Origin of the sequence: Rhodococcus gannanensis, assembly GCF_042681175.1 — a bacterium.
Classification (GTDB): Bacteria; Actinomycetota; Actinomycetes; order Mycobacteriales; family Mycobacteriaceae; genus Rhodococcus_G; species Rhodococcus_G gannanensis.
This window is the reverse complement of the sequence record NZ_JBHUFB010000012.1, coordinates 171,969-229,639: the sequence shown is the minus strand read 5'-3', so window position 1 is coordinate 229,639 and position 57,671 is coordinate 171,969. Positions and strand designations below refer to the sequence as shown.

At 71.5% G+C, this 57,671-nt stretch carries 39 protein-coding genes and 2 pseudogenes (2 of these 41 cut by a window edge); 25 read left to right on the top strand and 16 right to left on the bottom strand.

Annotated features, from left to right (window positions below; genetic code table 11):
- The 4 genes in view from ACFSJG_RS15835 to ACFSJG_RS15820 are tightly spaced (at most 10 nt apart) and all read left to right on the top strand, a layout consistent with a single transcriptional unit that may run on beyond the window.
- On the top strand, positions 1 to 471 hold the 3' portion of the coding sequence (locus tag ACFSJG_RS15835) for an FxsA family protein (RefSeq protein WP_378486187.1). It extends 84 nt beyond the left edge of the window; the window shows 471 of its 555 coding nt (coding positions 85-555); the start codon falls outside the window, past its left edge; it ends in the stop codon at positions 469 to 471.
- A 6-nt stretch (positions 472 to 477) separates the two neighbouring features.
- A complete protein-coding gene (locus ACFSJG_RS15830; RefSeq protein ID WP_378486186.1) occupies positions 478 to 2,055 on the top strand; it encodes an amidohydrolase in 1,578 nt (525 codons plus the stop codon).
- A 10-nt stretch (positions 2,056 to 2,065) separates the two neighbouring features.
- Positions 2,066 to 3,703: an apolipoprotein N-acyltransferase gene (gene lnt / locus ACFSJG_RS15825; protein ID WP_378486185.1), complete on the top strand. Its 1,638-nt coding sequence runs from the start codon at positions 2,066 to 2,068 to the stop codon at positions 3,701 to 3,703.
- Positions 3,700 to 4,476 (top strand): polyprenol monophosphomannose synthase, encoded by a 777-nt coding sequence (locus tag ACFSJG_RS15820; protein WP_378486184.1) that lies wholly within the window; start codon positions 3,700 to 3,702, stop codon positions 4,474 to 4,476. The genes lnt and ACFSJG_RS15820 overlap by 4 nt, the downstream gene beginning before the upstream one ends.
- A gap of 98 nt (positions 4,477 to 4,574) precedes the next feature.
- On the opposite strand, the gene ACFSJG_RS15815 is transcribed toward ACFSJG_RS15820, so the two are convergent.
- Positions 4,575 to 4,913 carry an RNA polymerase-binding protein RbpA gene (locus ACFSJG_RS15815; RefSeq protein ID WP_378486183.1) on the bottom strand — a complete coding sequence of 113 codons (339 nt, stop codon included), beginning with the start codon at positions 4,911 to 4,913 and terminating at the stop codon, positions 4,575 to 4,577.
- 161 nt (positions 4,914 to 5,074) lie between these two features.
- Between ACFSJG_RS15815 and ACFSJG_RS15810 the strand changes: the two genes are divergently transcribed.
- The 3 genes and pseudogenes from ACFSJG_RS15810 to ACFSJG_RS15800 all read left to right on the top strand — a co-directional run bounded on the left by ACFSJG_RS15810 (position 5,075) and on the right by ACFSJG_RS15800 (position 32,588).
- Entirely contained in the window at positions 5,075 to 5,407 is a 333-nt protein-coding gene (locus ACFSJG_RS15810) for a hypothetical protein (protein ID WP_378486182.1), read from the top strand.
- Between the two features lie 219 nt (positions 5,408 to 5,626).
- Positions 5,627 to 7,486 (top strand): annotated as a pseudogene (locus ACFSJG_RS15805) (condensation domain-containing protein); the annotation flags it as partial.
- Positions 7,487 to 7,745: 259 nt separating this feature from the next.
- The gene (locus ACFSJG_RS15800; protein WP_378486181.1) at positions 7,746 to 32,588 is read left to right on the top strand and encodes a non-ribosomal peptide synthase/polyketide synthase; all 24,843 of its coding nucleotides are present in this window, start codon (positions 7,746 to 7,748) and stop codon (positions 32,586 to 32,588) included.
- Between the two features lie 10 nt (positions 32,589 to 32,598).
- Here ACFSJG_RS15800 and rox read toward each other — a convergent pair whose 3' ends face one another.
- Complete coding sequence (rox, locus tag ACFSJG_RS15795) at positions 32,599 to 34,023, bottom strand: rifampin monooxygenase (protein ID WP_378486180.1); 1,425 nt, start codon at positions 34,021 to 34,023, stop codon at positions 32,599 to 32,601.
- Positions 34,024 to 34,197: 174 nt separating this feature from the next.
- Here rox and ACFSJG_RS15790 point away from each other — a divergent pair, with 174 nt between their 5' ends.
- On the top strand, positions 34,198 to 34,449 hold the full coding sequence (locus tag ACFSJG_RS15790; RefSeq protein WP_378486179.1) for a type II toxin-antitoxin system Phd/YefM family antitoxin: 252 nt from the start codon (positions 34,198 to 34,200) through the stop codon (positions 34,447 to 34,449).
- On the top strand, positions 34,446 to 34,706 hold the full coding sequence (locus ACFSJG_RS15785) for a Txe/YoeB family addiction module toxin (protein WP_378486178.1): 261 nt from the start codon (positions 34,446 to 34,448) through the stop codon (positions 34,704 to 34,706). The genes ACFSJG_RS15790 and ACFSJG_RS15785 overlap by 4 nt, the downstream gene beginning before the upstream one ends.
- Before the next feature lie 5 nt (positions 34,707 to 34,711).
- On the opposite strand, the gene ACFSJG_RS15780 is transcribed toward ACFSJG_RS15785, so the two are convergent.
- From ACFSJG_RS15780 to ACFSJG_RS15760, 5 genes are all read right to left on the bottom strand, one after another.
- Complete coding sequence (locus tag ACFSJG_RS15780; protein WP_378486177.1) at positions 34,712 to 35,647, bottom strand: diiron oxygenase; 936 nt, start codon at positions 35,645 to 35,647, stop codon at positions 34,712 to 34,714.
- On the bottom strand, positions 35,644 to 36,435 hold the full coding sequence (locus tag ACFSJG_RS15775) for a prephenate dehydrogenase dimerization domain-containing protein (protein ID WP_378486446.1): 792 nt from the start codon (positions 36,433 to 36,435) through the stop codon (positions 35,644 to 35,646). Before ACFSJG_RS15775 ends, ACFSJG_RS15780 begins: the two co-directional genes overlap by 4 nt.
- Before the next feature lie 56 nt (positions 36,436 to 36,491).
- Positions 36,492 to 38,564, bottom strand: coding sequence for an aminodeoxychorismate synthase component I (gene pabB / locus ACFSJG_RS15770; protein ID WP_378486176.1), 2,073 nt, complete (start codon positions 38,562 to 38,564; stop codon positions 36,492 to 36,494).
- Between the two features lie 10 nt (positions 38,565 to 38,574).
- A complete protein-coding gene (locus tag ACFSJG_RS15765) occupies positions 38,575 to 38,904 on the bottom strand; it encodes a chorismate mutase family protein (RefSeq protein WP_378486175.1) in 330 nt (109 codons plus the stop codon).
- A gap of 195 nt (positions 38,905 to 39,099) precedes the next feature.
- Positions 39,100 to 39,855, bottom strand: a complete 756-nt coding sequence (locus ACFSJG_RS15760) for an MBL fold metallo-hydrolase (protein WP_378486174.1) — start codon at positions 39,853 to 39,855, stop codon at positions 39,100 to 39,102.
- 76 nt (positions 39,856 to 39,931) lie between these two features.
- Here ACFSJG_RS15760 and ACFSJG_RS15755 point away from each other — a divergent pair, with 76 nt between their 5' ends.
- The 3 genes from ACFSJG_RS15755 to ACFSJG_RS15745 all read left to right on the top strand — a co-directional run bounded on the left by ACFSJG_RS15755 (position 39,932) and on the right by ACFSJG_RS15745 (position 43,089).
- Positions 39,932 to 41,944, top strand: coding sequence for a phage holin family protein (locus ACFSJG_RS15755; protein ID WP_378486173.1), 2,013 nt, complete (start codon positions 39,932 to 39,934; stop codon positions 41,942 to 41,944).
- Positions 41,945 to 42,076: 132 nt separating this feature from the next.
- On the top strand, positions 42,077 to 42,607 hold the full coding sequence (locus ACFSJG_RS15750; RefSeq protein WP_378486172.1) for a hypothetical protein: 531 nt from the start codon (positions 42,077 to 42,079) through the stop codon (positions 42,605 to 42,607).
- Entirely contained in the window at positions 42,607 to 43,089 is a 483-nt protein-coding gene (locus tag ACFSJG_RS15745) for a DUF421 domain-containing protein (RefSeq protein ID WP_378486171.1), read from the top strand. Before ACFSJG_RS15750 ends, ACFSJG_RS15745 begins: the two co-directional genes overlap by 1 nt.
- A 9-nt stretch (positions 43,090 to 43,098) precedes the next feature.
- Here ACFSJG_RS15745 and ACFSJG_RS15740 read toward each other — a convergent pair whose 3' ends face one another.
- Entirely contained in the window at positions 43,099 to 43,404 is a 306-nt protein-coding gene (locus ACFSJG_RS15740) for a hypothetical protein (RefSeq protein ID WP_378486170.1), read from the bottom strand.
- Positions 43,405 to 43,409: 5 nt separating this feature from the next.
- On the opposite strand from ACFSJG_RS15740, the gene ACFSJG_RS15735 reads away from it, so the two are divergent.
- Complete coding sequence (locus ACFSJG_RS15735) at positions 43,410 to 43,583, top strand: hypothetical protein (RefSeq protein WP_378486169.1); 174 nt, start codon at positions 43,410 to 43,412, stop codon at positions 43,581 to 43,583.
- Here the strand turns inward: ACFSJG_RS15735 and ACFSJG_RS15730 are convergent.
- A complete protein-coding gene (locus tag ACFSJG_RS15730; RefSeq protein WP_378486168.1) occupies positions 43,551 to 44,744 on the bottom strand; it encodes a carboxylate-amine ligase in 1,194 nt (397 codons plus the stop codon). The two genes, ACFSJG_RS15735 and ACFSJG_RS15730, sit on opposite strands and share 33 nt — an antisense overlap.
- Before the next feature lie 61 nt (positions 44,745 to 44,805).
- Positions 44,806 to 45,111 (bottom strand): anti-sigma factor antagonist, encoded by a 306-nt coding sequence (locus tag ACFSJG_RS15725; protein ID WP_378486167.1) that lies wholly within the window; start codon positions 45,109 to 45,111, stop codon positions 44,806 to 44,808.
- Between the two features lie 359 nt (positions 45,112 to 45,470).
- Here ACFSJG_RS15725 and ACFSJG_RS15720 point away from each other — a divergent pair, with 359 nt between their 5' ends.
- The 3 genes from ACFSJG_RS15720 to ACFSJG_RS15710 all read left to right on the top strand — a co-directional run bounded on the left by ACFSJG_RS15720 (position 45,471) and on the right by ACFSJG_RS15710 (position 47,499).
- On the top strand, positions 45,471 to 46,157 hold the full coding sequence (locus tag ACFSJG_RS15720; protein ID WP_378486166.1) for a PAS and ANTAR domain-containing protein: 687 nt from the start codon (positions 45,471 to 45,473) through the stop codon (positions 46,155 to 46,157).
- Positions 46,158 to 46,291: 134 nt separating this feature from the next.
- Complete coding sequence (locus ACFSJG_RS15715) at positions 46,292 to 46,717, top strand: ATP-binding protein (RefSeq protein WP_378486165.1); 426 nt, start codon at positions 46,292 to 46,294, stop codon at positions 46,715 to 46,717.
- Positions 46,718 to 46,728: 11 nt separating this feature from the next.
- Complete coding sequence (locus ACFSJG_RS15710) at positions 46,729 to 47,499, top strand: SigB/SigF/SigG family RNA polymerase sigma factor (RefSeq protein ID WP_378486164.1); 771 nt, start codon at positions 46,729 to 46,731, stop codon at positions 47,497 to 47,499.
- A 337-nt stretch (positions 47,500 to 47,836) separates the two neighbouring features.
- Here ACFSJG_RS15710 and ACFSJG_RS15705 read toward each other — a convergent pair whose 3' ends face one another.
- Both ACFSJG_RS15705 and ACFSJG_RS15700 read right to left on the bottom strand, forming a co-directional pair.
- On the bottom strand, positions 47,837 to 48,373 hold the full coding sequence (locus ACFSJG_RS15705; RefSeq protein WP_378486163.1) for a DUF6328 family protein: 537 nt from the start codon (positions 48,371 to 48,373) through the stop codon (positions 47,837 to 47,839).
- Between the two features lie 11 nt (positions 48,374 to 48,384).
- Positions 48,385 to 48,654: pseudogene (locus ACFSJG_RS15700) on the bottom strand (DUF7218 family protein).
- Between the two features lie 130 nt (positions 48,655 to 48,784).
- On the opposite strand from ACFSJG_RS15700, the gene ACFSJG_RS15695 reads away from it, so the two are divergent.
- The gene (locus ACFSJG_RS15695) at positions 48,785 to 49,297 is read left to right on the top strand and encodes a CinA family protein (protein ID WP_378486162.1); all 513 of its coding nucleotides are present in this window, start codon (positions 48,785 to 48,787) and stop codon (positions 49,295 to 49,297) included.
- Positions 49,298 to 49,332: 35 nt separating this feature from the next.
- Here ACFSJG_RS15695 and mbp1 read toward each other — a convergent pair whose 3' ends face one another.
- Positions 49,333 to 49,575 (bottom strand): microaggregate-binding protein 1, encoded by a 243-nt coding sequence (gene mbp1, locus ACFSJG_RS15690; protein ID WP_378486161.1) that lies wholly within the window; start codon positions 49,573 to 49,575, stop codon positions 49,333 to 49,335.
- A gap of 206 nt (positions 49,576 to 49,781) precedes the next feature.
- Between mbp1 and ACFSJG_RS15685 the strand changes: the two genes are divergently transcribed.
- On the top strand, positions 49,782 to 49,937 hold the full coding sequence (locus ACFSJG_RS15685) for a DUF6131 family protein (protein WP_378486160.1): 156 nt from the start codon (positions 49,782 to 49,784) through the stop codon (positions 49,935 to 49,937).
- Between the two features lie 44 nt (positions 49,938 to 49,981).
- Here ACFSJG_RS15685 and ACFSJG_RS15680 read toward each other — a convergent pair whose 3' ends face one another.
- Positions 49,982 to 50,182, bottom strand: a complete 201-nt coding sequence (locus tag ACFSJG_RS15680) for a hypothetical protein (RefSeq protein ID WP_378486159.1) — start codon at positions 50,180 to 50,182, stop codon at positions 49,982 to 49,984.
- A gap of 357 nt (positions 50,183 to 50,539) precedes the next feature.
- Here ACFSJG_RS15680 and ACFSJG_RS15675 point away from each other — a divergent pair, with 357 nt between their 5' ends.
- Together ACFSJG_RS15675 and ACFSJG_RS15670 are read left to right on the top strand one after the other, a co-directional pair.
- A complete protein-coding gene (locus ACFSJG_RS15675; RefSeq protein WP_378486158.1) occupies positions 50,540 to 50,695 on the top strand; it encodes a DUF6131 family protein in 156 nt (51 codons plus the stop codon).
- 241 nt (positions 50,696 to 50,936) lie between these two features.
- Entirely contained in the window at positions 50,937 to 51,365 is a 429-nt protein-coding gene (locus ACFSJG_RS15670) for a helix-turn-helix domain-containing protein (RefSeq protein ID WP_378486157.1), read from the top strand.
- 18 nt (positions 51,366 to 51,383) lie between these two features.
- Here ACFSJG_RS15670 and ACFSJG_RS15665 read toward each other — a convergent pair whose 3' ends face one another.
- Together ACFSJG_RS15665 and ACFSJG_RS15660 are read right to left on the bottom strand one after the other, a co-directional pair.
- Positions 51,384 to 51,983 (bottom strand): ClpP family protease, encoded by a 600-nt coding sequence (locus tag ACFSJG_RS15665; RefSeq protein ID WP_378486156.1) that lies wholly within the window; start codon positions 51,981 to 51,983, stop codon positions 51,384 to 51,386.
- Entirely contained in the window at positions 51,980 to 52,603 is a 624-nt protein-coding gene (locus tag ACFSJG_RS15660) for a ClpP family protease (RefSeq protein WP_378486155.1), read from the bottom strand. The genes ACFSJG_RS15665 and ACFSJG_RS15660 overlap by 4 nt, the downstream gene beginning before the upstream one ends.
- Before the next feature lie 267 nt (positions 52,604 to 52,870).
- Between ACFSJG_RS15660 and ACFSJG_RS15655 the strand changes: the two genes are divergently transcribed.
- From ACFSJG_RS15655 to ACFSJG_RS15635, 5 genes are all read left to right on the top strand, one after another.
- Positions 52,871 to 54,391, top strand: a complete 1,521-nt coding sequence (locus ACFSJG_RS15655) for a catalase (RefSeq protein ID WP_378486154.1) — start codon at positions 52,871 to 52,873, stop codon at positions 54,389 to 54,391.
- 119 nt (positions 54,392 to 54,510) lie between these two features.
- Positions 54,511 to 55,101 carry a vitamin K epoxide reductase family protein gene (locus ACFSJG_RS15650; RefSeq protein WP_378486153.1) on the top strand — a complete coding sequence of 197 codons (591 nt, stop codon included), beginning with the start codon at positions 54,511 to 54,513 and terminating at the stop codon, positions 55,099 to 55,101.
- Between the two features lie 54 nt (positions 55,102 to 55,155).
- Positions 55,156 to 56,397 carry a hypothetical protein gene (locus ACFSJG_RS15645; protein ID WP_378486152.1) on the top strand — a complete coding sequence of 414 codons (1,242 nt, stop codon included), beginning with the start codon at positions 55,156 to 55,158 and terminating at the stop codon, positions 56,395 to 56,397.
- Positions 56,398 to 56,433: 36 nt separating this feature from the next.
- Complete coding sequence (locus ACFSJG_RS15640; protein WP_378486151.1) at positions 56,434 to 57,441, top strand: ATP-binding cassette domain-containing protein; 1,008 nt, start codon at positions 56,434 to 56,436, stop codon at positions 57,439 to 57,441.
- Positions 57,442 to 57,446: 5 nt separating this feature from the next.
- On the top strand, positions 57,447 to 57,671 hold the start of the coding sequence (locus ACFSJG_RS15635) for an ABC transporter permease (RefSeq protein WP_378486445.1). 570 nt of this gene lie beyond the right edge of the window; only the first 225 of its 795 coding nucleotides appear in the window; it begins with the start codon at positions 57,447 to 57,449; its stop codon lies off the right edge, out of view.

Here is a 57,671-nt window from a genome sequence, read left to right as displayed (position 1 = left end):
ACCGTCCTGCTGTTCCTCGCCACCTGGGCGGTCGGCCTGTGGCTGATGCGGTCCCAGTTCCGGCGGGTGTTCGAGCAGCTGCAGCGCGCGGGTGAGGGTCGCGGGTCGATCGGTGGGGCCGTCGCGGACGGCGCCCTCGTCACCACCGGCACCGTCCTGCTGCTCGTGCCGGGCCTCGTCACGGGCGTGCTCGGACTGCTGATGCTCGCGCCGCCCACCCGGATGCTGCTCCGCCCGCTGGCGGTCCTCGTCGCCGGCCGACGGATGGCGGTGGTGTCCGCGACCGGAGCCGCCGGAGCCGGGGCGTACGCCCGCAGCCGCGCCACCGTCGTCGACGGTGTGGTCGTCGAGGACGTTCTCGTCGACGACGCCCCGCAGCGGCCGATGTGGGGTGGACCACAGGCGATCGAGGGCGAGATCGTCCTTCCCGATCCCGGTGCGCACCGCACCGACGGCGGGCGGGCAGACTGAAGCCCCGTGAGCACCCAACTGTTGGTCGGCGGCAGGATCTACAGCCCGGCGGCACCGGACGCGACTTCGATGGCGATCACCGACGGCACCGTCGTCTGGGTGGGTGAGGACCGGCCCGGCCGCGCCCTGCACCCGGACGCCGAGATCATCGATCTCGACGGCGCGTTCGTCGGACCCGGCTTCGTCGACACCCACGTCCACACCACCGCCCTCGGACTCACCCTGACCGGTCTCGACGTTGCCGGCGCCCGGTCGCTGCGTGAATGCCTCGACCTGGTCCGCGCGTATGCCGCCACCCACGACGACGCGGTCGTGTGGGGGCAGGGCTGGGACGAGACCGGCTGGCCCGACGCCGACCGCGGACCCACCACCACCGAACTCGAAGAGGCGGCACCCGGCCGGGCGGTGTACCTCGCGCGGATCGACGCGCACTCCGCCGCCTGCTCCACCCCGCTGCGCGCGCGGGCCGGCCTGCCGGGCGACGAGCCCGTCACCGCCGACGACCATCACCGGATCCGGGCCGCCGCCCGCGACCTGCTCACCGCCGAGCAGCGGGCCCGGGCCCGGGCCGCCGCGCTCGACCGCGCCGCCGCCCATGGTGTCGTCGCCGTCCACGAATGCTCCGGCCCCGACATCGCGGGCCGCACCGACCTCGCCGAACTGCTCGCCACCGAGCACGGCGTGCAGGTCCGCGCGTTCTGGGGTCAGGCGGTCACCGACCCCGACGAAGCCACCGCTCTGCTCGCCGACACCGGCGCCCACGCACTCGGCGGCGACCTGTTCGTCGACGGATCGATCGGCTCACGCACCGCGTGGCTGTCGGAGCCGTACGCGGACCGCCCGCACACCGGCACCCGTCACCTCGACGCCGACGCGGTCGCCGCGCACCTGAGGGCCTGCACCGTCGTCGGCGTCCAGGCCGGGTTCCACGTCATCGGCGACGCCGCCGTCACCGCGGCCGTCGCAGGGTTCGAGCGGGTCGTCGCGGAACTCGGCGGTCCCGCGGTTGCCGCCTGCGGGCACCGGCTCGAGCACGTCGAGATGATCGACGCCGACCAGTCCGCGAAGCTCGCCGCCTGGGGAGTCGTCGCGAGCGTGCAGCCCGGATTCGACGCCCTCTGGGGCGGACCCGACGGCATGTACGCCCGCGCCCTCGGCGCCGAGCGGGCGCTGGCGATGAATCCGTTCGCGGCGATGGCCTCGGCGGGTGTCTCCCTCGCGATCGGCTCCGACGCACCCGTCACCCCGCTGAGTCCGTGGGACAGCCTCCGCGCCGCCGCGCACCACCGCACCGACGGCAGCGGCATCTCGCCCCGCGCCGCGTACGCGGCCGCCACCCGCGGCGCCTGGCGTGCGGGCGGGGTCCGCGACGGCCTGGCCGGCACCCTCGTCCCCGGCGCGCCCGCCTCCTACGCGGTGTGGGACGCCGGTGACCTCGTCGTCACCGCCGCTCAGGACACCGTGCAGCGCTGGTCGACGGATCCGCGGTCGCGGGTGCCCGCGATGCCGCGGCTCGACGACGACGCCCCCAATCCGGTGTGCCTGCGCACGGTGCACCGGGGCGTCACAATCCATGAGCGCTGAACGCGCGGGCATGAGCGCTGACGCCGACACCCGGGGCGCACGGGTGCTGCGCGTCCTGGGCAGGTCGGGGACAGCCCTCGTGGCCGGGTTGCTGCTGTTCGCGAGCTTCCCGCCCCGACCGCTGTGGTTCCTCGCGCCCGTCGGCATCGCGCTGCTGGTCCTGGTTCTCACCGACCGCGGCCGCGGACCGCGACGGCTGCGCGCCGGGTTCGGGTACGGCTACCTCGCCGGTCTCGGATTCCTGCTGCCGCTGCTGCCGTGGGTGGGCGAGTACGTCGGTCCGGTGCCGTGGCTCGCGCTGTCCGGCGTCGAGGCGCTGTTCGTCGGCCTTTTCGGACTGGTTGCGGTCGCGGTGGCGCGGCTGAGTTTCGCGTCGCTGTGGATCGCCTGCGTGTGGTCGCTGACGGAGTGGCTGCGCTCGATCGTCCCGTTCGGCGGGTTCCCCTGGGGTCGGCTCGCCTTCGGTCAGAGCGAGGGGGTGCTGCTGCCGCTCGCGAGTGTCGGCGGCGCGCCACTGGTCAGTTTCGCCGTCGCGCTCGCCGGCACCGGTCTGGCGGCGCTGGTGGTCGCCGTGCTCGGCACGCGTCGCCCGTCCCGTCGCTGGATCGCGCCCGCCGCGACGGTGGCGGTCCTGCCGGTGCTCGGTGTGGCGCTCGCCCCGACGATCCCGGGCGCGGACGATGCCGAGAACGGCACCGTCACGGTCGCCGCCATCCAGGGCGGGGTGCCGCGACTCGGTCTCGACTTCAACGCGCAGCGGCGCGCCGTCCTCGACAATCACGTCCGGCAGACCCTCGAGCTCGCCACCGACGTCGACGCCGGTGTCACCCCGCAACCCGATCTGGTGATCTGGCCGGAGAACGCGTCCGACATCGACCCGTTCCGCAACCCCGACGCCGCCGCGTCGATCACCGCGGCCGCCCGCGCCGTCGACGCCCCGATCCTCGTCGGAACGGTCCTGGTGCGCGCGGACGGCCGCACCACCAACACCGTCGTCGTGTGGGACCCGGACAGCGGCCCCGGCGACGAGCACGACAAGAAGATCATCCAGCCGTTCGGCGAGTACCTGCCGTACCGCGACTTCTTCCGTCACTTCTCCGAGTACGCCGACCGCGCCGGGAACTTCTCTCCCGGATCCGGGGACGGAGTCGTGCGCGCGGCGGGCATCCCCGTCGGCGTCGCGACCTGCTACGAGGTCGCCTTCGACCGGGCCCTCACGGAGGCCGTCCGCGCCGGCGCGGAACTGATCGCGGTACCGACGAACAACGCCACCTTCGGCGACACCGAGATGACGTACCAGCAGCTCGCGATGTCGCGGCTGCGGGCCGTCGAGCACGGCCGGGCCGTCGTGGTGGCCGCCACGTCGGGAGTCAGCGCGATCGTCGCTCCCGACGGAACCGTGTCCGATTCGTCCGTACTTTTCGAGCCCACCACGCTGGTGGCGCAGGTTCCGCTTCGAACCTCCACTACGCTGGCTACTCGGCTCGGTTCGATTCCGGAGTTTGCTCTGGCCGCCGCAGCCGCCCTGGCCCTGATCGCCGCAGCCCTGCAGACCGCAGTACGGCGACGTCGGCCGGCCGTGCCCTCAACTGAGGGCGCGGATGTTCACGGAACGGACCAGCCTCGGCTGGGGGAGAGGATCGAATGAGCGCGGGTAAGCCGAGCGGGGACAAGCCGAGCTCCAGCACGCTGGTCATCATTCCGACGTACAACGAGAGCGAGAACATCGCGCTGATCATCGGGCGCCTGCACGCGGCCGTGCCCGGCGCGCACGTGCTCGTCGCCGACGACGGCAGCCCCGACGGGACCGGCGACATCGCCGACAAGCTCGCCGCCGACGACGCCGCCGGACGCATCCACGTCATGCACCGCACCGAGAAGAACGGGCTCGGTGCCGCCTACATCGCCGGATTCCAGTGGGCGCTCGAACGCGACTACCAGGTCGTCGTGGAGATGGACGCTGACGGCAGCCACGCGCCGGAGCAGCTGCACCGCCTGCTCGACCGGATCGACGCGGGTGCCGACGTCGTCGCCGGGTCGCGGTACGTGCCCGGTGGCAGCGTCGTCAACTGGCCGCGGCGCCGGGAGATCCTCTCCCGGGGCGGCAACATCTACTCGCAGCTGGCGCTCGGGGTGAAGATCAAGGACATCACCGGCGGCTACCGCGCCTACCGGCGCGTCGTCCTCGAAACCCTCGATCTCGGCGCCATCGAGTCCGCCGGCTACTGCTTCCAGATCGACATGGGCTGGCGGGCGCTGCAGGCCGGGTTCACCATGGTCGAGGTGCCCATCACCTTCACCGAACGCGAGTTCGGCGAGTCCAAGATGTCCGGCAACATCATCACCGAGGCGTTCACGAAGGTCCTCGGCTGGGGCATGGCAAACCGCTGGCGCAAGCTCAAGGGCCTGGTCGGCAAGTAACTGACACCACGAGGAAGGGCCCCGGAGATTCGATCTCCGGGGCCCTTCCTCGTGGTACGTGTTCTGTGCGCCGCCGGTCTGATAGTGCGGCGGCTCCGCTACGCTCCGCGCCGCTTGGTCTTGAGCAGATCCAGACGCTCCTTCAGCAGCTCCTCGAGCTCCTCGACGGAGCGACGCTCGAGCAGCATGTCCCAGTGGGTGCGCGGCGGCTTGACCTTCTTCACCTCGGGTGCCGCGCCCTCGAGCAGGGTCCCCTCGAGGCCGTTCTTGCACAGCCACGTGCCGGGGATCTCGGCGTCGTCCGCGAACGGGACGTCGAACTCCTCGCCGTTGTCGCAGCGGTAGCGGGCGATCCGCCGGGGCGCGAGGTCGTGGTCACGGTCCGTCTCGTAGCTCACCGCTCCGAGGCGGCTCCCTCGAAGTACGCGATCTGCCATGGTGGTGGTGTCCTCTCCTCAGCCGTTCTCACTGATCTCAACGTCACGGATCCGGGGATCGTTCCCGCACGCAGCGCAAAGTCACACAGATTCTACCGGGTGGCCGGACCCGCCCGTGACCCGTCGGTCGACGGGGCGGGCATCCACGTATCGTGGGTCCGGTGACAGGCCCCGCGCGCAGACAGCAATCGTGCGTGTGGTGTGGCCGCGAGGTCGCGGACGTCGGCGTGGGCCGGCGCAGACGCTACTGCAAACAGAGCTGCCGGCAACGCGCGTACGAGCAGCGCTCGGCCGTCAAGGGCACGACGATCGCCGCGGATTCCACGATCCTCACCGCCGCGGAGGCCGAGGCGGCGATGGACCGCATGTTCGAGGTGCGGTGCGCCGCCGAGGACGTCGCGACCGCCGTCACCGAGGGCGCCGAACCCGCCGAGATCGCGGAACTGTGCGCGTCGCTGGTCCGATTGGCGCGAGACGCCGAACGGTTGCGCTGACCACCGATTAAGCACCAAACGGCGCTCTGACGAGCGAATTTCGTGCCCCGTACGAGTTTTCTGGCCGGTGGCCGACGACGTAACGCAAGACCGCCGGGTCTCGACAAAGCCACAGACCGACAAATAAAGAGACGGCGGGCAACAGCGACTACTAGTCTGGGAACACAGCTCACGACACGCCGCGATCGCACCGTAACTGTCCCTTGCGTGAGGATTACGATGAAGGATTCTTCCTCTGTAGATCCCGGCCGAGGCGCCTCACAGACGCGGGATCCACAGCCAGGCCGACCAGACCCCACACCGAGCAGCCCCGCCGAGGGCAGACCGGACGCCGACTCCTCAGCCGCGCACGCGGCGACCGGAGCGTTTCCACTGTCCGCCGTCCAGCGGACGATGTGGTTCTCCCAGCAGCTCAACCCGACCGTCCCGACGTTCATCGCCCAGTACGTCGAACTGCACGGCGACATCGACATTCCCCTGCTGCGGGAGGCCGCGCTGACCGCGGCACACGAGTTCCAGTCGCCCTTCCTCACCCTGGTCGAGCTCGACGGCGAGCCGCGGCAGATCGTCGACCCGTCCATCGACACCAGCATCGGATTCTTCGACTTCCGGGGCGAACGCGACCCGATGGCCGCCGCGCACGCCTGGATCGACACCGACTACGTCACGCCGATCCGCATCACCCGGGACCGGCTCGTCGAGATGACCATCCTCCAGGTCGGTGATCGAGACTACCTGTGGTACACCCGAATTCATCATGTCGCGCTCGACGGCTACAGCGGCATGACGATGGTGAACCGGATCGCGGCGCTGTACACGGCGGCAGCGAAGGGTGTCGAGCCGGAACCGAGTCGGGCACTGGATCTTCGGCGCGTGTACGACCTGGACGTCAAGTACCGCGAGTCGAGCAGGTTCGTCGCGGATCGGGAATACTGGGCCGAGCACATCCGCGGCATCGAGTCCGGGTCCACCCTCGCCGAACGCGAGGGTCCCGTCGCTGCCCGCAGCAGGCTCGAGAGCGCCGCCCTCTCCCAGACCACACTGGATCGCCTCGCCGGCTCCGACGACCTGTTCGGGGGCACGTCCGCCGCCGTGCTCATCGCCGGTTTCGCCTGCTATCTCTCGCGCATGACCGGTCGCCGCGACGTGCTGGTGAACCTGCCGGTGTCCGCCCGCACCACCGCGCCGCTGCAACGCTCCGGCGGCATGCTCGTCAACGTTGCGCCGCTGAAGATCACCGTCGACGCCGACGACACCGTCGGATCGCTGGTGCAGCGCGTGCAACTGGAACTGATGGGAGCGCTGCGGCACCAGCGGTGCAGCATCGAGGACATCCGCCGCGACGCGGGACTGATCGGCGCCCGGCAGGGGCTGGCCGGGCCGATGGTCAACGTGATGCTGTTCCGGCAGGAGATCACCCTGGGCTCGGTGGTCGGCGAGTACCACATCGTCACCTCCGGGCCCGTACAGGACCTCCTGGTCAACATCTACCAAAGCGGTTCCCCGCCAAAGACGCTCGTGGACTTCCGCGGCAACCCGAACCGTTACGGCGCGGAGGGCCTGCGCGAGCACCACCGGCGGTGCGTCGCGCTCGTCGAGGAATTCGTCGCCGCCGCACCGGACACCCGAGTCGCCTCGGTGCACGCCGAATCCGCGGCGATCGGCGCCCGGCGACTGCAGACCGCCACCGACCTGGACCACTGGCAGGCCGAGCTGGCCGGAATGCCCGCCGCACCCACGCTGCCCGGCGCCCGGCCCGAGGCGCGGCAACCCGGCTACACCACAACCGAATTCGTCCTCGACACGGTCGTGACGAGTGGTGTCCTGCGCCTGGCCACCCGGCTCGGCGTGGACGTCGTGACGATCCTGCACACGGCGCTCGCGGTGCTCGTCGGCCGCCTCACCGGCGCGGACGATCTCGCGGTCGCCACCGAGGTCTCCCGGCCGCCGTACAGCGCCGACAAGCCCCCGGACGGTGACGCCGCACCGACCCCGCCCGAGCCGCTTCCCATCCGCTCACGCCTCGATCCCGCCAGCCCCTTCGCCGAGCAGGTCCGCCGCACCGCCGACAGCGTGCGCCGCGCCGCCGAGCACGCCGCGACACCACTGTCGCGCCTCGCCGCGACACTCGACCTTCCCGCTCCGGCCGTCGCCGTCACCGCCCCCGACACCGATCCGTGCGACGCCGATCTCGTGCTCCAGTACCGTCCCGGCCCGACGCCCGCCCTGATCGCGCACGAGGCCAACGACGTGTTCGCGCCGGAAGCGGTCGCGGCCGTCGTCGCCCGCCTCGAACGTGTTCTCGCCGCCGTCGTCGCCGACCCGGAACTCGCCACCGGTGACATCCCGGTGCTGTCCACCACCGAATCGGACGCCCTCTGCCCGGTGTGGGGGGGCACATCCCACCGAGCCACACACCCTCGCGGAGCTGATCGCGGACGCCGTCGCGTCGGGGCCGGACCGCACCGCCGTCGTCGACGGCGAGCGGCGCCTCACCTACCGTGAGCTCGCCGCCCGGGCCGACGTCCTGGCCGCGATCCTGGCCCGGCACGGCGCCGGACCCGGCACCGTAGTGGCCCTGTCGATCGCGCGGTCCATCGAATCGGTGACCGCGCTGTGGGCGGTCGTCCGGTGCGGAGCCGCGTTCGTCCCGGTGGACCCGAACTACCCACCGGACCGCATCGAGCACATGCTGGTCGACTCCGGCGCGACCCTGGGCCTGACGGTCCGCGCGCACCGGGACCAGGTGCCGGACCTCGTCGAGTGGTTCGACGTCGACGAGATCGACTGGGACGGTGCACCCACGTCCCCGCCGTCCGTGCGTACACACCTCGACGACGCCGCCTACCTCATCTACACCTCCGGGTCGACGGGTCTGCCGAAGGGCGTGATCGTCGGCCACCGCGGCCTGGCGAACCTGATGCACGAGGCGCGGGACCGGTTCGGCGTGACCGCGGACAGCCGCACCCTGCACTTCTCGTCCCCGAGCTTCGACGCGTCGATCCTGGAGTTCCTGCTCGCCCTCGGCTCCGCCGCGACGATGGTGATCGCGCCGCCGACCGTGTACGGCGGCGAGGAACTGCGGGCGGTGCTGCGGAACGTCACCCACGGTTTCGTCACCCCCGCCGCACTGGCGTCGGTGGACGCGACGGGGCTCGACGACCTCCGGTGCGTGATCACCGGCGGCGACGTCTGCCCGCCGGAACTGGTGCGGCAGTGGGTGACCGGGGGCCGAGAGCTGTTCAACGCGTACGGTCCGACGGAGACGACGGTCGTCGCCGGGATCAGTGCCCCCCTCACGCCGGACCGCCCGGTCACCATCGGCGGGCCGTCCTGTGGCAGCGGATCGCTCGTCCTCGACGAGCGGCTGCACCCGGTGCCCGTCGGGGTGGTGGGGGAGCTGTACGTGACGGGTCCGAGCGTGGCCCGCGGCTACCGGAACCGGCCGGGCACCACGGCGGAACGGTTCGTGGCCGATCCGTTCACCGGCGGCCGGATGTACCGGACCGGCGACCTGGTGCGCTGGAACGGTGAAGGGGAGCTGGAGTACCTGGGGCGCAGCGACTTCCAGATCAAGATCCGCGGATTCCGCGTCGAACTCGGCGAGATCGACACGGTGCTGCGAAGCGACCCGACGGTGGCGTTCGCCGCCACGACCGGACACGTGCGCCCCTCCGGGGACATGGCCCTGGTCGGGTACGTGCTGCCCGCCGAGGGCGCGGTCGTCGACGAGGCCGCGCTACTGGCGCGGGCAGCGGCGGCGCTGCCCGCACACATGGTTCCGACCGCCCTCGTCGTCCTCGACGAGCTGCCGTTGACGCCCGCGGGAAAGGTGGACCGGCGCGCGCTGCCACAGCCGCGTTTCGACACCACCGCCGCCGCGTACCGTGCGCCGACGAGCGACACCGAACGCCGAGTCGCGGCCGTCTTCGCGGAGGTCCTCGGTGCGGCCCGGGTCGGTGCCGACGACAGCTTCTTCGACCTCGGCGGCGACTCGCTGATCGCCACCCGTGTCGTCGCCCGGGTCAACGCGGCGCTCGGGACGTCGCTGGGGGTGCTGGACCTGTTCGAGGCACCGACGGTGACGGCCGTGGCCTTCCGCGCGGACGCGGCCGGCCTCGCGACGGCCCGCCCCTCCCTCGAGGCCCGGTTGCACGACACCCCCGTTCCGGTGTCGCTGGCGCAGCAGCGGATGTGGGTGGTCAACCAGCTCGACACGACCTCCGCGGTGTACAACATCCCGATCGCGGTGCGGCTCACCGGCGAACTGGACGTCCCGGCCCTGACCGCCGCGCTCGGTGACGTCGTGGACCGGCACCAGACGCTGCGCACCGTCTTCCCGAACACGCCGACGGGACCGGTCCAGCAGGTGCGGTCGGCCACCGAGGCCACGCCGGACCTGACACCGGTGGACGTCCCCGTCGACCGGCTGCGGCCGCGGGTGCGGGCCCTGGCGACGGCGGGGTTCGACGTCACCTCGACGACACCACTGCGCGCGACACTGCTGCGGATCGCGCCGACCACCCACGTGCTGGTGCTGGTGGTCCATCACATCGCCGCGGACGGACTGTCGATGGGCCCCCTGGCCCGGGACGTGCTGACCGCGTACACGTCCCGGGTCGAGGGCCGCGCCCCGGCGTGGTCGCCGTTGCCGGTCCAGTACGCGGACTACGCGCTGTGGCAGCGGGACCTACTCGGGTCGGCGGACGACCCGGACAGCCTGATGGCGCGGCAGCTGGGGTTCTGGACCGACACCCTCGCCGGTGCACCCGAGGTGCTGTCGCTGCCGATCGACCGGCCGCGCCCCGCGCGGGCGTCGATGCGCGGCGGGACCGTCGACGTCAGCCTCGACGCCGACCTGCACGCACGGCTGCTGGCCCTCGCCCACGACCGCGGCACCAGCCTGTTCATGGTGCTGCACGCGGCATTGGCGGTGCTGCTCGCCCGGTCGAGCGGCGAATCCGACATCTCCATCGGGTCCCCGGTGTCGGGGCGCGGGGAGGCGGGCCTCGACGACCTCGTCGGCATGTTCGTCGGCACCCTGGTGTTGCGCGCGCAGGTCGACGCCGCCGAACCGTTCACCGCGCTGCTGGATCGGGTCCGCGCCGACGACCTCGCCGCGCTGAGCCGCACCGACCTGCCGTTCGAGGTGCTCGTCGACGCGATGAACCCGACCCGCACGACGGCGCATTCACCGCTGTTCCAGGTGATGCTGGTGCTGCAGGCCGCGGTCGACGCACACCTGGAGATGCCGAGGGTCACCGCGGACGTGGAGGACGTCGACACCGGCACGGCGAAGTTCGACCTGCAGGTGATCGTCACCGAGCACACCGCCGCGGACGGCACCCCCGGTCCGCTGGAGACCCAGTTCGCGTACGCGAAGGACCTGTTCGAGCACACCACGATGTCGGCGATGGCGGATCGACTGGTCCGGGTGCTCGAGTCGGTGACCGCCGACCCGGATGCCGTGGTCGGGGATCTCCCGGTGGTGGGCGCCGACGAGCGTCGCCGGGTCGTGCAGGACTGGAACGACACCGCGAATCCCGTCGCGGCGGACACCCTGCCCGCGCTGGTGCGGGCGCAGCGGGCACGCACCCCCGACGACGTTGCGCTGGTGTTCGCGGACCGGCGCTGGACCTTCGACGAGTTCGGTTCGCGGGTGGACGATCTGGCTCGGGTGCTCGCCGCGCGCGGGGTCGGTCCGGGTGCCCGCGTGGCGGTGGCGTTGCGGCGCTCCGACGACCTGCTCGTCGCGATCCACGCCGCGGTCCGGGCGGGCGCGGCGTACGTACCGCTGGACCCGGACCACCCGGAGGCCCGGATCCGGTACGTCCTCGACAACGCGGCACCGGCGATCGTGCTGACCACGTCCGCGATGCGGGACCGCCTACCGGAGGACGCGCCGCTGCTGCTGCTCGACGAACTCGACGACACCGCCGAGCGCAGCGTCGCACTGCCGGAGCCGCACCCGGATTCGGCCGCGTACGTGCTGTACACGTCCGGGTCGACCGGGCGGCCGAAGGGCGTCGAGGTCACCCACCGTGCGATCGTGAACAGGCTGCAGTGGATGCAGGACACCTACCCGCTCGACACGTCCGACGCGGTGCTGCAGAAGACACCGGTGACGTTCGACGTGTCCGTGTGGGAGTTGTTCTGGCCCCTGACGACCGGGGCGCGGCTCGTCGTCGCGGCCCCGGACGGCCACCGCGACCCCGACTACCTGTCCCGGGTCGTCGCCTCCGAACACATCACCACGATGCACTTCGTGCCGTCGATGCTGGCGACGTTCTTGTCCGCGGCGCGCCCCGAGGAGTGCGCCGGCCTACTGCGCGTGTTCTGCAGCGGCGAGGCGCTGCCGCCCGCGACCGCGGAGACGTTCCGCCGGTTCTGCGGTGCGGCGCTGCACAACCTGTACGGTCCGACGGAGGCCGCCGTCGACGTCACCTACTGGGAGACGTCCGCCGCCGACACGGCCACCGTGCCCATCGGGTCCCCGGTGTGGAACACCCGCCTCTACGTCCTCGACTCGCGGCTGCACCCGGTCCCCGTCGGGGTGCGTGGTGAGCTGTACCTCGCCGGCGTCCAGATCGCCCGCGGCTACGTCGGCCGATCGGACCTGACCGCGGACCGGTTCGTCGCGGACCCGTTCGCGCCCGAGCCGGGTGCACGGATGTACCGGACCGGTGACGTGGTCCGCTGGCTGGAGCGGCCGAGCCGGGCACCCGGGCGGCCCAGCGCCGGTGTCCTCGAGTACCTGGGACGCAGCGACTTCCAGGTCAAGCTGCGCGGACAGCGCATCGAGCTCGGCGAGGTCGAGGCCGCGCTGCTCGCCGCCGACGGGGTCGCGCAGTCCGTCGTCGTGGTGCACCACGACGACATCACCGGCGAATCGCTGATCGGGTACGTCGTCGCGGAACCCGGCACCGAGGTGGACCCGGCAGCGGTGCGCACGGCCGCGGGGGCGGAACTCGCCGCCTACATGGTGCCGGCGCAGGTGTTCGTCCTCGACGAGTTCCCCCTCGGCGCGACCGGCAAGCTGGACCGCAAGGCGCTGCCGGAGCCCGAGTTCGTGGTGTCGTCGGCGGAGTTCGTCGCGCCGCGCAACCCGGTCGAGGAGATCCTGTGCGCGATCGTCGCGGACCTCGTTGCGGCGCCCCGCGACGGAGGCGCCGTCGTGCCCCGCATCGGCGTGCACGACAACTTCTTCGACCTCGGCGGCAACTCGCTGATCGCGGCCCGATTGGTGGCTCGCGCGAACGCGGCACTCGGCGGCCGCATCGGGGTCCGGGAGGTGTTCGACGCGCCGACCGTGGCGACGCTGGCATTGCGGGTCGAGTCGGCGACGGCCGCCGCCGCGGACCGGCCGCCACTGGTAGCGGAGCCGCGCCCCACCCCGGTCCCCGTCGCGCTCGCCCAGCAACGCATGTGGTTCGTCAACCAGTTCGACACCACGTCGCCGGCGTACAACATCGTGATGCCGATCCGCCTCGACGGCGACCTCGACGAGGCCGCGCTGGCAGCGGCAGTCACCGACGTCCTCGACCGGCACGAGGCTCTGCGCACCCGCTTCCCGCTCGTCGACGGCGCCCCCACCCAGGAGGTCCTCGCGACCGGCGACGTCACGCTCGACCTGGCGGCGGTCCCGATCCCCGAATCGGATCTGCCGCAGCGGATCACCGCACTGGCATCGGACGGTTTCGACGTCACCGGCGCGCCGCCGCTGCGGGCGTCCCTGCTGCGCACCGCACCGCAGGCGCACGTCCTCGTCATCGTGCTGCACCACATCTGCGCCGACGGATTCTCGATGGCGCCGCTGGCCCGGGACGTGATGACCGCCTACGGCGCCCGCGCGGCCGGACTGGTGCCCCAGTGGACACCGCTGCCGGTGCAGTACGCGGACTTCGCGCTCTGGCAGCAGCGCGTCCTCGGTTCCGCGGACGACCCGGACAGCCTGATGGCCCGGCAGCTCGACTACTGGACCACCACCCTCGCCGACCTCCCGGACCTGCTGCCGCTGCCCACCGACCGGCCGCGGCCGCCGGTGCAGTCGCTGCGCGGCGCGGCGGCGCCGTTCACCATCGACGCCGAACTGCACCGGCGGCTGATCGCGACGGCCCGCGAACGTGGCACCACCGTCTTCATGGCGATGCACGCGGTGCTCGCGCTCCTGCTCGCCCGCTCCTCGGGCACCACCGACATCGCCGTCGGCACCCCGATCGCCGGTCGCGGCGAGCCCGAACTCGACGACATGGTCGGCATGTTCGTCGGCACCCTCGTGCTGCGCACCGACGTCCGGCCCGGCGCCTCGTTCGTCGAACTCCTCTCCGCGGTCCGGGAGCGGGACCTGCAGGCGTTCCACCAGTCGGACCTGCCGTTCGAGCGGCTCGTGGAGGTGCTCGCGCCGGAGCGCAGCACCGCGCACTCGCCCCTGTTCCAGGTGATGTTCGAGTTCCGCAACACCGAACGCGCCCGGCTGGAACTGCCCGGCCTGACCGTCTCGGCCGTCGACCTCGACACCTCCATCGCGAACTTCGACCTGCAGCTCACCTGCACGGAACGGTTCGACCCGGACGGCACCCCCGCCGGCATCGACGCCGGATTCACCTATGCGACGGACCTTTTCGACCCCGGCACGATCGACGAACTGTCCCGGCGGCTGCGCCGCATCGTCGCGGCGGTGACGGCCGCGCCCGACGCGCCGGTCGGGGACGCAGCCCTGCTCGACGTGGGAACGATCGCGGCGCTCGCGCCGGTCCGCGGACTCGAACCGGTTCCGCCGCGCACCCTCCCTGAGCTGCTGGCGGCGGCGGTCGCCGAGAACCCCGACGGTGTCGCTCTCGTCGACGGCGGCGACGGTACCGCGCTCACGTACCGGGACCTCGACGCCGAGTCGAACCGGCTGGCCCGCCGGCTGATCGCGCTCGGCGCCGCACCCGACACCGTCGTCGCGGTCGCGTTGCCGCGGTCGACGCGGTCGGTGCTCGCGGTGTGGGCGGTCGCCAAGACCGGCGCCGCGTTCGTGCCGGTGGACCCGAACTATCCGGCGGACCGCATCCTGCACATGCTCGAGGACTCGGGTGCGGTGCTGGCGCTGACCCGCGCCGACCAGCGTCACCTCGTCCCCGACGGCGTCACCGCCGTCACCCACGACGATCCCGACCTCGCCGCGTTCGCCGCCGGCACGGTCACCGACGCCGACCGCCGCGCGCCGCTGCGGACCGACAATCCGGCGTACCTGATCTACACGTCGGGCTCCACCGGTGTCCCCAAGGGCGTCGTGGTGACGCACCGGGGCCTGGCGAGCTTCGCCGCCGACGAACGCCGCCGCTACGAGATCACCCGCGACGCGCGGACCCTGCACTTCTCGTCGCCGAGCTTCGACGCGTCGATCCTGGAACTGCTGCTCGCGGTCGGTGCCGGAGCCACGATGGTCGTGGCGCCACCGGACGTGATCGGCGGCGCCGACCTCACCGACCTGCTGCGCCGGGAACGGGTCACGCACGCCTTCGTCACGCCCGCCGCTCTCGGCTCCGTCGACGCGGACGCGGTCCCGGATCTGCGGTGCGTCGCGACCGGCGGGGACAGCTGCCCGCCGGAACTGGTACGGCAGTGGGTCGCCGCTGCACCGACCGACCCGAGTTCCCGAGGGCGCCGGCGGATGTTCAACGCGTACGGCCCGACCGAGGCCACCGTCGTCGCCGCCGTCACCGGCCCGATGGACCCGGACCGGCCGGTGACCATCGGCCGGCCCCCGACCGGTGGCGCGGTCGTCGTCCTCGACGAGCGGCTGCGGCCGGTGCCGGTGGGCGTGGTGGGGGAGCTGTACGTGACGGGACCGAGCGTGGCCCGCGGGTACCGGAACCGGCCCGGCACCACGGCGGAGCGGTTCGTGGCCGATCCGTTCACCGGCGGCCGGATGTACCGGACCGGCGATCTGGTGCGCTGGACGGGCGATCCGAGCGGTGCGACGGGCGCGCTGGAGTACCTGGGGCGCAGCGACTTCCAGGTCAAGATCCGCGGCTTCCGCATCGAACTCGGCGAGGTGGAGTCGGCGCTGACCCGCCACGACTCCGTCGCCCGCGCCGTCGTCGTCGCGCATCCCGACAGCGCCGGACGGCCCCGCCTGGTCGGGTACGTGGTCCCGTCTGTCGCCGGCGTGGACGTCGACATCGACGACCTGCTGGCGTTCGCGGCCACGCAACTCGCCCCGTACATGGTGCCCGCCGCCCTCGTCGTCCTCGACGACCTGCCGCTGACCCCGGTCGGCAAGCTCGACCGCCGCGCCCTGCCCGAGCCGGACTTCGCCGCCCGCGCCACCACCCGCCGCGCCGCGACCGGCCCCGTCGAGGACACCCTTGCCGCCCTGTACGCCGAGGTGCTCGGCCTCGACGTCTCCGAGTTCGGTGTGGACGACTCGTTCTTCGCTCTCGGCGGCGACAGCATCATGTCGATCCAGCTCGTCGCCCGCGCCAAGGACGCCGGTGTCGCGCTGACGCCGCGGCAGGTGTTCGAGCACAAGACGGTCGCCGCGCTCGCCACCGTCGCGGAGGCGGGCGATGCCCCGGTGCAGGAGCTGGAGGAACTGCCCGGCGGCGGTGTCGGAGACATGCCGCCCACCCCGATCGTGCGGTGGCTGATCGAGCGCAGCGGCCTCCCCGAACGGCCCGGCGAAGGCCGCTTCGACCGGATGTCGCAGCCGACGCTGCTGCGCGCACCCCGCGACCTGACCTCGCTCGACCCGCTCGTCGCGACCGTCCAGGCGGTCCTCGACCGGCACGACATGCTGCGCGCCCGGTTGCGGATCGACGACCCGGCGGTGGGACCGGTGATGGAGGCACGGCCGGTCGGCGCCGTCGACGCCGGCTCCTGCGTGCGGCGGGTCGCCGTCCGGTCGGTGCCCGGCACTCCCGAGTACGAGTCGGCGGCCCTCGCCGTCCTCGACGCCGCCCAGGACCGGCTCGACCCGGTGAACGGGGTGATGCTGCAGGTGGTGTGGCTCGACTCGGCCACCGGTGAGGACCGGTTGATGGTGGTCGTGCACCACCTCGTCGTCGACGGCGTGTCGTGGCGGGTGCTGGTGCCGGACCTGGCGATCGCGTGGTCGCACGTGACGGCCGGGCAGGAACCGGCACTGCCGCCGGTCGGGACCTCGATGCGGCGGTGGGCGCACGCCCTCGTCGACGCCGCCGGATCCCGGCGCGACGAACTGGACCTGTGGCGGTCCGTGCACACCGGCCCCGACCCGGTGCTCGGCTCCCGCCCCCTGGACCCGGCCCTCGACGTCGAGTCCACCGCCGAGCGGCTGACGGTCGAGGTGCCCGCCGACGTCAGCGACGCCGTCCTGACCGCGGTCCCCGAGACGTACCACGGCAGCGTCGCCGACGGACTGCTGACGGCGCTGGCGTTGGCGGTGACGCGGTGGCGGCACGACCACGGGCAGGACGTCTCGGGCGGCACCCTGCTCGGCCTCGAAGGCCACGGCCGCGAGGACCAGGTGGTGGGTGGCGCCGACCTGTCCCGCACCGTCGGATGGTTCACCTCCCTGCACCCGCTGCGCCTGCACCTGCCGGACCTCGACCTCGACGACGCATTCGCGGGCGGACGCTCCGCGGGCGCCGCGATCAAGGCCGTCAAGGAACAACTGCTCGCGATCCCCGACAGCGGCGTCGGCTACGGCCTGCTGCGCTACCTCGACCCGGCTGCCGGCCGCGAACTCGCCGGACATCCCGCGCCGCAGATCACCTTCAACTACCTCGGCCGGTTCGCGACCGACCTGGCGGCGGGCGGCGCCGACGCGGCGTGGACCCCGGCGGGCGAGGTGGACATGCAGCGCGTCCAGGACCGGGACATGCCGCTGGCGTCCGTCCTCGACGTCAACGCGGTGACCACGATGGACGGCGACCGGCCCGTGCTGCGCGCCACCTGGGCCTACCCGGCGGGGGTGCTCACCGCCGCCGAGGTCACCGAGATCGCGGGCCTGTGGACGTCGGCGCTGACCGCGCTGGCCCGGCACGTCGCCGGACCGGACGCCGGCGGACTGACCCCGTCCGACCTCGACCTGATGGACCTGGACCAGCCGGCGATCGACCGCATCGAGGCCGCACACCCGGGGCTGCAGGAGATCTGGCCGCTGACGCCCCTGCAGTCGGGCCTGCTGTACCACGCCGAGGCAGCGGCGTCGGGTGCAGTCGAGGAACGGTCCGTCGACTCGTACACGGTGCAGCTGACGGTGGTGGCGAGCGGCGCCGATCCGGTGCGGGTGCGCCGCGCCGGGCAGGCGCTGCTGGACCGGCATCCCAACCTGCGGGCCGCGTTCGTCCCCGACGACACCGGCAGGCCGGTGCAGGTCGTCCACCGCCACGTCGACCTCCCCTGGGAGGAGGTCGACCTGAGCGGCCTGCCGGACGAGGAACGGGCGGCGGCCCTGGACCGGCTGATGACCGCGGACCGGGCCCGCGGATTCGACATGGCGACGGCGCCGCTGCTGCGGCTGACGATGATCCGCACCGGCGCCGACGAACACCACATCGTCCTGACGAACCATCACATCCTGCTCGACGGCTGGTCGATGCCACTGGTCCTGCGTGACCTGCTCACCCTGTACGCGACCGGTGGCGACGACACGAACCTGCCCCGCGTGCACGCGTATCGCGACTACCTGAGCTGGCTGTCCCGCCGGGACACGGCGGAGTCGCTGGACGCGTGGCGGGACGCGCTCGCCGGGGCCACCGACCCGACCCTCCTCGACCACGGCGCCGGCTCCACGGACCCGTCCCGGCAGGTGCGGGTCGACCTCGGCGCCGAGGTCGCCACCGGCCTGCGGGCCCTGGCCCGCGACCGCGGCATCACCCTGTCCACGATGATCCGGCTGGCGTGGGGAATCACGTTGGGGGAGTTGACCGGCCGCGACGACGTCGTGTTCGGCGGCACCGTCGCCGGGCGGCCCCCGCAGATCCCCGGGATCGAGTCGATGGTCGGCCTGTTCATCAACACACTGCCGGTGCGCGTCACCCTCGATCCGCACGAGACGCTCGTCGAGGCGGGGGAACGACTGCAGGCCGAGCAGGCCGCCCTGCTCGACCACCACCATGTCGGGCTGTCCGACATCGTCGACGCCGCCGGCCCCGGAGCGGTGTTCGACTCGCTCACGGTGTTCGAGTCGTATCCCATCGACCGCGACGCGCTGGCCGCGGACACCGACATCGCGGGCATGCGGGTGCAGGACGTCCACGACACCGCCGACGCCGCGCACTACCCACTGGCCCTGATCGCCTCCGACGACGAGCACCTGACCCTCGACCTCGAGTACTTCCCGGACGTGTTCGACCGGGGTCTCGTCGAGCGGCTCGGTGGGCAGGTCGCGCGGGTGTTGCGCACCCTCGTCGACGACCCGGACCTGCCGCTGCCGCGGCTGCGGTTGCTCACCGGCGGTGAGGAGTCCCTCCTCGCACCGGCGCGGGGGCTGCCCACCGACGCCCGTCGGACCCTGCCGCAGATCCTCACCGACGCCGCCGGGACCCGACCGGAGTCGGTCGCGCTGCGCCACCGACCCGACCCCGACGGCCCGCTGCGGTCGGTGACCTACGGTGAACTCGACGCGACGTCGAACCGGTTGGCGCGGGCGCTGATCGCGCGCGGCGCGGGACCGGGCACCGCCGTCGCGCTGTGCCTGGCCCGCTCCGCCGACTCGGTGACCGCGATGTGGGCGGTCGCCAAGACCGGTGCCGCGTTCGTCCCGGTCGACCCCCACTACCCACCCGACCGGGTCGCGCACATGCTCACCGACTCGGGATCGGTCCTCGGGGTCACCCTCGCCGACACCGAGACCCGGCTGCCGGAGCAGGTGATCTGGCTGTGCCTCGACGGCCCGGACACCGGCGAGATGCTCGCGTCCGTGTCGGCGGCGCCGGTCACCGACGTCGACCGGCGGTCGCCGCTGCGCGCCGACGACGCCGCCTACGTCATCTACACGTCCGGATCCACCGGCACCCCGAAGGGGGTCGTGGTCACCCACCGCGGCCTCGACGCCTTCACCCACGAGCTGCAGCGGCGGATGGGCGCCAACCACCGCAGCCGCACACTGCACTTCGCGTCACCCAGTTTCGACGGCGCGGTCCTCGACTACCTGCTCGCGTTCGGTCCGGGCGCGACCATGGTGATCGCCCCACCCGGCGTGTACGGCGGCACCGAACTCGCCGACCTGATCGCGGCCGAACACGTCACCCACTCGTTCGTGACCACCGCGGGCCTCGAGACGGTGGACCCGGCCGGTCTGGACGAGTTCGCGGCCGTCCTGGTCGGCGGCGAGGCGTGCCCACCGGAGCTGGTCGCCCGCTGGGTCGGCGACGTATCGGGAGGGGCCGGCCGGCGCTTCTTCAACGGCTACGGCCCCACCGAGGCCACGATCATGGCCGACATCAGCGCGCCCTTGCGGGCCGGGGAGCCGGTCGGGATCGGCGGTCCCGTCCTCGGCGCCCACCAGGTGGTGCTCGGGTCGCGGCTGCAGCCGGTGCCCGCAGGCGCGCCCGGCGAACTGTACCTGTGCGGTCCCGGCCTGGCCCGCGGCTACCACGGCCGCCCCGGACTGACCGCGGGCCGGTTCGTCGCGAACCCGTACGCGCCCGGGGAGCGGATGTACCGCACCGGCGACCTCGTGCGGTGGAACGTCGACGGCGGCACCCCGACCCTCGAGTACCTGGGCCGCAGCGACTTCCAGGTGAAGATCCGCGGATTCCGCATCGAGCTCGGCGAGATCGACTCGGCGGTCGCGGCGCACCCCGACGTCACGTTCGCGGTCACCGTCGCCCACCAGGTCGGCGACGACACCCACCTGGCCGCGTACGTCACCACCGACGGGCGCACACCCACCGCGTCCGAGGTCCGCGACTTCGTCCGCGGCCGGCTGCCCGCGCACATGGTCCCCGAATCGGTCACCGTCCTCGACCGGATCCCGCTGACCCCCGTCGGCAAACTCGACCGCCGCGCACTGCCCGAACCCGACTTCGCCGTCGCCCGGTACGTGCCGCCGTCCACCCCGCTCGAGCAGACGGTCGCCGACGTGTTCGCCGACGTCCTCGGCGTCGACCGGGTCGGCGCGGACGACGACTTCTTCGACCTCGGCGGCAACTCGCTGATCGCGACCCGCGCCGCGGCACGCCTGACCGCGACGCGCGGCGCACCGGTCGGGGTGCGGACCCTGTTCGACGCGCGGACGGTCCGCGACGTCGCCGAGGCCCTGGCGGCCGACCCGGCCGCCGGGTCCGGTGCGCGCCCACCGCTGGCCCCGGGGCCGCGGCCGCCACACCTGCCGCTCTCGCCTGCGCAGCAACGGATGTGGTTCCTCAACCAGTTCGACACGTCCTCGCCGGCCTACAACATTCCGCTCGCGGTCCGGCTCACCGGCGACCTCGACGTCGCGACCCTCGCCGCGGCGCTGCGGGACGTGCAGGCCCGGCACGAGTCGCTGCGCACCGTCTATCCGATGGGCGACGACGGCGAACCCGAGCAGCGCGTGCTCGACCCGGAACTGTCCGACCTCGACGTGCGGACCGTCACCGAGGCCGACCTGCCCGCCCGCCTCGCCGCATTCGTCGGCGGCGGATTCGACGTGACCGCCGAGGTTCCGGTGCGGGTGGCCCTGTTCGTCACCGGTCCCCGCGACGCCGCCCTCGCGATCGTGGTGCACCACATCTGCGCGGACGGGTTCTCGATGGCGCCGCTGGCCCGGGACGTGATGGCCGCCTACCAGGCCCGGCTGGAGGGTCACGACCCGGCCGACCGCGAGCCGCTGTCCGTGCAGTTCGCCGACTTCGCGTTGTGGCAGCGGGACCTGCTCGGTGACCCCGACGACCCCGGCTCGCGGCACGCCGCCGAACTCGCGTTCTGGACACGGGAACTCGCCGGTCTGCCCGAGGTGCTCGAGCTGCCGCTCGACCGCCCGCGGCCCACCCGGCGGGACATGGTCGGCGCCCGGGTCCCGTTGCGGATCGACGCGGACACGCACCGGGCGCTGGCCGACCTGGCCCGCAGCCGCGGCGCGACGATGTTCATGGCGATGCACGCCGCGCTGGCGTTGCTGCTGTCGAAGATCACCGGCAGCGACGACCTCGCGATCGGCACCCCGGTCGCCGGCCGCGGCGCCGCCGCGCTCGACGAGATGGTCGGCATGTTCGTCGGCACCCTGGTGCTGCGCAGCCCGGTCCCGCCGGAGTCGACGTTCCGGGACCTGGTCGGGGACATGCGGGCCCGTGACATCGCCGCCTTCGAGAACACCGACCTGCCGTTCGAGGTGCTCGTCGACACCCTCGCACCGGATCGCTCCACCAGCCACACCCCGCTGTTCCAGGTGCTGATCGAGTTCCAGAACAACGAACTGCCGACGTTGACACTGCCCGGCCTGACCGTGACACCGGTCGAACCGGACCTGCCGGTGGCGAAGTTCGACCTGCAGTTCACGCTCGCCGAGACGTTCGGCGACGACGGCACCCCCGCCGGGATCGCCGGCACCCTCACCTACGCGACGGACGTGTTCGACGAGGTCACCGCGACCGCGATCACCGACCGGTTCACCCGGCTGCTCACCGACCTCGAGTCGCACCCCGACCGTCCCGTCGGCGACGTCGACCTGTGCACCGCCGCCGAACTCGACGCGATCGCCGGGGAGTGGAACCCGCCCGGGCGCCGTGCCCCGGACACCACCCTCGCCGCCGCGTTCGCGGACGCGGTCCGGCGGTATCCGGACGCCCCGGCGGTCACCTGCGGGGACGTCACCCTCACCTACGCCGAGCTGGGTGCGCGGGCGAACCGCCTCGCCCGGGTCCTGATCGACGCGGGCGCCGCCCCGGAAACCCTTGTCGGGGTGGCACTGCCGCGGGGCATCGACCTCGTCGTCGCCCTGCTCGCCGTCGTCGAGTCCGGCGCCGGCTACCTTCCCCTCGACATCGGCCACCCGGCGGAACGGCACGCGTTCACCCTTGCCGACGCGGCACCCGTGTGCACGGTGACCACCGTCGTCGACGCCGACCGGCTGCCGGATTCCGACGTGCCCGTCGTCGCGCTCGACGATCCCGCCGTCACCGCGGCCCTGCGCTCCGCCTCCGACGGGCCCCTCACCGACCGCGACCGCCGCGCACCACTCACCCCGGACACCGTCGCCTACGTCATCTACACATCCGGTTCGACCGGCCGCCCCAAGGGCGTCCTCGTGCCGCACCGCAACGTGCTCACCCTGTTCGAGAACACCCGCGACACCTTCGGATTCGACGAGACCGACGTGTGGACGATGTTCCACTCGGCCGCGTTCGACTTCTCCGTCTGGGAACTGTGGGGTCCGCTGCTGCACGGCGGACGGCTGGTCGTCGTCGACCACGACACCTCCCGATCCCCGGACCTGTTCCTCGCCCTCCTCGAACGCGAACACGTCACCGTCCTCAACCAGACCCCGACCGCGTTCTACCAAATCGCCGAGGCGGAACGCACCGCCGGCGGCGAGCCGCTCACCGCGTTGCGGTACGTCGTCTTCGGTGGTGAGGCACTGGACTTCGCGCAGCTGCGGCGCTGGTACGAGCGGCACGGCGCCGGGGCGAGCGCAGCGACGGGGTATGTTGCCGCCTCACCCGCGCTCGTGAACATGTACGGCATCACCGAGACGACGGTGCACGTCACCCGGCTGCCGCTCACCGCGGACCTCGCGGCGTCGTCGTCGGCGAGCGTCGTCGGTCGCGCCCTGCCTGCGCTGCGGGTCAGCGTCCTCGACCGCCGACTGCGTCCGGTGCCGCCGGGCGTGGTGGGGGAGATGTACGTCTCCGGCGACCAGGTCACCCGCGGCTACCTCGGCCGCCCCGACCTGACCGCGGCCCGGTTCGTCGCCGACCCGTCCGGCCGTCCGGGGCAGCGGATGTACCGCACCGGTGACCTCGCCCGGTGGAACCGCAGCGGCAGGCTCGAGTACCTCGGCCGCAGCGACCTGCAGGTCAAGATCCGCGGCTTCCGCATCGAGCTCGGCGAGATCGAGTCCGCGGCACTGCGATTCCCCGGTGTCGCCGCGGCGGTCGCCGTCGCCCACGACGACGGCGCCGGACGCGTCCGGCTCGTCGAGTACCTGGTTCCCGAGCCCGGTACCGTCCTCGACCGCGACGGCCTCCGGGAGTTCCTCGGCGAGGAACTCGCCGCGCACATGGTGCCCGCGGCGTTGATCGAACTCGACGCGCTGCCGTTGACCGTCAACGGGAAACTGGACCGGAAGGCGTTGCCGGAACCCGACTTCGGTGCCGCGGTCGGGGCGGGACGGGACCCCGCCACCGAATCGGAGTCGACGCTCGCCGGGCTGTTCGCGGAGGTACTCGGCCTCGACCGGGTCGGCGTCGACGACTCGTTCTTCTCGCTCGGCGGCGACAGCATCATGTCCATCCAGTTCGTCGCCCGCGCCAAGGACGCCGGACTGCACCTGACGCCGCGGCAGGTGTTCGAGCACAAGACGGTCGCGGCGCTCGCCGCGGTCGCGGAATCCGCGGAGGTGGCGGCGCCCGTCCTCGACGAACTGCCCGGCGGCGGGGTCGGACCGTTCCCCGCCACCCCGATCGTCCGGTGGCTCCTCGACCGCGCCGACGCCGGCGGGGCGGGGCTGGGCCGCTACACGCAGACGGCGCTGCTCACCCTGCCCGCCGACGCCGACCACGCCCGCCTCGTCGCGGCCCTCGGCGCGGTCGTCGACCGGCACGACATGCTGCGCGCCCGCCTCGACCGCGCCTCCCGGACCGTGGCCGTCGCCGCGCCCGGCAGCGTCGACATCGGTTCGGTGCTGACCCGGGTGCCCGTCGACGCCGTCACCGGCGCGGCGTTCGAGGCGGTCGCCGACATCGCGCTCGCCGACGCCGCGGGCCGTCTCGACCCCGAGGCCGGGGTGCTGCTGCAGGCCGTCCGGTTCGACCCGCCGACCGGCGCCGGCCGGCTGCTGCTGGTCGTGCACCACCTCGCCGTCGACGGCGTGTCGTGGCGGATCCTGGTCCCCGACCTGGCGATCGCGTGGGCGCAGCTCGGCGAGGACCGACCCGTCGACCTGCCGCCGGTGGGCACCTCGATGCGCCGGTGGGCGCACGCCCTCGCCGCCGCGGACCGGACCGGCGAGATCGGCCACTGGCGCCGTGTGCTCGCCGCACCCGACCCAGCGCTCGGTGCCCGCCGCCTCGACCCGGCCGCCGACGTCGCCGGCACCCTCGACCGCGTCAGCGTCGAGGTGCCCCCCGAGGTCACCGAGGCGCTGCTGACCGCCGTCCCCGACGCGTTCCACGGCGGCGTCGGCGACGGCCTGCTCACCGCCCTCGCCCTGGCCGTGACCCGGTGGCGCACCGACCGCGGACAGGCCCACACCGACACCCTCGTCACCCTGGAGGGCCACGGCCGCGAACCCGCGGCCGTCGCGCAGGACGGGTCGGGAGACGCCGACCTGTCCCGCACGGTCGGCTGGTTCACGACGATGCATCCGGTCCGCCTCGACCTCGCAGGCGTCGACGTCGACGAGGCGTTCGACGCCGGACCGGCCGCAGGCGCCGCGATCAAGGCCGTCAAGGAACAGGTCCTCGCCGCCCCGGACCACGGCATCGGTTTCGGGCTGCTGCGGTACCCGGCGGCGGGGGACTCACCGCTCGCCGACACCCCGGACCCGCAGATCGGTTTCAACTACCTGGGCCGGCTCGCCGGCGCGGCAGGCACGGACTCCGACGCGGCGTGGCTGCCCGTCTCCGACGTCACCCTCGACGACGCACCCCCACCGGACCTGCCGGTGACCACCGTCCTCGACGTCAACGCCGTCACCCTCGGCGGCCCCGACGGTCCGCGGCTGCGCGCCACCTGGGACTTCCCGGCCGGGGTGCTGTCCGCCGAGGAGGTCACCCTGCTCGCGGAACTGTGGGTGCAGGCGCTGACCGCCGTCGCGCGGCACGCCACCGACCCCGCCGCGGGCGGGCTCACCCCCTCCGACCTCGGCCTGGTCGAACTCGGCCAGGCGGAGATCGACGATCTCGAACACCGCTACCCGACGCTGGCGGACGTGTGGCCGCTGGGGCCGCTGCAGGCGGGCCTGCTGTTCCAGTCGCGGCTGGTTGAGGACGCCACCGACCCGTACGTCGTGCAATTGACGCTCGACCTGGTCGGCGACGTCGACGCCGACCGGATGCGCCGCGCCGGGCAGGCGCTGCTGGACCGGCATCCGAACCTGCGCGCGGGATTCGTCGTCGACGACGCGGGCCACGCCGCGCAGGTGGTGCCCGCGCGGGCGGTGCTGCCCTGGACGGTGACCGACCTGCGCGGCACCGATCCCGCCGCCGCCGAGACCCGGTTCGGGGCACTCCGGGACGCCGACCGCGGCGCCGGATTCGACATGTCCGCGCCGCCGCTGCTGCGACTGCACCTGGTGACCGTCGCGCCCGGTGAGCACCACCTGGTGCTCACCAACCACCACATCCTCCTCGACGGCTGGTCGACGCCGCTGATCCTGCGGGACCTGCTCACCCTGTACGCCACCGACGGCGACCACACGGTCCTGCCGCGGGTCCGGTCCTACCGCGACTACCTGGGGTGGCTCGCCGGGCAGGATCCGGCCGCGTCCACCGCGGTGTGGCGGGACCTGTTCGCCGACGTCGGCGAGCCGACACTGCTCGCCCCGACCGCTCCCGGCCAGCCCGCGCCGGCCGGGTCCCGCGAGTACGAGACACTGCTGCCCGAGGACGCCGCCGACCGGATCCGGGCCCTCGCACGGTCCCGTGGACTGACCGTGAACACGGTCGTGCAGGCGGCGTGGGCGTTCGTCCTCGGCGCCCTCACCGGCCGCAGCGACGTCGTGTTCGGTGCCACCGTGTCGGGCCGGCCCCCGCAGATCCCGGGGATCGAGTCGATGGTCGGACTGTTCATCACCACCATCCCCGTCCGGGTGAGCCTCGACCCCGCCGAAACCCTCGGCGGGCTCCTGGACCGCCTGCAGTCGGAGCAGGCGGCGCTGCTCGACCACCACCTGCTGGGGTTGCCCGCGATCCAGCAGGCCGCGGGTCCCGGCTCGGTGTTCGACACCCTGACCGTGTTCGAGTCCTATCCCGTCGACCGCGCCGGGCTCACCGCCGAGACCGACATCGCCGGGATGCGCGTCGCCGACATCCACGGCCGCGACTCCGCGCACTACCCGCTCGCGCTGGTGGCCTCCGACACCGGTGGGCTGAACCTCAAGTTCGAGTACTCGGAGGCGTTCGGGCGCGGCGAGGTCGCCGTCGTCGCCGACCGCGTGCAGCGGATGCTGCTGCTGTTCGCCGACGCCCCCGACACCCGCATCGCCGACGCGCACGCCCTGCGCGCGGACGAGGCCGCCGACCTGCTGCCCGTCACCGGACCGGCCGGGCAGTCGATCCGGACGCTGCCGCAGCTCCTCGCCGACGGCGCGGCACTCGACCCCGACGCGGTCGCGTTGACCGCCGCCGGCCGCGAGGTCACCTACCGCGAGCTCGACGACCGGTCGAACCGGCTCGCCCGGGTCCTGATCGGGCTCGGCGCGCGCCCGGAGTCGTTCGTCGCGGTCGGCATCGCCCGCTCGGAGGAGTCGGTGCTGTGCATGTGGGCCGTCGCCAAGACCGGTGCCGCGTTCGTCCCCGTGGACCCGAGCTATCCGCCGGAACGCATCGCGCACATGCTCACCGACTCCGGCGCCGCCGTCGGCCTGACCACCAGCGGTCACCGCGACACGCTGCCCGACTCGATGCCGTGGCTGCTCCTCGACGATCCCGCGTTCGCCGACCGGTGCGAGCGGGAGTCCGCGGCTGCGGTCACCGACGCCGACCGGTCGGCGCCGATCGCCCTCACCAACGCCGCGTACCTCGTCTACACATCCGGGTCGACGGGCACCCCGAAGGGTGTCGTCGTCACCCACACCGGACTCGACAACTTCGCCCGCGACCAGCTCGACCGGTTCGGTGCCACACCGGGTTCCCGCGCCCTGCACTTCTCCACCCCCAGCTTCGACGGGGCGGTGTTCGAGTACCTGCAGGCGTTCGGCGCGGGCGCGACCATGGTGATCGCCCCGACGACCGTCTACGGCGGGACCGAACTCGCGCAGCTCGTCAAGTCCGAACGCGTCACCCACGCATTCGTCACCACCGCCGCCCTCGCGACCGTCGACCCCGCCGGTCTCGACGAGTTCACCGACGTCGTGTTCGGCGGCGAGGCCTGCCCGCCCGACCTCGTGACCCGGTGGGCGGCCCCGGACCCGGGGGCGCCCGGGGCGCGGCGCCTGCACAACGCGTACGGCCCGACCGAGACGACGGTGATGTCGAACATCAGCGCGCCCATGTCACCGGACCGCCCCATCACCCTCGGCGGACCCATCCGCGGTGTCCAGGAACTCGTCCTCGGCGAACACCTGCAACCGGTTCCGGTCGGCGCCCCCGGCGAGCTGTACATCTGCGGTGTCGGCCTGGCCCGCGGCTACCACGCCCGGCCCGGATTCACCGCCGGACGGTTCGTCGCGAACCCGTACGCGCCGGGGGAGCGGATGTACCGCACCGGCGACCTGGTCCGCTGGACCCGCGCCGACGACAACCAGATCGGCACCGCCGACGGTGGGTACACGCTGGAGTACCTGGGCCGCACCGACTTCCAGGTCAAGATCCGCGGGTTCCGCATCGAACTCGGCGAGATCGACACCGCGCTGATGGCGCAGCCGGGCGTCGGGTTCGCCGTCACCCTCGCCGTCCCGGGCCCCGCCGGGGACACCGCGATCGCCGCCTACGTGCTGCCCGCCACCGGGCACCGGGTCGATCCCGGCGACCTCACGGCCGGACTCGCGCGGCACCTGCCCGGCCACATGGTGCCCGCGGCGATCACCGTCCTCGACGAGATTCCCCTGACGCCGGTCGGCAAGCTCGACAGGCGGGCCCTGCCGGAACCCCGATTCGATCTCGCCGCACCCGATTACGTGGCACCGGCCACGGACCGCGAACGGGTCGTCGCGGAGGTGTTCGCGGACGTCCTCGGCCGGGACCGGGTCGGCGTCGACGACGACTTCTTCGACATCGGTGGGAACTCGCTCGTCGCGACCCGCGTCACCGCCCGCCTCGGCGCGGTCCTCGGTGTCACCGTCGGAGTGCGGGCACTGTTCGAATCGCCGACCGTGCGCAGCCTCGCCCGCGCCCTGGACGAGGCCGACCACGTCGCCGCCGACGGCGGCGAGCCGCGACCCGCCCTCACCGCCGGACCGCGCCCCGAGCACGTCCCGATCTCCCTGGCGCAGCAGCGGATGTGGTTCCTCAACCAATTCGACACCAGCTCCCCGGCGTACAACATCCCGCTCGCCGTCCGGCTCACCGGAGCACTCGACGTGCCCGCGCTGCACGCCGCCGTCGGCGACGTCCTCGACCGGCACGAGTCGTTGCGGACGATGTTCCCCGTCGTCGACGGGTCGCCGACGCAACGCATCGTCGACACCGCGGACGCGCTGACCGAGTTCGCGGAGGAAACCGTCACCGAGGCCGACCTGACGGGCCGGATCACGGAGTTCGCCGCCACCGGCTTCGATGTCAGCGCCGCCGTCCCCGTCCGCGCGGCCCTGTTCACCGTGCGGCCCGACGAGCACGCACTGGTGGTGGTCGTGCACCACATCAGCGCCGACGGCTTCTCCCTCGCCACCCTCGCCCGCGACGTGATGACCGCGTACGTGTCCCGCACCGGCGGCACTCCGGGGGAGGTGGGCGGGGCCCCGCAGTGGGCGCCGCTGCCGGCGCAGTACGCCGACTACACCCTGTGGCAGCACCGCGTCCTCGGCTCCGACGCCGACGAGCACTCCCTGATCAGCAGGCAGTGGCGGTACTGGCGGGACACCCTCGCCGGCCTGCCCGACGTGCTGACCCTGCCCACCGACCGGCCCCGTCCGCTGCAGCAGACGATGCGCGGTGACCGCGTCGAGTTCACGGTGCCGGGCGACGTGCACCGCGCCGTCACCGACCTCGCCCACGCGTCGGGGTCGACGGTGTTCATGGCCGTGCACGCCGCGTACGCGGTGATGCTCGCCCGCATCGCCGACACCGACGACATCGCCGTCGGCACTCCCATCGCCGGGCGCGGCGAGCCCGCGCTCGACGAGATGATCGGCATGTTCGTCGGCACCCTCGTGCTGCGCACCCGCATCGACCCGGCGGTCTCGTTCACCGACCTGCTCGTCGAGGTCCGCGACCGCGACCTCGACGCGTTCGCACACGCCGACCTGCCGTTCGAGCTGCTCGTCGAGAAGCTGAATCCGCCGCGCTCGACCGCGTACTCGCCGCTGTTCCAGGTGTCACTCGAGTTCCAGAACACGCAGACCCCGCACCTGGAGTTGCCGGGTCTGACGGCGGCCGCCGTCGACGTCTCCACCCACGTCGCGAAGGAGGACCTCGAACTGATCCTCGCCGAGCGGTTCGAGGACGACGGCACCCCGGCCGGGATGACCGCCGCCCTCGACTACGCGACCGACCTGTTCGATCCCGGCACCGTCCGCGGTCTCGCCGACCGGTTCGTGCGGATCCTGCGGGCCGTCGTCGCCGACCCGGACCGCGCCGTCGGCGACATCGGCATCCTCGGCGAGCGTGAACTCACCGAGTTCGCGCCCGCCCAGGGACGCACGGCCCGCACCCCGGCGCTGTGGCCGGAACTGCTCTCCGCCGCCGCGCAGGTCGATCCCGACGCCGTCGCCCTGCGGTTCGAGGACCGGCAGGTCACCTACCGGGAACTCGACGAGGAGTCGAACCGGTTGGCGCGGGCCCTGATCGCGCGCGGCGTCGGCCCGGAGACGTTCGTCGCGCTCGGCCTGTCCCGCTCGATCGAGGAGGTCGTCGCGATCTGGGCGGTCGCGAAGGCGGGCGCCGGGTTCGTGCCCGTCGACCCGACCTACCCGACCGAACGGATCGAGTACATGCTCGCCGACTCCGCAGCCGTCGTCGGGGTCACCGTCCCCGACCGTGTCGGCGGCCTGCCGGAGGCCGTGCCGTGGCTCGTCCTCGACGACGAGATGAACCGTGACCTCGAATCCCGGTCGGCGGCACCGGTCACCGACGCCGACCGGCTCGCGCCGCTGCACCTGCAGCATCCGGCCTACCTGATCTACACCTCCGGATCGACGGGCATGCCGAAGGGCGTCATCATCACCCACCAGGGCATCGCGAACCTCACCGCCGAGGAGCACGACCGGTTCCGGGTGACTCCCGCGTCCCGGGTGTCGCATCTCGCGTCGCCGAGCTTCGACGCGTCGGTGTTCGAGCTGATGATGGCGTTCGGTGCCGGCGCCCGCGTGGTGATCGTCCCGCCGACCGTGTTCGGCGGCGACGAACTGACCGACCTGTTGCGGCGTGAGCAGGTCACCCACGCGTTCATCACACCCACCGCGCTGTCCTCGATGACCGACGAGGGACTCGGTGACCTGGCGGTGCTCGCCGTCGCCGGTGAGGCGTGCCCACCGGAGCTGGTCGCGATCTGGTCCCGCGGTAGGCGCATGTTCAACGGCTACGGCCCGACGGAGACCACCATCCAGGCCAGTGTCAGCGACCCGATGGGCGCCGACCGTCCCGTCGACATCGGCCGTCCCGCCATCGGTTTCGAGGAGATGATCCTCGACAGGCGGATGCAGCCGGTGCCGGTCGGGGTGCCCGGCGAGTTGTACATCGCCGGACCCGGTCTGGCCCGCGGCTACCACCACCGGACCGGTCTGACCGCCGGCCGGTTCGTCGCGAACCCGTTCGGTGCACCCGGTACCCGCATGTACCGGACCGGGGACGTGGTCCGGTGGCGCCGCACCGCCGACGGCACCTTCACGGTGGAGTACGTGGGGCGCAGCGACTTCCAGGTCAAGGTGCGGGGCTTCCGGATCGAGCTCGGGGAGATCGACACCGTCCTCGCCGGCCACCCTGCCGTCTCCTTCGCCGCGACCATCGGCTACACCGCCCCCGCGGGCGGCACCCTGCTCGCCGCGTACGTCGTCGGCGCCGAGGGCCTCGCCCCGGACCCGGGGGAGTTGCGTGCGTACGTCGCCGCGCGGCTGCCCGCGCACATGGTCCCCGCGGCCGTCACGATCCTCGACAAGGCGCCGATGACCCCGGTCGGCAAGCTCGACCGCCGGGCGCTGCCCGCACCGCAGTTCGGGTCCCGCTCGGACCTGTACCAGCCGCCGAGCACCCCGACCGAGCACGCCGTGGTGGCGGTGTTCGAGGAGGTCCTCGACGTCGACCAGGTCGGCGTGATGGACAGCTTCTTCGACCTCGGCGGCAACTCCATCGTCGCGACCCGGCTGGTGACGGCCCTCGCATCGAGGCTGGGGCGCACGCTGCCGTTGCAGGCGGTGTTCCTCGACCCCACGCCGCGGGGACTGGCACTGGCCTTGACCGAAGGCGGCACCGCCCCGGTGGACCGGGCACTGAGCGTGCTGATCCCGCTGCGCACCCAGGGCACCAAGGCACCCCTGTTCTGCGTCCACCCGGGCATCGGATTGTCCTGGGGTTACGCCGGTCTCGCGCAGCACCTGTCCCACGACCGTCCCGCGTACGGGCTGCAGTTGCCGGTCATCAGCGGCGGACCGAGCTTCACCTCCGTCGCGGACCTCGCGCACCGCTACGTCGAGGAGATCGTCGCGGTCCGGCCGCACGGTCCGTACCACCTGCTGGGCTGGTCCCTCGGCGGTGTCATCGCGCACGCGATCGCGGTCGAACTCCGCGCCCGCGGCGAGGTCGTCGAAACCCTCGCCGTCATGGACAGCTACCTCGGCGTCGACGACGGCACCCCCGACAGCCTCACCGTGGGGGAGTTGCTGCACGGTCTCGGCCTGGATCTGCCCGCCGCGGAGGAGGAGTCGCTGACGTACGAGCGGGCCGTGACACTCCTCGACGAATCCTTCGGGCAGGACACCGGACTCACCGCCGACCACCTGCGCCGCATCAACGCCGGGTTCACCGACTCCGCACGGATCCTTCGCGAGTTCACCCCGGACGTCTTCGACGGCGACATGCTGTTCTTCAAGGCGACGCAGGCGAACGGCCACCATTCACCGGAGGAGTGGAGCGACAGCGTCACCGGCGGCATCCACGAGATCGCCGTGGACTGCGAACACAACCAGATGATCGAACCCGACGTCCTCGCCGTCGTCGGACCGGTCCTCGACCGCTACCTGATCTCACACTGACCGCGAGGGGTCACGTCGCGGCGCCGAACCACCGTGCCGTCGCCTCGTCGAGGCCGACCTGGTCCGCACCCACCCACACCACGTGACAGTCCGGCCGCAGCAGCGCCGCGGGCACGTCCAGGTCCGGGGCAGCGTCGACGACGTGGTCGACGCGATCCGACCAGCAGGTCACCGACAGTGCGCCGGTGCTGTCGAGGAGCATCCCGCGACCCTCGTGCATCAGGTCGTAGAGCCGGCCGCCGGTCAGCGACAGGTCCCGCAGCCGCCGACCCAGCAGCTCCGAACCGTCGCCGTCGACGTCGTACCGGATGCCGATCGCGGTGATCTTCTCCATCAGGAGCCGGCGCACGTCCGCGAACGCCGCCAGCTCCGACACCAGACGCCGCACCGCCAGCGGGCCGGGCTCCGTCGACAGCAGCGTCATCTGAGCGCGGGTCGTGTCGAGGACGTCCGCGGCGACCGGTCGGCGCTCGCTCTCGTAGCTGTCGAGCAGCGCGTCCGGCGCCCACCCGTCGACGGTGGCCGCGAGCTTCCAGCCGAGGTTGAACGCGTCCTGGATGCCGAGGTTCAGGCCCTGCCCGCCGGTCGGGGGATGAATGTGAGCGGCGTCGCCGGCCAGCAGCACCCGCCCGACCCGGTACCGGTCCGCGAGTCGGGTCGCGTCCCCGAATCGGGACAGCCACCGCGGGGAGTGCACGCCGAAGTCGGTGCCCGCGACCCGCAGGAGCTGTCGTCGGAAGTCCTCGAGTGTCGGTGCGGCCGAGCGGTCCTCGGCCACGCCGTCCGCGGGTACCACCACCCGGTACACGCCGCCGCCGAGCGGCCCGAGACCGAACCGCTTCTGCACGCGACGCACCTCCGCGACCACCGACGCGACCTCGTCCGGGGACGCGGTCACCTCCATCTCGCCGAGCAGTGTCTCCACCCGCGCCGGTTCCCCCGGGAAACCGACCCCGAGCAGTGAGCGCACCGTGCTCCGGCCGCCGTCGCAGCCGACCAGGTACCGAGCCCGCACCCGGTCACCGTCGGCGGTCTCCACAGTGACGCCGTCGTCCTGAGCCAGCCCCGTCACGGCGCAGCCCCGCCGGATCTCGGCGCCCAGTTCGGCGGCGCGCTCGGTGAGAAGCCTGTCCACGACCGGCTGCGGGATGCCCAGGACGTACCCGTGCGCGGTGTCCAGGTCCGTCGGCCACGGCATCTCGATGCCGGCGAAGAAGCCGCCGGCAACGTGCCGCGTGCCGTGCTCGAGGAACCGGTCCAGCAGGCCCCGCTGGTCGAGGATCTCGATGGTGCGCACGTGCAGCCCGAGCGCCCGCACGTGCGGAAGCGGCTCCGGTTCCCGCTCCAGCACGAGAACCCGGACACCCTGCAACCGCAGCTCACTCGCCAGCATCATCCCGGTCGGCCCACCGCCGGCAACCACCACGTCGATCACGGACACCCCTCTCGGCGAACCGACGCGCGGTCGGCGGTGGCCACGGGCCGGATCACGCACCCATCCTTGCATCGAGGAGACCGCACCTGGTCGCGAGTTCTGAGGGACCGGTGCGGACACCCCACCGGTCACGGTCACGTACAATTTCCTGTACGTATGCGAGGAGGAAGTCCGATGAGGACAATGAGCTACTCGGAGTCGCGCGCCAAGTACGCCGAGACCCTGAACGCCGTCACCGACGACCGCGAGGAAATCGTGATCACCCGGGCCGGCCACGAGCCCGTCGTCATGGTCGCACTGGACGACTACGAATCATTGAAGGAAACGGCGTACCTGCTCAAGAGTCCGGAGAACGCGCGCCGCCTGTTGGCCTCGATCGAGCGACTCGAAGAGGGCAGTGGCACCACTCGCGACCTGGTCGAATGAAGCTCGTCTGGGACGAGAGTGCATGGGAGGACTACCTCTGGTGGCAGGTCCAGGACCGCAAGGTCCTCAAGCGGATCAACACGCTGATCCGAAATGTCGCGAGGAGCGGCAACGAGGGAATCGGCAAGCCCGAACCGCTGAAGCACGGCTTCCACGGATACTGGTCACGACGAATCACCTCCGAACACCGCCTCGTGTACAAACTCGGGGAGGCCGAGATACGCATCGCCGCTTGCCGCTACCACTACGGCAGCTGACGCGATCAGTCGTCGAACTCGGCGATCAGCCGGTCGGTGGCGCCGCAGTCCTGCACGAACCTGCGTCGCGTCGGGTCCTCGGCGCACTCCCGGAGCATCTCGTCGCCGTCCGGCACCTCCTCGGCGGCGAGGATCGCCGACCACACACCGAAATCCGTGGCGGTGAACGCGTCCACCGCGCCGTGCAGCGAACGACGCAGCACCGCACGGTCTTCCGCGTTCAGCCGGTCGTGCACGAGCCGCACCATCTCCCCGGCCACCGACGAGTGCGCGGTCTCGTCGCGGCGGTGCAGGGACACCGTCGCCCGGTTCACCGGCTGCACGTTCGGGTCGGCGGAGATCACCGACAGGTACTCACCGATCGATGTCTCCGCGACGGTCGAGAATCCCAGCGCCACCAGTGCCGCCTCTCGCCCCTCCGGCAGGGACGACGTCGCCGCCCGGTACTTCCGCACCATCAGGCTGTCCGGCAGCGCCCGGTCGGGCAGCGACCACTCGCGGCGCCGCCGCACCAGCGCGGACCCGTTCAGATGCATGAGGGTGTGGTACTCCTCGTCGACGAGGGCCTGCATCACCGCTGCGCGCGCGGCGTCGGAGAACCCGGTACCCAGCGCGTCCCGGAACAGCACGCCGAAACCCGGTGTCACGACGGACTGTTCGATGTCCATCACGTTCTTGTTGTAGGCGATCCACGCCCAGGAGTTGATCCGACGGCGCGCCGCCTCGTCCAGGGCCTCGTACCGCGGGTGCCCACGGATCGGCAGCATCTCCTCCGGGAAGTCGGTTCGCTGCGGGTCGAACAGCTCCTCCATCGTCGGCCCGTCCAGCTGGGGTTCGTCGCGGCGGACGGTGGCGCGTCGCGGCCAGCTGCGAACGAGACCTCGGATGACCGCCGTCTCCGCGGGATCGGTGGGGTCGTGGTCGGGCAGCCGGTCGGTCACCGCGCCAGATCCTCGAACAGGCGCGCACACAGCGCCGCGTACTCGTCGTCGTGATCACCGAGCGGCACGCGGGCCCGGGCGAGCAGCGCCGCGAAGTCCCCGGTGTCGCCGACGGCTGCGTCCGATACCCGCGACACCGCCCGCGTCAGCGCGTCCCGCGCCGCCGACGCGTACGGGTTGGCGGTCTGCACGTCCCGGTACACCTCGGGGGTGCCGCCCGTGACGCGGGCGAGCAGCGCCGACATGGTCGCGAACGGGGGAGTGGCCATCGCCGCCGCCTCGTCCGCGTCGACGTCGAGATCGGCCAGGGCCCACCCGAACGCGAGCACGGTCGCATGAGTGAGGGCCTGCAGCGCCGCACACAGCCGGTCGTGGTGGTCCGCGCTCGTCACCTGCACCCGGCCACCCCAACGGCGCAGGTCCGCGACGAACTCGTCCACCGCGGGACCGCCGTGGTGGACGACCACCGCGACCGCGCGACCCGGCAACCCCAGTGCGGGCGCGAACATCGGATTCACTCCGACCACCGGAGCGTCGGTGCCTGCGACCGCCGACGCGAACCGCGACTTCACCGAGAGCGTCTCGATCAGCACCGCCGATGGCTGCATGCGGGCCCTCACCGCCCCGACCGCGGTGAGGGCCACGTACTCGGGGACGGCGAGCACCACCACGTCAGCGGCGCGCAGCAGGCCCGTGACCCGCTCGTCGGGTGCGTGCACGTCGTCACCGTCGGCGGCGTCCACCACGTCGACGACCGCGCCGTCGGCGCGCCACCGTTTCGCGAGCATCGACCCGACCGCGCCCGCCCCACCGACCACGACCACCGACCTCGGCTGCGAACCCGTCACGGTTCGCACTCGTCGGCGACGGACAGGCAGCGTCGCGTCGCGAGCGCCTTGACCATCGTCTCCTCGAACTCCTCCGCCGGATCGGACAGCGCGACGATGGCGCCGCCGACCCCGAAGGTCACCTCGTCACTGGTGGCGACCATCGTGCGGATCACGATCGACAGATCCGCTGTCCCCGACAGCGAGAAGTACCCGAGGGCGCCGGAGTACACGCCCCTCGGCCCGGCCTCGAGCTTGTCGATGATCTCCATCGTCCGGACCTTCGGTGCGCCGGTCATCGACCCGCCGGGGAACGTGGCCCGCACGACGTCGACGGCGGAGACCCCCTCCCGCAGCGTGCCGCGCACCGTCGACACCAGCTGGTGCACCGGCGCGTACGTCTCGACGTCGAAGAGGACCGGCACGTGCACCGATCCCGGAACGCACACCCGGGACAGGTCGTTGCGCACCAGATCGACGATCATCAGGTTCTCCGCCCGGTCCTTCTCGCTGACCAGCAGATCACGCCGCAACGCCTGGTCCTGATCGGGATCGGTGGACCGGGGCCGGGTCCCCTTGATCGGTTTCGACTCCACGGTCCGGTCCGCGCCGACCTTGAGAAACCGCTCGGGAGACGCGCTGAGTACCGACAGCCCCGAGAACTGCAGCAACGCGCTGTACGGCATGGGGCTGATCTCCCGCAGGCACTCATACCCCGACACCGGGTCGAGGCTGCGGTGCACCGACGCAGCGTTCGTCAGACACACCTCGTACGACTCACCCGACCGGATCTCCGCCAGGCACTGCTCGATCAGCCCGAGGTAGGTGGCCCGGTCGTGCCGGAACACCACCGGCACGTCCCGCGGCGTCGGCACCAGCGGAGGAGCCCCCGTGGACGGGACGCCGCGGTCGTCGTCCAGCTCCCGGATCGCCGTCGCGGTCTCCTGCAGCCACCGCATCGCTCCCGGGTCCGTCGTATCGTGCGGTTCGAGCGCGAGCAGATACGCGCAGCCCGCGTCGTGATCGATCACCACCGCACGATCCGCGAACACCAGTGCGGCGTCGGCCTGCTCGGAGGCATGCGCCAGCTGGCCTACCGTGTCGGCCTTCAGTTCGTACCCGAGGTAGCCGACGTAGCCGAGACAGAATCCGAACGGCAGATCCGGTCGCGGCGCCACCGACCGTTCCCGTAGTCGCGCGTCCAGGTACTCGAACAGGGGGCTACGGAACTCGTCCTCGGTCCCGTCCGAGCGACTCACTCGCACCGTCGTTTCCGGAACGCGGTAGGTGACGTACTCCGCGCGTGGCCCCGAGCTGTCACCCATCACGGAGAACCGGCCGTCGGAGTCGCCCGCCCCCGAACCGTCCAGCCAGTAGCCGTTCGGCCCGTCCGCGAAGAGCCGCTCGTACACCTTCTGCGGGTCCGCGGCCCGCTCCACCCGCACCGACCGCACCCGGTACCGGTGCCTCGGACGGGGCGCCGGGGGGCGCGGCGGAGGCGGATCCGGACGCCGCGCCCGGATCGGTGTCTCCGCCGCGAAGTTCGCCAGCAGCTCGCGGCCGTACTCGGTGCAGATGGACTCGGGGTGGAACTGCACCCCCCACAGCGGCAGCTCCCGATGCCGCACCGCCATCAGCACTCCGTCGTCGGCCCAGGCCTGCGCGACGAGTTCGTCCGAGATCTCCTCGACCGCCAGCGAGTGGTAGCGGACCGCGTCGAACGGTGACGGCAGCCCGGCGAACAGCCCCGCGCCGTCGTGGTGGACGGCGCTGATCCGGCCGTGCCGCGGCTCGGGCGCGGTGACGACCGGGCTCCCGAACAGGTGACACAGTCCCTGATGCCCCAGGCAGACCCCGAGGACCGGCAGCCCGCTGTCGGTCAGCGCCTGTGCGCTGATCCCGAAGTCGCGGTACCGGTCGGGGCGTCCCGGGCCGGGGGAGACCACCACGTTGTCGATGTCGGACAGACTCACCGACGACCACTGCTCGTCGTTCGCCACCACGACCGGTGGGCAGCCGTTGACCTCCGTCAACAGCGCGTACAGGTTGTACGTGAACGAGTCGTAGTTGTCGATGAGCAGTGTTCGCACGCGATACCCCTCAGCTCGGATCGGGTGGCTTGTCGATGATCAGGTCCTCCACCCGGCACGTTTCCGCGATCAGCAGGTCATAGAGCTCACGAAGGAACTGCGGTGAGATGTCGTGATCGAGTGCGTATGCGCGTGCGTGCTCGTGCACGGCGCCGACGCGCCGCGGTTGCATCATCGGGATGGCGTGCCTGCGCTTGACCTGGGCGATGCGGGTGCAGACCTCGATCCGTGCCCGCACCTGTTCCAGCAGCCGATCGTCGATCCCGTCCAGTTCGGTACGGAGGTTCGCGAGTTCGAGTTCACTCGGATCGGCTGCGACGTTCTTCGTCGATTCGCTCACGGTACGACCACCTTGCACTGTCCAAAAGAGGTGCGCTCCGGCGACCCGGTCGACCCGCTCGCCACCTGTCATAGCTGCCTGCACTCTGCGCGGCCCGCACCGGCGAACCGCGGTCTCGACTGTTTTCATGGTCCCACCTCGTGCGTCGTGGTGACCGGGTTCTCCGTTACTCACAGGTCACGATTGGTCAACATGTCAGACCACCCGGTATCCGTCGCCCGGGGCGAGTTCGACCGCCGTCAGCCCCGCCGCCCGCGCCCGCCGGACGAAATCGCCACCCGGCGGCAGGAACAGCTGCGGTCGCACCGCGTCGAGCCCGATCGGCCACAGCGTCCCGAAGTGCACGGGCACCGACACCGCCGCCGCGACGAGCTCCGCCGCCCGCGCCGCCCCCTCCGGATCCATGTGACCGGGGCCGAGCGTCGGACCCCACCCACCGACCGGCAGCAGCGCAGCATCGCAGCGTGGCACCCAGTCGCCGATCGCCGGATCGAGCGCCGTGTCCCCGGCGAAGTAGGTGGTCGCCTCGCCCTCGACCACGTACCCCAGCGCCGGCACCGTGCGCGGGCCCCGGCGCCACCGCCTCCCGTCGTGGTCGGCGGGCACCGCCCGCACCGTCACCGGCCCGACCACAGTGTCCTCGCCCGGCGCCAGCTCGATCAGCCGGTCACCGTAGGGACGCAACCCGGCGAACGCGGCCACCGCACCGCGCGGCACCACGAGCGGCACGTCCGGATCGAGCAGCGCCAGCGACGGCAGGTGCGTGTGATCGGCGTGCAGGTGCGACAGCAGCGCCACATCGGGTCGGCCGAGCAGGGGCAGCGGGTTCCCGCCGCGCCGGCGCCGCAGATGCCCGACCCGGCCGGTCAGCACCGGATCGGTCAGCACCGTCGTCGCGCCGTCGGTGAGCGCGACCGTCGCGTGGCCGAGCCACCGGATGTCCACCGCCATCGCACACCCCGTCACCGCCCACGCCCACCGCGCGGGCCTGCCGACCGTAACACCGTCGCGGCCCTACGATCCGAGCGTGCGCACCGTCGGGACCGTCGCGAGACTCGCCACCGAATTCCTCGTGCTGTGGCTGTTGTCGGCCGCCGCGCTGGTGCTGACCGACGCCGTCCTGACCGGGGTCCGGCTCGCTGCCGTTCCCGGCGGCGGCCCGTTCGCGACCGTCCCCGCCGCCCTGTCCCTCGCGCTGGTGTTCGGGGTCCTGTCGGTGGTCCTGTGGCCGCTGCTGGTCCGGGCGATGCTGTGGATCGGTCCCGCACTGCTGTTCGTCGGCGCGTTCGCCGGGAACTGGCTGATCATGATGCTCGCCGTGTGGCTGGTCCCGCTCGCGACCGTCGAGGACGCCGCCGACCTGCTCCTGCTGGCGGTGACGCTGTCCCTCGTCGGGTCCGGTGTCGCGGGCGCGATTGCCGCCCGCCGCGACGACACGTACCGGCTGATGCTGGTGCGGCGCAACCGGTCCCGGCTCCGACGTGCCGGGAGGCCCGAGACCGGCGGCGGCAGCGCACGTCCCGGGCTGCTGTGCATCCAGATCGACGGACTCGGCCACGCCGTCCTGCGGCGCGCCGTCCGCGACGGCGTCGTGCCCCACCTCGCGAGCCTCGTGCACGGCGGAACGCACCTGCTGACCCCGTGGCACACCGACTGGAGCAGCCAGACCGGCGCCAGCCAACTCGGAATCCTGCACGGCGACAACCACAACGTCCCCGCCTTCCGCTGGTACGACAAGACCCGCGGCGCGGTGTCCGTGTTCAGCAACCCGGCCGACAACGCCGCCCGCGAGATCGAACGCGCCGACCGGCCCGGGTTGCTCGCCGTCGGTGACGGCGCGAGCCGGGGCAACCTGTTCACCGGCGGCGCCGAGGACAACGTCCTCGTCGTCAGCCGCATGCGCGGCGCCCGGATGGGCGGCGGCGCCGCCGGATACGCGCACTACTTCACCGACCCGGCGGGCGCGGCCCGCACCACGATCCGACTGGTCGCCGAGGTGATCCGGGAGATCCGCCAGGCGTACGCGCAACGCCGTCGCGACGTGACACCACGGGTGCGGCGGGGCGGTCTCTACCCGCTGGTCCGAGCGTTCACGACCGTCGTCGAGACCGATGTCGTCGTCGCCGCCGTCGTCGGTGACCTCGTCGCGGGTCGATCCGCGATCTACGTCGACCTGGTCGGATACGACGAGGTCTCGCACCATTCCGGGATCGAACGTCCGGAAACCCGTGCGGTGCTGCGCAAACTCGACGCCGAGATCGGCATGATCGCCGCCGTCGCCGCGCAGACCAGCCGTCCCTACCGGATCGTGGTGCTCTCCGACCACGGACAGAGCCAAGGTGCCACCTTCAGCAGCCGGTACGGCGAGAGTCTCGAACAGCTCGTCCTGCGTACGTGCGGCGACCTCGCTCAGCCACCGGCGCGCTCCCGGGACACCGCCGCGACCGGTGCCCGCGGACGCGGCGCGGAGGGCCTCGGCTACGTAGAGGCCAGTCTGCGGTCCACCCCGGTGGACACGACCACGCCGGCGCCGCCGGGCACACCGGTGGTGCTGGCATCCGGGAACCTCGGGCTGGTCAGTTTCCCCGAGACACCCGGCCGCGCCACTCGGGAGTGGATCGAGAACCGGTATCCGGGACTGCTCCCGGCCCTCACTGCGCACCCCGGCATCGGGTTCGTGCTCGTCGCCCGCGAGTGCGGCGGGTCGGTCGTCCTCGGAGGCGGCGGCAGCGTCGATGTCGACACCGGCGCTGTGTCGGGCCGCGACCCGCTGGCCGACTTCGGTGACGGAGCACTCGACCGGATCCGGCGCACCGACGGCTTCGACAACGTCGCCGACGTCATGGTCGGCGGACGGTACTGGCCGGACACGGGGGAGGTGGCGGCGTTCGAGGAGCAGGTCGGCTCCCACGGCGGCCTGGGCGGGCTGCAGACCACCCCGTTCCTGCTGTACCCCGCGGACCTACCCGCACCGCCCGATCCGTTGAAGGGTGCCGAGGCGGTGCACGAGGTCCTCGTCGGGTGGCGAGACCTGCCCTGAGCCCGGTACCGCCGCCCAGCCGGTCCGCACCACTGCGCGCCCGACACCGGGCCGATCGGGCTCGGAACCGGGTTTGGTCCTGGCGGCGACCTGAACCCGGCGAGCGATTCCGATTCGTGGGAAATTGGGACGATGGGAACCGGTGCGCCCATCCCGGATTCGGTGCTGGACGACGTCCGAGGGCGAGCACGATCACCCGCCGTCGCGTGGCTCCGGCGCGCAACGGTCGCCGCCCTTGCGGTTGTCCTCGCGGTCGGCGCCACCGGATGGCTCGGGGTACGCAGCACCACCGCCCACGTGTCCGGCGCCGGGTACGAACTCGCCCTCGAGTACCCGCTGGTGGCGCGTGCCGGACTGGACGTGCCGTGGGAACTCACCGTCCGTAGACACGGTGGCTTCCCCGGACCCGTGACGGTCGTCGTCGACTCGGACTATTTCGACATGTTCGAGACGCAGGGTTGGACACCGACACCTGCTGCCGAGACTCGCGACGGAACCCGCACCTACCTGACGATCGACCCGCCACCCGGCGACACCCTCACCCTCGCATTCGACGCGTACGTCGAGCCGTCCCGTCAGCTGGGCGCGTCCGGTGCGGTGTCGATCACGGACAGGGGAGTGGACGTGATCACGTTGGAGTTCCGAACCCGGTTGGTGCCCTGATGGAGATCGTGATCCGTGCCGCGGTCCTGTTCCTGTTCCTGTGGGTGATCACCCGGATCGTCGGCCGATCGAGCGTCGGCGAACTGAGCACGTTCCAGCTGGTGCTGTTCGTCGTGATGGGCGATCTCGTACAACAGGGCGTCACCCAGCAGGACTACTCGGTGACATCGTCGGTCCTCGCAGTCGGTGTGTTCGCTCTGCTGACCATCGCACTCGCGTGGGCGAACTCCCGTTTCCCGCGCATCCGCGGCGTCACCCACGGCGTTCCCGTCATCATCGTCCGCGACGGTGTCCCGGACATGCAGCGGCTCGCGACGGAACGAATGTCGCTCGACGACCTGATGGCGGGCGCACGTCAGAACGGGATCCGCCGGTTCGACGAGATCGAACTCGCCGTCCTCGAAACGAACGGCAAGGTGTCGTTCTTCACCCGATCGCTCGACAGCGGCGACGGCGCCCCCGACCCTCCGGGCGTCATCTGAAGCGGCCACTCAGTCGACGAGCGGAAATATCGAGTCCCCGTCCTCGGGACTGCCGCTGATCTGGCCGCGATGACGGCGGCCGGTGCCGGTATCACCCTCGTCCGTGGCCGGAACCACATCCGGTTCCTCCTCGGCGAGCCGCTGATCGAGCGTTTCCCCGTCCCGTTGTTCGCGTGCGGTGGTGCCGATGCGGTCGGCTCCGCTCCACCCGTCGGGTGGGTCGACGACCGTGTCGCCGTCGTCGTTGCGAACCTCGTCCGAGTCGAGGCTTTCGCTGGGGTCGAGTGTGTCGTCCGGGCCATCTTCCACAGGCATGGCAGTTGGGTGCCCCGACAAGGTTCGGCCGAAACCTCGCGTCGCCGGACCGAGTGGACGCCGGCTTCGACCACCTCGCCCTCACCAACGCCGGACCCGACCCGGACGGATTCCTCGACTTCTACCGCGACGAGCCGACGCCGACACTACGCACAGTCGGTGGCCCGGGGATCATGTGACCCGCACCTGTCGATCGGTGACGGATCCTCCGGATCCGGGTCACCTCGTCGGGTGTCCCGCAGCGTGCGATCCGCCGCGCACGCGACCAGACGAGCCGGGTCTCCGACCTCGCGCAGTGTCCTGCGCTGCCAGGACGCGCCCGTGTCGAGATCCCGCAACCGGCGGGTCACCCAGCGACACTCACCAAGGTCGTCGAGGGCGTCCCGGACGTGCTCGACGAGCAGGTCGAGCACCTGCCTCGCCGACGTCGGGCGACCGGTCAGGGGGTCCAACGCTCCGCCGCCCAGACCGTCACGCGCCGCGAGCCAGTTCGCCGCCCGCAACGTCGCCAACGCCACCGGGGGCGGGTCGTCGCCCCGTTCCACCGCTCGCACCGCGGTCATCACGAGTGCCCGGACGAGTGTGGCGATCAGCACCGTCCGGTCGACAGTGGGTTGCACGTCGGAAACGCGGATCTCCACGGTAGGCAGGTGGCACGACGGTCGAACATCCCAGTACACCATCCGTTCGTCCATCAACACGCCTGCATCGACGAACCGTGCCACGGTGTCGGCGTAGTCGGCCGCGGAGTCGAAGATCGGCGGCGGACCCGCCCCCGGCCACCGCGACCACAACACCGACCGCCAGCTCTGGAACCCGGTGTCGATGCCGCGGTTCACCGCACTGTTCGCCCCCAGAGCGAGGACCGTCGGCAACCACGAACGAACGTGATTGCAGACCTGCACGGCCGTCTCCCGCTCTTGAACATCCACGTGGACGTGGCAGCCGCACACCGCCTGCTCGATCGCGAGGACCCCGAACCGGCTCTCCATCTCGTGGTACCGGTCGGATCTGCTGATCGGCATCCGCTGCGGCCCGATCAGCGGCGTCCCGGTCGCCACCAGCCGGGCCCCTTCGCGGAGCGCGGCCGCCGCCGCCACCGACCGCGCCGACAGCAACTGGTCCCGCAGGCTTCGACTGTCCAGGCAGACAGCCGAATTCGTCTCCACCTGACACTGGGACAGTTCCAGCTGCAGTTCCAACCCGAGTTCGCGGGCGGTGTCCGCGACGCGTTCGTTGACCAGGCGGGGCTCCCCACTGTCGGCGTCGACGAGCAGGAACTCCTCCTCGACACCGACCGACGGCACGGTCACTCCGGCCTTCGTCACTCCACGGCTCACGCACAGTGGATGCCCACGGCCGCCGGGCGGTAAACCGCGTGCCCGGCCCCGGGGAGTGCGGTCACACGCTCAACACGGTGACCCGACGATCAACGCCGCTCACCTGTAGCGATCGGCGTACCGAGCGGCTGCACGCGACGAGCAGCCGCTCTCCGTGCGTGGACATGACGGCACTGGTGGCGTCGATGATCGCGAGCGCCGCGCAGCCGAGAAACGACACCGCGCGCAGATCCAGGAGGACCGTCCTCGGCGTGGCCGTCCACTCGCTCAAACAGCGACCCATCTGCGGTGCGGTGACGACGTCCAGGTCGCCGGTCACGCGAACCACCGCATAGCCGTCGGCTGGTTCGTCCACGGTGACGAGCACCCCACGCGCGGGATTCTCGGAGGATTCGAAGACGACGCTGTCGGCTCTGTCGCTGCCTGGCGCGTCCAACTCGTTTGTCCAGTTCATGGCACACACGCTCCGTCTCCACACCGCCGGGAGTTCGATGACGCGCGGAGCGGCACCAACTCACCGGACAATCAGATCGGCTCGGCTGTGCTCTCAACCGACCTCCAGCCTAGTCGAAACGGCGGGCGTCGTCGTGCCGCCCTGCATGTGCCGCGTCGCGGGCCGCCACACCCGCGCGACCGCGACTAGGGTCGTCGGTGAGGACACGCCGGCCCGTGTGCACCGTGCACGGGCCTGGGCGACCCTCGGTGTCCCGACGACGAGGAGGCCCGGTGAACTCACCCGATGTGGAGCAGGTACTCGGCGTCGACGCGTGCCACCGGGTGGGCAGTTTCCGGTTCGTCCTGAGCGACCGGCACTGGGAGTGGTCCGACGAGGTGGCGGCCATGCACGGCTACGATCCGGGCACCATGCAGCCGACGACGGAACTCCTTCTGTCCCACAAGCACCCGGAGGACCGCGACGAGGTCGCCGCCGCCCTGTCCGAGACAGTCGAGAAGGGCGAACCGTTCTGCAGCCGGCACCGGATAGTCGACACCGCCGGCCGTGTCCGTCAGGTCCTCGTCGTGGCAGACCAGGATCTCGACGAGGACGGCAATCCGCTCGGCACTTCCGGCTTCTACATCGAACTGGACGACGACACCGAGGAGTCGGGGTCCGGAGCCCATCCGGTCGAGCAGGCCGATCTCGCGGACATCGTCCGCTCGCGGGCCGCCATCGAGCAGGCCAAGGGCGCGTTGATGCTGGTGTACGGGATCAGCGCGGACCGTGCGTTCGACGTCCTGACGTGGCGCTCGCAGGAGAGCAACGTCAAACTGCGGTTTCTGGCACGGCAGCTGGTCGCCGAGTTCACCGAGGCGGTCAATGCGCCGACGGGCCTGCGGTCGGTTTTCGATCACCTTCTCCTCACCGTCCACGAACGGATCGACGACCCGGCCGGGTCGCCGCAGCAGGCGTGACCGGACACCACGACAGGTTCGAGGCCGCACCAGGTCACAACGCCGCGACATCGGTTCGTTTGAGGTTCCGCCGATCCGGGTAGCCTGACGGAAACCACCAGGTGCGACACCGCGACGCCGAACATGGATTAGGTATGCCGGAGGGCGAGATGACGATGTCCGATGCACCACCTGCACGGCCGCCGGTCGAGGTGCGGGTCCGCGCCGACTACGGTCAGCTCCCCGTGCTGCGAGCGGTCGCCGAGACGATCGCCGTCCTGGCCGACCTGAACCTCGACCACGTCTCCGACGTGAAGCTGGCCGTCGACGAGATCGGCTCCGCACTCGTCAAGGACGCCGCGGTCGATGCGCACATCATCTGCCGGTTCCACACCGACGACGCCGCACTCGAAGTACGCGTCGCCGCCGACACCACCACGGACCGGGCGCCGGACGAGCACGGATTCGGCTGGCACGTCGTCCGCACCGTCGCCGACGGGTTGTCGGTCACGCACGAGCCGTTGCCGCACGGGCAGTTCCACACGTCCGTCACGTTCTCCAAGTCGCGGGGTGTGACGTAGTGCCGGCAGGGGTGCCCGACGAACCCCGCCAGGAGACCGGCCACGACGACTATGACGACCTGCACCCCCTGTTCGCACGCCTGGCCACGAACCCCGACGACGCCGACGCCGTCCGCGCCGAGATCGTCGAGCGCGCCCTGCCGTTGGCCGAGCACATCGCCCGCCGGTTCCGTGGCCGCGGGGAGCAGTACGACGACCTCCTGCAGGTCGCCCGGGTCGGGCTGGTCAATGCCGTCGACCGCTTCGACGTCGCGCGCGGCACCGACTTCGTGTCCTTCGCGGTTCCGACGATCATGGGTGAGGTCCGGCATCACTTCCGCGACACGGGTTGGGCGATGCGCGTCCCGCGGCGGCTCAAGGACCTGCACATGGAGATCACCCGGTGCGTCGCACTGCTGTCGCAGGATCGTGGGCGTGCCCCGTCGGCGAAGGAGATCGCGGCCGAACTGGGCATCGGCGTCGACGAGGTCCTCGAGGGGCTCATCGCGGGTGGTGCCTACCAGACCGTGTCCATGGACACCCCGGTCCGCGACGACGGCGCCGACGTCCCGTTGGTCGAGACTCTCGGGGACGACGACGAATCCTTCGAAATTGCCGAGGGATTCGCGGATCTGCAGCCCGCGCTGGCACGGCTTCCGGAACGGGAACGGACCATCGTCCTGCTCCGCTTCTTCGGTGGGCTGACGCAGTCGGAGATCGCCGAGCGGTTGGGCATCTCCCAGATGCACGTCTCCCGCCTGCTGTCCCGCACTCTCACCGCGCTGCGCGACGAACTCACCTGACCGGATGGTGTGCGCCGGCCATCCGGAGTCGGGTGAGCGGCGGCCCCGGCTCCGGCGGTGGAGCGGGTGGTTCGGGTTGCGGTGGTCCCGGTGGGGGACCGGGATTCGGCGGGGGCGCGGGCGGTATCGGATCCGGGCCCGGCCCGGGCACCGGACCCGGGTGCGGTGGGGACGGCCCGGGAACCGGGGGGTCGGGTGCCGGACCGGGAGTCGGTACCGGCGGCGGGGTGGGAACGGGCGGCGTCGGCAACGGCGGCTGTGGCTGCGGACCCGTGTCGCCGAGAACTGCGTGTGTGGTCATGCCTGTGAGGTGCCCGTCGGGAGCGTTCTCAAACCTTCATCGCCGGCGCAGGACCCACGGCCACAGGAGCCAGACCCCGACGAACACCGCCGCGCACGCCACGCCGGCGAACACCCCCACCTCCTCGTCGACGACCAGCCCGAACGTCAGCGTCACGACTCCCGACAGTGCCAACCCGAGCAGAACCAGACCCGCGATCGCGCAGTGGTGAGCGGTCTGGACCAGCGTTCCGATGCGATGCTGCCGGAACAGGATCCGATGCATACCCACCGGCGCGACCAGCATCACCGTGGCCATGACGGCGCAGAGGACGGTCGCGAGGTACACCGCCATCTCGAAGTCGTCGAGATCCTCGAAACGTCCTTGGAACGGCAGGATGAGGAGGAAACCGGTGAGGAACTGCACACCCGTCTGCGTGACGCGGAGCTCCTGCAGAAGGCTGACCCAGTTCCGATCGAGGCGCTCGGTGGGAGTCTCGTTGCGGTCGGGTCGACCGTCACCGCTCGCGTCGACGTCGCGCGCCGCGGCTCCGGCCGAACTCTCGACGCCCGCACTCTTCCCGAACACCCGCATTCCGGTTCCCGTCAGTGGTGGCGCAGAGCGTCGACCAGCTCGTCCTTGTTCATCGAGAAGTAGCCGGTCAGCCCCCAGCTCCTTCGCCCGATCCCGCAACTCGGGAACGGTACGGTCCTCGTACGCCTCCCCGTGGCCGCCCTTGCGACCGACCTGGCTGCGCCCCTGCGCTGCCGCGGCGTTGGAGTGCGGGCCGCCTTCTCCTTGGAGTCGCCCTGTTCACGCAGTCCCTCGTACAACTCCTGGTCCTCGAGATGCGGATCCGATCCCTTCCTGGGCATGCTCGGCTCCTTCCCGTGCGCGCCTGCTGATCCGGTGAACCCAGCGAGTACCCGTGATGTGCGACCCTCAAACCTGCGACGCGACGCGGGAACAGCTCACCGGCTTCCGATTCGAAGGAAAGGAGACGCCGTGGCGGACGATGTGGCGACCGGATCGGCGCACACCCGACTGTTGGGCGCTCGACTGGCTGAGCTCGCCGGGAACAGCGGGGTGACCGTCGCATGTGCGGAATCGCTGACGTCCGGAGCCATTGCCTCCCGCCTCGGCGCGGCCGAGGGCTCCGGGGCCTGGTTCCGTGGCGGCGTCGTGGCGTACTCCCGTGCTGTCAAACACGGGCTGCTCGGGGTGCCGGACGGCCCGGTCGTGTGTGAGGCCGCTGTTCGTGCCATGGCGGAGTCGGTGAGCCGACTGTTGGACGCCGACCTCACCGTGGCCGTGTCCGGCGTCGGTGGCCCCGGCGACCAGGACGACGAACCCCCGGGCAGTGTGTGGTTCGCGGTGCACGGCGGCAACCGGACGGACGTCGAGCGGCGCCAGTTCGGCGGCGGCCCCGAGCAGGTTCTCGAGAACACCGTTGTCCACGCCCTGACTTTGCTGGTGGACCGGGCTCACACCCTCACGGGCCGCCCGAGGGCGGGCTGACCCCGCGACGGGATCGGGCCGCCCTCGGGCGCGCGTCAGTTGTCCTGCTCTGCGCGCTGGCGGGCCTCCTGCACGGCCGCATCACCTCGGGCCTGTTCCGCTTCCGCTTCCTTCTCCGCGGCACGGCGCTGCGCCTCGGCCTTGTCCTGCTGTGCCTGACCCTCGCGGGTCATGTCGTCGTTTCCGGTGACGGCCCCGAGCGCTTCCTTCGCCTTCCCCTTCACGCCCTCCACGACACCCTTGACGCCCTCGGCAGGTCCGGACTTGTTGTCCGCCATGATCGATCACCTTTCGTTCGTCGGATCGGTACTGCAGCGGGCTGCCCACAACGCGGCGGGAACAAACCTCGTCGTGCAGTCGGCCATCAGCGGCGCCGGTTCTCGCATCCGGTTCCGAAACGAGGTTTGCCGTTGTCACCCGCAGGGCATCCACCGTGCGAGGCGGGCACGACACGGCGCCCGCACAGGACGGACGGAGGCCCGTCGTGATAATTCTCGGACTCATCCTCGCGATCATCGGATTCGTCTTCGACATCTCGATCCTGTGGACGATCGGCCTGGTCGTGCTCGTCATCGGGATCGTGCTGTGGGTACTCGGCGCGGCCGGACACGCGGTGGGTGGTCGCCGGCACTATTACTGACACACCAGCGGCATCGGTTGGTCCGTTCGGTCGGTACCCGACTGTCACGGACTCGGCTGCGGCAGCTGACACTCGGTGACCTTCGGATTGACTCCGAAGTAGTTCAACGGCCCGGCCAGGACCGTCACCACAGTCGTGCCCGCACCCGCGCAGTCTCCGGGCTCGGAACCGAAGTAGCCACGCTGACCTGCTGCCACCGCGCCGACGATCAACCATACGAGTGCGACAATCAGAATGATCCTCATCGCACACCTCCTCTCCTCCCTGAGCGGCGTGCCGGCCCGTGTACGCGGTCTCGACACCTCCGCCGACTGCCCGTTTCCGCTACGGCGCAAACCTGTACGCCCTTCTTCACACCGGCTTCGACGGACAGCACTGTGGAGCTGGAGCCGGCAGCGGCCACGCCTCTTCGGCGAAGGCCCGCACCGGGCCGTTCTGCCGTTCCCGACGCTCGCGGGTACCGCCTGAACCGCACCGTTCCGGATGGTCGCGTCGGCCCGAAAATTCCGTGCACGAATCATGTTTGACCCGTCAGGTGCCGGGTATGTACGTCGCAAGCCGGGCAACACCAGTTTCCCGGATCGACCAGACGGAGGTCCTTCGTGATCATTCTCGGACTCATTCTCGCGATCGCCGGCTATCTGTTCCACATCCCGATCCTGTGGACGATCGGTCTCCTGGTGCTGGTTGTCGGGATCGTGTTGTGGGCGCTGGGATCCGCAGGGCGCGCCGTGGGCGGCCGACGCCATTACTACTGATGCGCGCGGTGTTCCGTCACGCCTCGTCGGCGGATCCACCGCGCATTCACGAGACCGGTTGCAGCAGTGCACACTCGGTGACCCTCGGGATCGACGCCGAGAACAGTTCAGTGGGCGCCGGCACGATCGACACGATCGTGCCGGCGCTCCCGCGTTCACTCGACCCGGAACACCCCGCCGACCGACCACGCCCGGATCTCCACACACCTGACGCGACACCGTCGGGGAGTATTCTTCGGGCATGGTTGCGCAGGACGAGGGCCCACCGGTTCGCGGATCACACGACGCCGCCGAGGACGATGCGCCGGTACGGATCGCGCGGCTCGCCCCGCCCCACCGGGAGCCCACCCCCTCGCGATCCGTGCCGGAACGACTGTGGCGCGACGTCGTCGGCGAGGAGATCCGGCGGATGCGCACCGCGCGCTCGGAACGCCTGGCGGACGTTGCACGGCGAGCAGGCATCTCACCGCAATACCTGTCCGAGATCGAACGCGGCGTGAAGGATCCGTCCTCCGAGTCCCTCGCCGCGGTGGCCGGCGCGCTCGGGACCACCGTCGAGGGCCTGGCACAGCGGGCGTACCGCCTCGCGCCCGTCGTACCACTGCACGCCGCACGACGCCCGTCCGTCGGGTCCAGGGCACCCCGAGGCCCGGTGTGCCTGGCCGCCTGACCTGCGCGTGACCCGGGTTCAGGCGACCGCGCGGTCGGCGACGACGACGTCCACGATGCCGTAGTCGATCGCCGCGTCCGGCGCCAGCACGAGCTGCCGCTCGATGTCGCGGCGAACCTGCTCGGCGTCGCGTCCGGTGCGGTCGGCGAGGATCTGCTCCTGCAGCCTGCGGACCCGCTCGATCTCCTCGGCCTCGATGACCAGATCCGGTATCGCCGCGCGACCGCCCTCCGTCATCGGCGGGTGCAGGACGACACGGCCGTGCCGCAGTATCGACCGCCGGCCCGGCGCCCCGCCCGCGAGCAGCAGTGCCGCACTCCCCACCGCCTCACCCACACAGGTGGTCTCGATCGGTGCCCGGACGAACTGCATCGCGTCGTAGACCGCGAGGACCGCGGGGACGGCGCCGCCCGGCGAGTTGATGTACAGCGAGATGGGCCGGTCAGGGGCCTCGCTCTCCAGGTGGAGCAACTGCGCGATGGTCGCGTTCGCGACGCCCTGGTCGACGGCCGTGCCCAGGTAGACGATCCGTTCGGCGAGCAGTCTGCTGTACACGTCGACGGTTCGCTCGCCCGACGACGTCGTCACCGTGACGTACGGGATGGTGTAGGTGCTCATCGGGCCACCCCCAGGCCGAAGGTGCGGGGAAGACGACGCGGAATCACGTCGTCGAGGCTGGTCGCGATCCGGTCGACGAATCCGTAGTCGAGTGCCTGCTCGGCGGTGAACCAGCGGTCCCGCACCGAGTCCTCGGTGACTTCGACGAGACTGCGACCGGTGTCCTCCGCGATCGCCGCGAGGACAGTGTCCCGGGTGTGGCGGATGTCGTCGGCCTGGATCGCGACATCGGGGGCAGAGCCGCCGACACCACCGGATCCCTGATGCAGCAGCACTTTCGCGTGCGGCAGCGTCACCCGCTTCCCGCGGGCACCTGCCGACAGCAGGAACTGTCCCGCGCTGTACGCCATTCCGAGGTTCACCGTGGTGACGTCGTTGGGCACGGCGCGCATGCAGTCGCGGATCGCCAGCATCCCGGGGACCGACCCGCCGGGCGAGTTGATCACGAGCGCGATGTCGGATTCGGGGTCCTCCGCGGCGAGGACGAGCAGGGCGGTGCAGATCCGGTTCGTGTTGGACTGCTCCAGCGCGTCACCCAGCAGGATCATCCGCTGCGCGAACAGTCGTTGGTGCAGGTCTCGGTCCAGGACGGCGGTCGGGTCGTTCGTGTTCTCGGGCATGCCGTCAGCCTGCGACGGGGTGACCGGCGCGGCAATGCCACGCCGCTGTGAGCGGATCCGCCGTCGGCGAACGCACCTTCGATCCAGGCAGGGATCCCGACACCGCGGGATTGCATGTTTCGGATGGTGTGATCCGGGGTAGGAGGAGGACTGCAACCTGTCCAACCGATGCGAGAGGTCTCGTCGCCGGCCGGCCCGTCGGGCCGGCGGTGCCACAGCCCGGCACCTGCGCCGTCCGAGGCTTCGACCAGCCCGTGTGGAGGCCACATGTCCGACAACACCCGCCCGTACACCACACGCGATTCGGGAGCCCCCGCCGGAAGCGACGAGCACTCGCTGACAGTCGGCGCCGCCGGTCCCATCGTGTTGCACGATCACTACCTCGTCGAGCAGATGGCGCAGTTCAACCGGGAGCGGATCCCGGAACGTCAGCCGCACGCCAAGGGCAGCGGCGCGTTCGGCACCTTCGAGACCACCGCGGACGTCTCCGCGTACACCTGCGCGGCACTGTTCCAACCCGGAGTCGAGACGGAGATGATGGCCAGGTTCTCGACGGTCGCGGGCGAGCGGGGGAGCCCGGACACCTGGCGTGACCCGCGGGGATTCGCACTGAAGTTCTACACCACCGAGGGCATCTACGACATGGTCGGCAACAACACGCCGGTCTTCTTCGTCAAGGATCCGATGAAGTTCCAGCACTTCATCCGGTCGCAGAAGCGGCGCGCGGACAACAACCTGCGCGACCACGACATGCAGTGGGACTTCTGGACGCTGTCACCGGAGACCGCACACCAGGTGACCTGGCTGATGGGTGACCGGGGCATCCCGAAGACGTGGCGGCACATGAACGGCTACTCCTCGCACACCTACCTGTGGGTGAACGCGGAGGGCGTCAAGCACTGGGTCAAGTACCATTTCGTCTCCGACCAGGGTGTGGAGTTCTTCACCCAGCACGAGGCCGATCAGATGGCCGCCGCCGACACGGACTTCCACACGCGGGACCTCTTCGAATCGATCGCCCGCGGCGACCATCCCAGCTGGACCCTGAAGGTGCAGTTGATGCCGTACGACGACGCGGTGTCCTACCGGTTCAATCCCTTCGACCTCACCAAGGTGTGGCCGCACGGCGACTACCCGCTGCACGAGGTCGGCAGGATGACGCTGCACACCAACCCGACCGACAACCACACCCAGATCGAGCAGGCCGCGTTCGAGCCGAACAACGTGGTGCCCGGTATCGGGTTCAGCCCGGACCGGATGCTGCTCGCCCGCGTGTTCTCCTACGCGGACGCACATCGGCACCGTCTCGGCGCCAACTACAAGCAGATCCCCGTGAACGCGCCGACCAACGAGGTCCACACCTACTCGAAGGACGGCGCCATGCGGATCACCCCGGTCAGCGATCCCGTATACGCACCCAACTCGAAGGGCGGCCCGGCCGCCGTCTACCCCGGACGGGCCGAACCACAGTGGGCGGCCGACGGAGAGATCGTGCGCAGCGCCTACGTGGACCACCCGGAGGACGACGACTGGGGTCAGGCCGGAACCCTGGTCCGCGAGGTGCTCGACGACGCGGCGCGGAACCGCCTCGTCGACAACGTGGTCGGACACCTGCTGAACGGCGTCGGCGAACCGGTTCTGCAACGGGCCTTCGAGTACTGGCGGCGAATCGACGAGACCATCGGCGCCAGGATCGAGTCCGGTGTCGCCGAGAAGTCGGACCAGCCCGACCCGAAGGTCGACGAGCAGGGCAACCCGGCGCGATCGTCGATGCAGTCGAAGGTCTGAGCTCGTTCACCGCCGCACGGCCCGAGCCTGGAGTGGCTCGGGCCGTGCGGCGGTTCGGAGACCCCCCGACCGTCGGCCCCCACGACGCGGCTCGTCGATCGTGTCTACCGTGGACTCTCGTGGACACCGACGCCTCGACAGACACCGCTCCCTTCCCGCGTCTCCTGCCGTGGCTGCTGCTGGTCGGGGGGATGATCGGGCTGCTGGCCTCGTTCGTGCTGACCGTCGAGAAGCTCGAACTCGCCGCGGACTCCACGTACACCCCGTCGTGCAGCATCAGCGACGTCCTCGACTGCGGATCGGTCATGGCGACGAGCCAGGCCGCCGTGTTCGGATTCCCCAATTCGCTGCTCGGCGTCACCGGCTTCGCGATCGTCACCGCCACCGGGGCCGGGTTGCTCGCCGGCGCCCGGTTCGCCCGCTGGTACTGGCTCGGCCTGCAGATCGGGGTGACCGCCGCGGTCGTGTTCGTGCACTGGCTGATCGCGCAGAGCATCTTCGTCATCGACGCCCTGTGCCCGTACTGCATGGTGGTGTGGGCGGTGACCGTCCCGATCTTCTGGTACGTCACGCTGCGGAACCTGCACCGCGGCACCTTCTCGAGGCCCGTCGCGGCGGAGGTGGTCGCCGCGAAGGGGAACCACCTCGTCCCGCTGATCGTCTGGTACGTGGCCGTCGCGGTGCTGATCTGGCAGCACTTCTACCTCTGACGCGCCCCCGTCGCATCCGTTGTGCGGCCGGTCGGGTGCCCGTACCGTGTGGGGATGCGCCTGACCGCGGTGCTCGGCGCCCTCGCCGTCCTCGGCGGGGCGGTGACCGCTGCGCCGACGGCGTCGGCGGCACCGGAGTTGGGGTGCGCGTGGCAGTTCATGTCGAACGCCACCAGCCTGAACGTCGCGTTCCCCGACGCCAACGCCACCTACTGGGTGCTGCCGTACACCCTGTTCGACGGCGACCGCATCACCCTGTCCGGCTGGTACCCGTACGCCCGGTACATGTCGCTGAACACGTACGGCACCGACTTCGACACCGTCGACACGTTGCGCGACAACGAGATCCAGCCCGACGAGGGCAGCACGAACCCGTTCACCGACCCGACGGCCACCGATGCGCCCCCGGACCGTCGCCGCTGGCACGCCACCGTCACCACCGGACCCGCCGACCACGGCCGCAACGAGATCGCCGCGCTGCCCACCGCTGCGGGCGCTGGGCGACTTCCGGCCGGATTCCTCATCATCCGGGTGTACGTCCCCGACGACGCGTCCTCACCCGCAGGCGGGGTGCCGTTGCCGCAGGTGAGCCTGACCCGCGGTGACCGGACCGTCGACGTCACCACCTGCAGCGCCCCGTTCGACCCGGCTGCAGTCACCGGCGGTCCACTCGGGTCGGCGGCCGAATCGGCCTTCGACTCGGTCATCGCGTCCGCCGCGGCCGCCGCGTTCCCCGGCGACACCCCTGAGGCCACGTTCGTCGACCCGGCCAGCACCTCGGGCCTGTTCCCGAACGGCGACAACAAGTACATCGGTGCCGCACTCAGCCACCAGCCCGGACGGATCGTCGTCGTCCGGGGCCGCGCCCCGACGTTCCCCGACACCCGCGCCGGAGTGCCCGTCACCGCACCGGGAACGCAGGTGCGGTACTGGTCGATGTGCCAGAACGACCTCGTCTCGCCGTATCCGGTGGTGGCGTGCGCCGCGGACTTCCAGACCGCGGTGGACGACTCGGGGTACTACACCTACGTGATCGGCACCGACGAGGACGTCCCCGATACCGCCGTCGCCGATCCGACGGTGACCGTGCTGCCATGGGGATCGACGGACGTGGCGCGGAAGGTGCTGTTCCTGCGGCACATGCTGCCGAGCCCGCAGTTCTATCCGCAGTCGGTGCAGGCGTCCCAGGCCGACGGCGTCGACCCGGCCGTCTCGATGGGAGAGTACTACCCGAGGGCCGCGTACTGCGCCACGGACACCTACCGGACGGGCGGATACCGGGCCTGTTTCGAGTGACCGGTCCACCGCGACCGACGAATGGAGGGGAGGACCATGGCCGACGCGATCGTGATCGAAGGCCTCGTCAAGAGGTACGGCGACGTCACCGCACTGGACGGCATCGACCTCACCGTCCCGGCGGGGACGGTGACGGCACTGCTCGGGCCCAACGGGGCCGGCAAGACCACCACCGTCCGGGTGCTGACCACGCTGCTCATCCCCGACGGCGGCACCGCCCGCGTCGACGGCCTCGACGTCGTCGCCGACGCCGCGCAGCTGCGGTCGCGGATCGGGGCGTCCGGCCAGTACGCGGCCGTCGACGAGTACCTGACCGGGTTCGAGAATCTCGAAATGGTCGGCAGGCTCTACCACCTGGGAACGAAACACAGCCGGGCGCGCGCCCGGGAACTGCTCGACCAGTTCGACCTCACCGACGCGGCGGACCGCCCCGTCAAGGGCTACTCCGGTGGCATGCGGCGGCGACTCGATCTGGCCGGGGCATTGGTCGCGACCCCGCCGGTGCTGTTCCTCGACGAGCCGACCACCGGCCTCGATCCCCGCGCCCGTATAGGGCTGTGGAAGGTCATCGACGACCTCGTCGCGCAGGGCACCACCCTGCTGCTCACGACGCAGTACATGGACGAGGCCGAGCGGCTCGCCGATCGGATCGCCGTCATCGACCGCGGCACCGTCATCGCCCGCGGTACCGCCGACGAACTCAAGAATCTCGTGGGCGGCGAACGCATCGAACTCGGGCTCGTCGACGACGCCCGCCTGGCGGACCTGCGGGTCGAGCTCCACCCGGTCGCGGTCGGCGAGATCCAGGTCGAATCCGCCACCGGGAAGGTGGTCGTCCCGGTCGACGACGGCGCGGATTCCCTCGCCGCGGCCCTGGCCAGGCTGTCCGCGGCCGGGATCGCAGTCACCGACATCGCCCTCCGCAAGCCGACCCTCGACGACGTGTTCCTGTCGCTGACGGGGCACGAGGCGCAGGCCGAGGAGGAGGGCGACGACCGCCGCGACAGGACGGCCGTCGACGACACGGCAGGGGGAGCGCGGTGAACGCGATGCAGATGGTGGCGTCCGACGGACTGACCATCGCGAAACGCAACGTCATCAAGATCAAACGAGTGCCCGACCTGATCGTCTTCACCGTCCTGTCGCCGATCATGTTCGTGCTGCTGTTCGCCTTCGTCTTCGGCAGCGCCATCGAGATCCCCGGCATCTCGTATCGCGAGTACCTCATCGCCGGCGTGTTCACGCAGACCGTCATCTTCGGTGCGACCTGGACC

Coding starts and splice junctions, on each gene's coding strand:
- lnt (WP_378486185.1), top strand. CDS start 2,066: ATGAGCGCTGACGCCGACACCCGGGGCGCACGGGTGCTGCGCGTCCTG.
- ACFSJG_RS15820 (WP_378486184.1), top strand. CDS start 3,700: ATGAGCGCGGGTAAGCCGAGCGGGGACAAGCCGAGCTCCAGCACGCTG.
- ACFSJG_RS15815 (WP_378486183.1), bottom strand. CDS start 4,913: ATGGCAGATCGCGTACTTCGAGGGAGCCGCCTCGGAGCGGTGAGCTAC.
- ACFSJG_RS15790 (WP_378486179.1), top strand. CDS start 34,198: ATGAGGACAATGAGCTACTCGGAGTCGCGCGCCAAGTACGCCGAGACC.
- ACFSJG_RS15785 (WP_378486178.1), top strand. CDS start 34,446: ATGAAGCTCGTCTGGGACGAGAGTGCATGGGAGGACTACCTCTGGTGG.
- ACFSJG_RS15775 (WP_378486446.1), bottom strand. CDS start 36,435: ATGCTCGCGAAACGGTGGCGCGCCGACGGCGCGGTCGTCGACGTGGTG.
- ACFSJG_RS15760 (WP_378486174.1), bottom strand. CDS start 39,855: ATGGCGGTGGACATCCGGTGGCTCGGCCACGCGACGGTCGCGCTCACC.
- ACFSJG_RS15750 (WP_378486172.1), top strand. CDS start 42,077: ATGGGAACCGGTGCGCCCATCCCGGATTCGGTGCTGGACGACGTCCGA.
- ACFSJG_RS15745 (WP_378486171.1), top strand. CDS start 42,607: ATGGAGATCGTGATCCGTGCCGCGGTCCTGTTCCTGTTCCTGTGGGTG.
- ACFSJG_RS15740 (WP_378486170.1), bottom strand. CDS start 43,404: ATGCCTGTGGAAGATGGCCCGGACGACACACTCGACCCCAGCGAAAGC.
- ACFSJG_RS15715 (WP_378486165.1), top strand. CDS start 46,292: ATGCCGGAGGGCGAGATGACGATGTCCGATGCACCACCTGCACGGCCG.
- ACFSJG_RS15705 (WP_378486163.1), bottom strand. CDS start 48,373: ATGCGGGTGTTCGGGAAGAGTGCGGGCGTCGAGAGTTCGGCCGGAGCC.
- mbp1 (WP_378486161.1), bottom strand. CDS start 49,575: ATGGCGGACAACAAGTCCGGACCTGCCGAGGGCGTCAAGGGTGTCGTG.
- ACFSJG_RS15680 (WP_378486159.1), bottom strand. CDS start 50,182: ATGAGGATCATTCTGATTGTCGCACTCGTATGGTTGATCGTCGGCGCG.
- ACFSJG_RS15670 (WP_378486157.1), top strand. CDS start 50,937: ATGGTTGCGCAGGACGAGGGCCCACCGGTTCGCGGATCACACGACGCC.
- ACFSJG_RS15665 (WP_378486156.1), bottom strand. CDS start 51,983: ATGAGCACCTACACCATCCCGTACGTCACGGTGACGACGTCGTCGGGC.
- ACFSJG_RS15660 (WP_378486155.1), bottom strand. CDS start 52,603: ATGCCCGAGAACACGAACGACCCGACCGCCGTCCTGGACCGAGACCTG.
- ACFSJG_RS15655 (WP_378486154.1), top strand. CDS start 52,871: ATGTCCGACAACACCCGCCCGTACACCACACGCGATTCGGGAGCCCCC.
- ACFSJG_RS15645 (WP_378486152.1), top strand. CDS start 55,156: ATGCGCCTGACCGCGGTGCTCGGCGCCCTCGCCGTCCTCGGCGGGGCG.
- ACFSJG_RS15640 (WP_378486151.1), top strand. CDS start 56,434: ATGGCCGACGCGATCGTGATCGAAGGCCTCGTCAAGAGGTACGGCGAC.